Origin of the sequence: Bradyrhizobium huanghuaihaiense (assembly GCF_007830635.1) — a bacterium.
GTDB lineage: Bacteria > Pseudomonadota > Alphaproteobacteria > Rhizobiales > Xanthobacteraceae > Bradyrhizobium > Bradyrhizobium huanghuaihaiense.
Genome location: NZ_VLLA01000001.1, coordinates 606,685 through 661,737, shown reverse-complemented (window position 1 = coordinate 661,737; position 55,053 = coordinate 606,685). Strand labels below are relative to the sequence as shown.

At 65.1% G+C, this 55,053-nt stretch carries 57 protein-coding genes (2 of these 57 cut by a window edge); 34 read left to right on the top strand and 23 right to left on the bottom strand.

Going from position 1 to position 55,053, the window contains the following annotated elements; genetic code table 11:
* The 3 genes from rplS to IQ16_RS03145 all read left to right on the top strand — a co-directional run.
* Window positions 1-44 carry the 3' portion of a 50S ribosomal protein L19 gene (gene rplS, locus IQ16_RS03155; RefSeq protein ID WP_018643929.1) on the top strand. The gene continues 337 nt to the left of window position 1, outside the view, so 44 of the gene's 381 nt are visible here — the last part of the coding sequence; the start codon falls outside the window, past its left edge; it ends in the stop codon at window positions 42-44.
* Between the two features lie 428 nt (window positions 45-472).
* Window positions 473-1,879 (top strand): 3-isopropylmalate dehydratase large subunit, encoded by a 1,407-nt coding sequence (gene leuC, locus IQ16_RS03150; protein WP_018643931.1) that lies wholly within the window; start codon window positions 473-475, stop codon window positions 1,877-1,879.
* A gap of 93 nt (window positions 1,880-1,972) precedes the next feature.
* Window positions 1,973-2,182, top strand: a complete 210-nt coding sequence (locus tag IQ16_RS03145; RefSeq protein ID WP_018643932.1) for a hypothetical protein — start codon at window positions 1,973-1,975, stop codon at window positions 2,180-2,182.
* Window positions 2,183-2,235: 53 nt separating this feature from the next.
* On the opposite strand, the gene IQ16_RS03140 is transcribed toward IQ16_RS03145, so the two are convergent.
* Window positions 2,236-2,772 (bottom strand): hypothetical protein, encoded by a 537-nt coding sequence (locus IQ16_RS03140; RefSeq protein WP_026312133.1) that lies wholly within the window; start codon window positions 2,770-2,772, stop codon window positions 2,236-2,238.
* A 245-nt stretch (window positions 2,773-3,017) separates the two neighbouring features.
* On the opposite strand from IQ16_RS03140, the gene IQ16_RS03135 reads away from it, so the two are divergent.
* The gene (locus IQ16_RS03135; RefSeq protein ID WP_018643934.1) at window positions 3,018-3,317 is read left to right on the top strand and encodes a DUF1330 domain-containing protein; all 300 of its coding nucleotides are present in this window, start codon (window positions 3,018-3,020) and stop codon (window positions 3,315-3,317) included.
* 311 nt (window positions 3,318-3,628) lie between these two features.
* On the opposite strand, the gene IQ16_RS03125 is transcribed toward IQ16_RS03135, so the two are convergent.
* The gene (locus IQ16_RS03125; RefSeq protein ID WP_018643936.1) at window positions 3,629-3,922 is read right to left on the bottom strand and encodes a hypothetical protein; all 294 of its coding nucleotides are present in this window, start codon (window positions 3,920-3,922) and stop codon (window positions 3,629-3,631) included.
* A 172-nt stretch (window positions 3,923-4,094) separates the two neighbouring features.
* Between IQ16_RS03125 and IQ16_RS03120 the strand changes: the two genes are divergently transcribed.
* Entirely contained in the window at window positions 4,095-4,493 is a 399-nt protein-coding gene (locus tag IQ16_RS03120) for a metallopeptidase family protein (RefSeq protein WP_026312134.1), read from the top strand.
* A 4-nt stretch (window positions 4,494-4,497) separates the two neighbouring features.
* Here IQ16_RS03120 and IQ16_RS03115 read toward each other — a convergent pair whose 3' ends face one another.
* Window positions 4,498-5,301 (bottom strand): helix-turn-helix transcriptional regulator, encoded by an 804-nt coding sequence (locus tag IQ16_RS03115; protein ID WP_018643937.1) that lies wholly within the window; start codon window positions 5,299-5,301, stop codon window positions 4,498-4,500.
* Between the two features lie 97 nt (window positions 5,302-5,398).
* Here IQ16_RS03115 and IQ16_RS03110 point away from each other — a divergent pair, with 97 nt between their 5' ends.
* The 4 genes from IQ16_RS03110 to IQ16_RS03095 all read left to right on the top strand — a co-directional run bounded on the left by IQ16_RS03110 (window position 5,399) and on the right by IQ16_RS03095 (window position 8,166).
* Entirely contained in the window at window positions 5,399-5,968 is a 570-nt protein-coding gene (locus tag IQ16_RS03110) for a pyridoxamine 5'-phosphate oxidase family protein (protein ID WP_018643938.1), read from the top strand.
* An 83-nt stretch (window positions 5,969-6,051) separates the two neighbouring features.
* Window positions 6,052-6,657, top strand: a complete 606-nt coding sequence (gene leuD / locus IQ16_RS03105; RefSeq protein WP_018643939.1) for a 3-isopropylmalate dehydratase small subunit — start codon at window positions 6,052-6,054, stop codon at window positions 6,655-6,657.
* An 80-nt stretch (window positions 6,658-6,737) separates the two neighbouring features.
* Window positions 6,738-7,523, top strand: a complete 786-nt coding sequence (locus IQ16_RS03100; RefSeq protein WP_018643940.1) for a glycosyltransferase family 32 protein — start codon at window positions 6,738-6,740, stop codon at window positions 7,521-7,523.
* Between the two features lie 223 nt (window positions 7,524-7,746).
* Complete coding sequence (locus IQ16_RS03095; protein ID WP_018643941.1) at window positions 7,747-8,166, top strand: hypothetical protein; 420 nt, start codon at window positions 7,747-7,749, stop codon at window positions 8,164-8,166.
* A gap of 9 nt (window positions 8,167-8,175) precedes the next feature.
* On the opposite strand, the gene IQ16_RS03090 is transcribed toward IQ16_RS03095, so the two are convergent.
* Window positions 8,176-8,949 carry an N-acyl homoserine lactonase family protein gene (locus IQ16_RS03090; protein ID WP_018643942.1) on the bottom strand — a complete coding sequence of 258 codons (774 nt, stop codon included), beginning with the start codon at window positions 8,947-8,949 and terminating at the stop codon, window positions 8,176-8,178.
* Window positions 8,950-8,960: 11 nt separating this feature from the next.
* Window positions 8,961-9,854 carry an AraC family transcriptional regulator gene (locus IQ16_RS03085; RefSeq protein WP_018643943.1) on the bottom strand — a complete coding sequence of 298 codons (894 nt, stop codon included), beginning with the start codon at window positions 9,852-9,854 and terminating at the stop codon, window positions 8,961-8,963.
* A 191-nt stretch (window positions 9,855-10,045) separates the two neighbouring features.
* On the opposite strand from IQ16_RS03085, the gene IQ16_RS03080 reads away from it, so the two are divergent.
* Both IQ16_RS03080 and IQ16_RS03075 read left to right on the top strand, forming a co-directional pair.
* Window positions 10,046-10,801 carry an SDR family NAD(P)-dependent oxidoreductase gene (locus IQ16_RS03080; RefSeq protein WP_018643944.1) on the top strand — a complete coding sequence of 252 codons (756 nt, stop codon included), beginning with the start codon at window positions 10,046-10,048 and terminating at the stop codon, window positions 10,799-10,801.
* A gap of 320 nt (window positions 10,802-11,121) precedes the next feature.
* Window positions 11,122-11,982: a Crp/Fnr family transcriptional regulator gene (locus IQ16_RS03075; RefSeq protein WP_244635503.1), complete on the top strand. Its 861-nt coding sequence runs from the start codon at window positions 11,122-11,124 to the stop codon at window positions 11,980-11,982.
* A 4-nt stretch (window positions 11,983-11,986) separates the two neighbouring features.
* Here the strand turns inward: IQ16_RS03075 and IQ16_RS03070 are convergent, their stop codons facing one another.
* Window positions 11,987-12,868 (bottom strand): HpcH/HpaI aldolase/citrate lyase family protein, encoded by an 882-nt coding sequence (locus IQ16_RS03070; protein ID WP_018643947.1) that lies wholly within the window; start codon window positions 12,866-12,868, stop codon window positions 11,987-11,989.
* 111 nt (window positions 12,869-12,979) lie between these two features.
* On the opposite strand from IQ16_RS03070, the gene IQ16_RS03065 reads away from it, so the two are divergent.
* Window positions 12,980-13,624 (top strand): carbonic anhydrase, encoded by a 645-nt coding sequence (locus IQ16_RS03065; RefSeq protein ID WP_018643948.1) that lies wholly within the window; start codon window positions 12,980-12,982, stop codon window positions 13,622-13,624.
* A 119-nt stretch (window positions 13,625-13,743) separates the two neighbouring features.
* Here IQ16_RS03065 and IQ16_RS03060 read toward each other — a convergent pair whose 3' ends face one another.
* Window positions 13,744-14,778 carry an aspartate-semialdehyde dehydrogenase gene (locus tag IQ16_RS03060; RefSeq protein ID WP_018643949.1) on the bottom strand — a complete coding sequence of 345 codons (1,035 nt, stop codon included), beginning with the start codon at window positions 14,776-14,778 and terminating at the stop codon, window positions 13,744-13,746.
* A 116-nt stretch (window positions 14,779-14,894) separates the two neighbouring features.
* Between IQ16_RS03060 and IQ16_RS03055 the strand changes: the two genes are divergently transcribed.
* Window positions 14,895-15,689, top strand: a complete 795-nt coding sequence (locus tag IQ16_RS03055) for a hypothetical protein (RefSeq protein WP_145831179.1) — start codon at window positions 14,895-14,897, stop codon at window positions 15,687-15,689.
* A 169-nt stretch (window positions 15,690-15,858) separates the two neighbouring features.
* The gene (locus IQ16_RS03050) at window positions 15,859-16,242 is read left to right on the top strand and encodes a hypothetical protein (RefSeq protein ID WP_026312136.1); all 384 of its coding nucleotides are present in this window, start codon (window positions 15,859-15,861) and stop codon (window positions 16,240-16,242) included.
* Between the two features lie 184 nt (window positions 16,243-16,426).
* On the opposite strand, the gene IQ16_RS03040 is transcribed toward IQ16_RS03050, so the two are convergent.
* Both IQ16_RS03040 and leuB read right to left on the bottom strand, forming a co-directional pair.
* Window positions 16,427-17,065, bottom strand: a complete 639-nt coding sequence (locus tag IQ16_RS03040) for a DapH/DapD/GlmU-related protein (protein WP_018645158.1) — start codon at window positions 17,063-17,065, stop codon at window positions 16,427-16,429.
* 128 nt (window positions 17,066-17,193) lie between these two features.
* Complete coding sequence (leuB, locus tag IQ16_RS03035; RefSeq protein WP_018645157.1) at window positions 17,194-18,306, bottom strand: 3-isopropylmalate dehydrogenase; 1,113 nt, start codon at window positions 18,304-18,306, stop codon at window positions 17,194-17,196.
* Between the two features lie 237 nt (window positions 18,307-18,543).
* On the opposite strand from leuB, the gene IQ16_RS03030 reads away from it, so the two are divergent.
* Entirely contained in the window at window positions 18,544-19,746 is a 1,203-nt protein-coding gene (locus IQ16_RS03030; RefSeq protein WP_026312328.1) for a YbfB/YjiJ family MFS transporter, read from the top strand.
* A gap of 98 nt (window positions 19,747-19,844) precedes the next feature.
* On the opposite strand, the gene IQ16_RS03025 is transcribed toward IQ16_RS03030, so the two are convergent.
* The 4 genes from IQ16_RS03025 to IQ16_RS03010 form a co-directional block, all read right to left on the bottom strand.
* Complete coding sequence (locus IQ16_RS03025) at window positions 19,845-20,627, bottom strand: molybdopterin-binding protein (protein WP_018645156.1); 783 nt, start codon at window positions 20,625-20,627, stop codon at window positions 19,845-19,847.
* 14 nt (window positions 20,628-20,641) lie between these two features.
* Window positions 20,642-21,271, bottom strand: a complete 630-nt coding sequence (locus tag IQ16_RS03020; protein ID WP_018645155.1) for a cytochrome b/b6 domain-containing protein — start codon at window positions 21,269-21,271, stop codon at window positions 20,642-20,644.
* Between the two features lie 183 nt (window positions 21,272-21,454).
* Entirely contained in the window at window positions 21,455-22,009 is a 555-nt protein-coding gene (locus IQ16_RS03015) for a fasciclin domain-containing protein (protein WP_018645154.1), read from the bottom strand.
* A gap of 335 nt (window positions 22,010-22,344) precedes the next feature.
* Window positions 22,345-23,106, bottom strand: a complete 762-nt coding sequence (locus IQ16_RS03010; RefSeq protein ID WP_018645153.1) for an SDR family oxidoreductase — start codon at window positions 23,104-23,106, stop codon at window positions 22,345-22,347.
* A 95-nt stretch (window positions 23,107-23,201) separates the two neighbouring features.
* Here IQ16_RS03010 and IQ16_RS03005 point away from each other — a divergent pair, with 95 nt between their 5' ends.
* Window positions 23,202-24,731 (top strand): malonate--CoA ligase, encoded by a 1,530-nt coding sequence (locus tag IQ16_RS03005; protein ID WP_018645152.1) that lies wholly within the window; start codon window positions 23,202-23,204, stop codon window positions 24,729-24,731.
* Between the two features lie 122 nt (window positions 24,732-24,853).
* On the opposite strand, the gene IQ16_RS03000 is transcribed toward IQ16_RS03005, so the two are convergent.
* A complete protein-coding gene (locus IQ16_RS03000) occupies window positions 24,854-25,714 on the bottom strand; it encodes a sulfite exporter TauE/SafE family protein (RefSeq protein ID WP_018645151.1) in 861 nt (286 codons plus the stop codon).
* 509 nt (window positions 25,715-26,223) lie between these two features.
* On the opposite strand from IQ16_RS03000, the gene sdhC reads away from it, so the two are divergent.
* The 10 genes from sdhC to IQ16_RS02950 all read left to right on the top strand — a co-directional run bounded on the left by sdhC (window position 26,224) and on the right by IQ16_RS02950 (window position 38,138).
* Window positions 26,224-26,622 (top strand): succinate dehydrogenase, cytochrome b556 subunit, encoded by a 399-nt coding sequence (sdhC, locus tag IQ16_RS02995; RefSeq protein WP_018645150.1) that lies wholly within the window; start codon window positions 26,224-26,226, stop codon window positions 26,620-26,622.
* Entirely contained in the window at window positions 26,619-27,023 is a 405-nt protein-coding gene (gene sdhD, locus IQ16_RS02990; protein WP_018645149.1) for a succinate dehydrogenase, hydrophobic membrane anchor protein, read from the top strand. Before sdhC ends, sdhD begins: the two co-directional genes overlap by 4 nt.
* Before the next feature lie 3 nt (window positions 27,024-27,026).
* Window positions 27,027-28,862, top strand: coding sequence for a succinate dehydrogenase flavoprotein subunit (sdhA, locus tag IQ16_RS02985; protein ID WP_018645148.1), 1,836 nt, complete (start codon window positions 27,027-27,029; stop codon window positions 28,860-28,862).
* 24 nt (window positions 28,863-28,886) lie between these two features.
* The gene (locus IQ16_RS02980) at window positions 28,887-29,669 is read left to right on the top strand and encodes a succinate dehydrogenase iron-sulfur subunit (protein WP_018645147.1); all 783 of its coding nucleotides are present in this window, start codon (window positions 28,887-28,889) and stop codon (window positions 29,667-29,669) included.
* A 190-nt stretch (window positions 29,670-29,859) separates the two neighbouring features.
* The gene (locus IQ16_RS02975; RefSeq protein WP_018645146.1) at window positions 29,860-32,013 is read left to right on the top strand and encodes a hybrid sensor histidine kinase/response regulator; all 2,154 of its coding nucleotides are present in this window, start codon (window positions 29,860-29,862) and stop codon (window positions 32,011-32,013) included.
* A 51-nt stretch (window positions 32,014-32,064) separates the two neighbouring features.
* The gene (locus tag IQ16_RS02970) at window positions 32,065-34,020 is read left to right on the top strand and encodes an ABC transporter ATP-binding protein/permease (protein WP_018645145.1); all 1,956 of its coding nucleotides are present in this window, start codon (window positions 32,065-32,067) and stop codon (window positions 34,018-34,020) included.
* 171 nt (window positions 34,021-34,191) lie between these two features.
* Window positions 34,192-35,016, top strand: a complete 825-nt coding sequence (locus IQ16_RS02965) for an FkbM family methyltransferase (RefSeq protein ID WP_026312327.1) — start codon at window positions 34,192-34,194, stop codon at window positions 35,014-35,016.
* 25 nt (window positions 35,017-35,041) lie between these two features.
* The gene (locus IQ16_RS02960; protein WP_018645143.1) at window positions 35,042-35,428 is read left to right on the top strand and encodes a VOC family protein; all 387 of its coding nucleotides are present in this window, start codon (window positions 35,042-35,044) and stop codon (window positions 35,426-35,428) included.
* A gap of 84 nt (window positions 35,429-35,512) precedes the next feature.
* The gene (locus tag IQ16_RS02955; protein ID WP_026312326.1) at window positions 35,513-35,755 is read left to right on the top strand and encodes a hypothetical protein; all 243 of its coding nucleotides are present in this window, start codon (window positions 35,513-35,515) and stop codon (window positions 35,753-35,755) included.
* 187 nt (window positions 35,756-35,942) lie between these two features.
* A complete protein-coding gene (locus tag IQ16_RS02950) occupies window positions 35,943-38,138 on the top strand; it encodes an OmpA family protein (protein WP_018645141.1) in 2,196 nt (731 codons plus the stop codon).
* A gap of 298 nt (window positions 38,139-38,436) precedes the next feature.
* On the opposite strand, the gene argG is transcribed toward IQ16_RS02950, so the two are convergent.
* The 6 genes from argG to IQ16_RS02920 form a co-directional block, all read right to left on the bottom strand.
* Window positions 38,437-39,774, bottom strand: coding sequence for an argininosuccinate synthase (argG, locus tag IQ16_RS02945; RefSeq protein ID WP_018645140.1), 1,338 nt, complete (start codon window positions 39,772-39,774; stop codon window positions 38,437-38,439).
* Between the two features lie 86 nt (window positions 39,775-39,860).
* Window positions 39,861-40,646: a phosphatase PAP2 family protein gene (locus IQ16_RS02940; protein ID WP_018645139.1), complete on the bottom strand. Its 786-nt coding sequence runs from the start codon at window positions 40,644-40,646 to the stop codon at window positions 39,861-39,863.
* A 266-nt stretch (window positions 40,647-40,912) separates the two neighbouring features.
* Window positions 40,913-41,407: a hypothetical protein gene (locus tag IQ16_RS02935; RefSeq protein WP_018645138.1), complete on the bottom strand. Its 495-nt coding sequence runs from the start codon at window positions 41,405-41,407 to the stop codon at window positions 40,913-40,915.
* Window positions 41,408-41,576: 169 nt separating this feature from the next.
* Window positions 41,577-42,779, bottom strand: a complete 1,203-nt coding sequence (gene rlmN, locus IQ16_RS02930; RefSeq protein WP_018645137.1) for a dual-specificity RNA methyltransferase RlmN — start codon at window positions 42,777-42,779, stop codon at window positions 41,577-41,579.
* A 181-nt stretch (window positions 42,780-42,960) separates the two neighbouring features.
* Window positions 42,961-43,608 (bottom strand): invasion associated locus B family protein, encoded by a 648-nt coding sequence (locus IQ16_RS02925; RefSeq protein ID WP_018645136.1) that lies wholly within the window; start codon window positions 43,606-43,608, stop codon window positions 42,961-42,963.
* A 115-nt stretch (window positions 43,609-43,723) separates the two neighbouring features.
* Window positions 43,724-44,563, bottom strand: coding sequence for an SDR family oxidoreductase (locus IQ16_RS02920; RefSeq protein ID WP_018645135.1), 840 nt, complete (start codon window positions 44,561-44,563; stop codon window positions 43,724-43,726).
* 219 nt (window positions 44,564-44,782) lie between these two features.
* On the opposite strand from IQ16_RS02920, the gene IQ16_RS02910 reads away from it, so the two are divergent.
* The 3 genes from IQ16_RS02910 (at window position 44,783) to IQ16_RS02900 (ending at window position 48,238) form a co-directional block, all read left to right on the top strand.
* Window positions 44,783-45,757 (top strand): NADPH:quinone oxidoreductase family protein, encoded by a 975-nt coding sequence (locus IQ16_RS02910; RefSeq protein ID WP_018645134.1) that lies wholly within the window; start codon window positions 44,783-44,785, stop codon window positions 45,755-45,757.
* Window positions 45,758-46,189: 432 nt separating this feature from the next.
* Window positions 46,190-47,059, top strand: coding sequence for a hypothetical protein (locus IQ16_RS02905; protein ID WP_018645133.1), 870 nt, complete (start codon window positions 46,190-46,192; stop codon window positions 47,057-47,059).
* Between the two features lie 18 nt (window positions 47,060-47,077).
* Window positions 47,078-48,238 carry a TAXI family TRAP transporter solute-binding subunit gene (locus IQ16_RS02900; RefSeq protein ID WP_018645132.1) on the top strand — a complete coding sequence of 387 codons (1,161 nt, stop codon included), beginning with the start codon at window positions 47,078-47,080 and terminating at the stop codon, window positions 48,236-48,238.
* 72 nt (window positions 48,239-48,310) lie between these two features.
* Here the strand turns inward: IQ16_RS02900 and IQ16_RS02895 are convergent, their stop codons facing one another.
* Together IQ16_RS02895 and IQ16_RS02890 are read right to left on the bottom strand one after the other, a co-directional pair.
* Window positions 48,311-48,694, bottom strand: a complete 384-nt coding sequence (locus IQ16_RS02895; RefSeq protein ID WP_026312323.1) for a YkvA family protein — start codon at window positions 48,692-48,694, stop codon at window positions 48,311-48,313.
* A 103-nt stretch (window positions 48,695-48,797) separates the two neighbouring features.
* Window positions 48,798-49,097 carry a 4a-hydroxytetrahydrobiopterin dehydratase gene (locus IQ16_RS02890; protein ID WP_026312322.1) on the bottom strand — a complete coding sequence of 100 codons (300 nt, stop codon included), beginning with the start codon at window positions 49,095-49,097 and terminating at the stop codon, window positions 48,798-48,800.
* 153 nt (window positions 49,098-49,250) lie between these two features.
* Between IQ16_RS02890 and IQ16_RS02885 the strand changes: the two genes are divergently transcribed.
* From IQ16_RS02885 to IQ16_RS02875, 3 genes are all read left to right on the top strand, one after another.
* On the top strand, window positions 49,251-50,699 hold the full coding sequence (locus IQ16_RS02885; RefSeq protein WP_018645130.1) for a TAXI family TRAP transporter solute-binding subunit: 1,449 nt from the start codon (window positions 49,251-49,253) through the stop codon (window positions 50,697-50,699).
* 183 nt (window positions 50,700-50,882) lie between these two features.
* Complete coding sequence (locus IQ16_RS02880; protein WP_145831177.1) at window positions 50,883-52,430, top strand: alkaline phosphatase D family protein; 1,548 nt, start codon at window positions 50,883-50,885, stop codon at window positions 52,428-52,430.
* 114 nt (window positions 52,431-52,544) lie between these two features.
* Window positions 52,545-53,258, top strand: a complete 714-nt coding sequence (locus tag IQ16_RS02875) for a hypothetical protein (RefSeq protein WP_145831176.1) — start codon at window positions 52,545-52,547, stop codon at window positions 53,256-53,258.
* A gap of 4 nt (window positions 53,259-53,262) precedes the next feature.
* On the opposite strand, the gene IQ16_RS02870 is transcribed toward IQ16_RS02875, so the two are convergent.
* Window positions 53,263-53,643, bottom strand: a complete 381-nt coding sequence (locus tag IQ16_RS02870; protein WP_018645127.1) for a response regulator — start codon at window positions 53,641-53,643, stop codon at window positions 53,263-53,265.
* Between the two features lie 180 nt (window positions 53,644-53,823).
* On the opposite strand from IQ16_RS02870, the gene IQ16_RS02865 reads away from it, so the two are divergent.
* Together IQ16_RS02865 and IQ16_RS02860 are read left to right on the top strand one after the other, a co-directional pair.
* Window positions 53,824-54,588 (top strand): Crp/Fnr family transcriptional regulator, encoded by a 765-nt coding sequence (locus IQ16_RS02865; RefSeq protein ID WP_018645126.1) that lies wholly within the window; start codon window positions 53,824-53,826, stop codon window positions 54,586-54,588.
* Window positions 54,589-54,850: 262 nt separating this feature from the next.
* Window positions 54,851-55,053, top strand: partial view of a prolipoprotein diacylglyceryl transferase gene (locus tag IQ16_RS02860; RefSeq protein ID WP_018645125.1) — the 5' portion only. It continues 514 nt past the right edge of the window; only the first 203 of its 717 coding nucleotides appear in the window; it begins with the start codon at window positions 54,851-54,853; its stop codon lies off the right edge, out of view.

Below are 55,053 nucleotides of genomic sequence, written 5' to 3'. Positions count from 1 at the left end.
GCATCGTCGAGAAGCAGGACCGTCAGGCCGCCGTCGGCGAGTAAGCTTTCGCCACCAGCAAGTCTTTCGAAAGCGCGGGGCTCGGCTCCGCGCTTTTTTGTTTGGCCCCGGCGCCCTCTCCCCGACCTCGTCATTGCGAGCGCAGCGAAGCAATCCAGAGTCTTTCCGCCGAAGCAGTCTGGATTGCTTCGTCGCAAGAAGCTCCTCGCAATGACGGTGCCGCTAGGCTCTCGCGCTTTAACTTCCGCGTGCTATATAGCTTCTAGAATGTTTCCAGATCTGACCAGCTTCGCACCCGTCCGGCGCATCGTCATCGACGATCGCTCGCGGCTGCCTGGACGGTTCTTCGGACGCTTCGCGACCTCGGCAACGTCAGAGCTTACGCGCGCAGCCTAAAAGCTGCGCTGACGATTTCGTTGCCCGCGCGCGAGGCGCGCTATCCGCTGACACAACATTCCCGGAGCTCGAGCTCATGTCCAAGCCGACCACCCTGTACGACAAGATCTGGAACGACCATCTGGTGCACGAAGCCGACGACGGCACCTGCCTGCTCTATATCGACCGCCATCTGGTGCACGAGGTGACCTCGCCGCAGGCGTTCGAAGGCCTGCGCGCGACGGGGCGCAAGGTTCATGCGCCCGAGAAGACGCTCGCGGTCGTCGACCACAACGTGCCGACCACCGACCGCACCAAGCCGAATCCCGATCCTGAAAGCATCGAGCAGATCAAGGCGCTGGCCGAGAACGCCAAGGAATTCGGCATCGAATATTACAACGAGTTCGACAAGCGCCAGGGCATCGTTCACGTCATCGGCCCCGAGCAGGGCTTTACCCTGCCCGGCACCACCATCGTCTGCGGTGACAGCCACACCTCGACGCATGGCGCGTTCGGCGCGCTCGCGCACGGCATCGGCACCTCCGAGGTCGAGCACGTGCTGGCGACGCAGACGCTGATCCAGAAGAAGGCCAAGAACATGCGTGTCACCGTCGACGGCAAATTGCCCGACGGCGTCACCGGCAAGGACATCATCCTCGCCATCATCGGCGAGATCGGCACCGCCGGCGGCACCGGCTACGTCCTGGAATATGCGGGCGATGCAATCCGCGCGCTCTCGATGGAAGGCCGCATGACGGTCTGCAACATGTCGATCGAAGGCGGCGCGCGCGCCGGCCTGGTTGCGCCCGACCAGAAGGCCTACGACTTCCTGCGCGACCGTCCGAAGTCGCCAAAGGGCGCGGCCTGGGACGCGGCGATGCGCTATTGGGAGAAGCTGCGCTCCGACGAAGGCGCGCATTTCGACTACGAGCTGCGCCTCGATGCTGCAAAACTGCCGCCGATCGTGACCTGGGGCACGAGCCCTGAGGACGTCATCTCGGTCACCGGCATCGTGCCCGATCCGGACAAGATCGCGGACGAGGCCAAGCGTCTCTCCAAGCACCGCGCCTTGAAGTACATGGGCCTGACCGCGGGGACGAAGATCACCGACATCAAGCTCGACCGCGTCTTCATCGGCTCCTGCACCAACGGCCGCATCGAAGACTTGCGCGCCGCCGCCAAGATCGCGGAAGGCAAGCAGGTCGCAGGCAGCGTCAACGCCATGGTCGTGCCGGGCTCCGGCATCGTGAAGGAGCAGGCCGAGGCTGAGGGTCTCGACAAGATCTTCATCAAGGCCGGCTTCGAATGGCGCGAGCCGGGCTGCTCGATGTGCCTTGCCATGAACCCGGACAAGCTGAAGCCGGAAGAGCGCTGCGCCTCGACCTCAAACCGCAACTTCGAAGGTCGCCAGGGTTTTAAGGGCCGCACGCATCTGGTGTCGCCGGCAATGGCGGCGGCCGCGGCGATCGCGGGTCACTTCGTCGACGTCCGGGACTGGCGGTAAGCCGGTTCCTGCAATTGTAGCGATCGCGGCAAAGCGCCGTTAATCGCCCGCAACGACACTGCGTCCTCGCGACGGTTCGCGAGGACGCAAACGATGGCCAACAAGCCCGAATATGTCGATCTGATCAGCGAGGCGACACGCCAGCACCGGCGGCGCGCCACGCCGCTTCGCGTCGTCGCCAAGCCCGAAGTCGAGGAGACCTCGAAGCTCAGCCGCTGGCCGCCGGCGATGTTCAGGCAATGGAAGGTCGAGAACCTGATGCGCTGGAAGGCTTCGTCGTGGAAGCTGAAGGATTGGCTGTGATGACCGGATGAACAAAGGGCGCCTTTGAGGCGCCCTTTTCATTTCGATCGTGCTTACCAATAGCGATACGGATAGTGCCAGCGATGCCAGCGGCAGATGCGGCGCGGGCCGTAATAGGTCCAGATGATCCGGCAGCGGCGCGGATAGTGGTAGTAGGGATAGTAGCCGCCGTAATAATAGCGCCGGTGGAAGTGGCGATAGCCGTAATGGGGACGATAGCCCCAGTGGCGGTGATAGCCGCCATAATGACGGAATCCGCCGTAACGAATGCCGCCGCCGTGAAAGGCCGGCGCGGCGCGGAAGCCGCCGCCATGAAAGCCGCCGCCGCGGAAGCCGCCGAAATGTCCGCCGCCACCGCGGAAGCCACCGCCGCCGTGAAAATGTCCGCCACCACCATGCCCGCCGCCGCCATGCCGGACCTGCGTGACGAGGTCGTCGGCCGCAGCTTTCGTCGCAGGTGACGTTGCCGGATTGATCAAGGTGAGCGCTTCAGCGCGATGCGCGCTCCCCGCCGTCAGCATCAGCGTCGTAGCGGCCGCAATCCCGAGCAAGCGCATCGGGCCTGCCCTGAGACCCAAACTCCTCAGCATGGACTCCTCCCTGTATGTGGACAGCGGCGTTGTGGCGCAGCGTCTCGCGCCGCCGCTGTTCATTTGCAGTCGCTCCCGAGATTAAGTTACGGACAGCGACGTGAATGCCTCATGAATGCATGAGGTGCATGACGCCGTAGCCCGGATGAAGCGCAGCGCAATCCGGGAACGGTGTCACACGCCGCACGAATCCCGGATTTCGCTACGCTCCATCCGGGCTACAGGATTGCGAAGGAATATTCGAAATGACCGTCTACGCGATTGCGCAATTGAAGATGACCGACCGCGCGGCCTATGACCGCTATCAGGCGCGGTTCTTCGACGTGTTCAAAAAATACAACGGGCGGCTGCTCGCCGCCGATGAACATCCGCGCGTGCTCGAAGGCGCATGGCCGCATGACAAGCTCGTCATGATGTCGTTTCCCGACGAGGCCGCGTTCCTCGCCTTCTCGAACTCGCCCGAATACGAAGACATCGCGCGCGATCGCAAAGCGGGCGCACAGGCGACGGTGCTGCTGGTGAAGGGATTTGCGCCGGCCGGCTAGCGCGTCACCACCACGGCCCGTAGCCGAACACGAAGGGTGCGGGCACGCCGTAGGGATAGGGGCGGTAGTAGACGGGCCGCGCGTAATAGCGTGGATCACGGCGCACGGCGGGCCGCACAATGTCAGGGGTTCGCGCGCGTCGCCGCGCATCGAAAACCGCGATTCCCGCCGAGGCCTCAGGTATTGCCACCCTGTGTGCAGCGGAAGCGCGAGGCGGGTTCGCGGCAAGCACGACGGCAACAGCGGCTAGTGCAATCCATCTCGCCATGACGCCCCTCAGGAGGTCTCCGCGATGCTCGCCGACGCGGGCGTCAGCCTCGGCGCCAGAAGCAGTGCATACGCGGCACGATCACCGTGCCGCTCGGCCTGTATTCCTGCACATAGGTAGCGTTGCACTCGCGGACCGCGTCGGGCCCGGGATTGTAGCGCGGATAGACGCCATCAGGGGTGTAATAGGGCGTCACCCGCAAGCGCGCCGGAGGCCGCCTGCGCGGCGGGGGGACATCATCGGGCGAGACCGCCTGGGCCAGCCGGATCTCTGGCGCAGCCGTCTGCGGCTGGGCATTGGCCTCGGCGCCGATAAAAAAAGTCGAAAACAACCCCATGCACAGTAGAACCGGTACCGCTGTTCCCGCCCGCATCACACCACCACTGACCTCTGCCAACCCCTTGATGCGCCGTACGCTCCCCGTTTTCGCGCGCGACGTCAACGCTCCTTCTTGGCCCAATCTTATAAAGCCGGATGCATTGCCACGGAACCCGCGTTAAGAGAGTCGCATGTGGACGGAATTGAAAGCGCCCTCGCTGGCCGAGATGGAAGCGACGGCACATGACATCTTCGAGCGCCTGCCGGCGGAGTTTCGAAAGCTCTGCGAGGGCGTGATCCTCCGTGTCGACGACTTCCCGACCGAGGAGGTCCTCGACGAGATGGACTGCGAGAGCGAGTTCGACCTGCTCGGCCTATTCCAGGGCGTCGGCCTGCCCCAGCAGAGCCTTGGCGACGTGGCGCGGCTGCCCAACATGGTCTGGCTCTACCGCCGGCCGATCCTCGACTACTGGGCCGAGCACGACGAAAGCCTCGGCCACATCGTCCGCCACGTCCTGATCCACGAGATCGGCCACCATTTCGGCCTCTCGGACGACGATATGGCCGCGATTGAGGCTCAAGCCGAGTAGGACGTCATCGATCGCGTACGGATGGCGCAGGCAGAAGCATCGTCAGGCGATAGTCGGGCCAGCCCGCGAGAGACAGCGACACCTGCTGATAGTGCAGCAGTCCGGCAGTCGGATGATTGAACGCGCGTTCGCCGCCTTCGCGCGCCAAGACTCCCTGTGTCTCCCAGCAGCGCTCAAAGTCGGAGCTTCCTAGTCTCAGCTCCTCGACGAGCCGGCGAATGTCCGGATCGTCGGAATAGGCCGTGACTGCGGCACGGAACTCTGCGACGACGCGTTGCGCGCGTGGAGTCCAGTCGAGGATCAGTGTTCGTGCCTCGGGCCTGAGGAAGATGTAGCGCAGAAGATTTTTTTCACCGTCAGCATCGAGCCATCCTGCAAACAGAAGGGACGCTTTCGCATTCCAACGACGCGCGCTCCATGTGCGATCGAGGATGTAGGCGGGACCATCGATCGCATCGACGCAGGCCAGCACCTCCTCAGGCGGATCGTCCCTGTTACCGGGACGCTCGGGATCGCGCTTGCCGGCAACTTCGAACAGATAGCTGCGCTCGGCTCGGGACAGGCGCAATCCGCGGGCGAGGCGTGCAAGCGTCGAGGCCGAGACGGAGACATCGCGGCCCTGCTCGATCCAGGTGTACCAGGTGACGCTCAATCCGCAGAGCTGAGCGACCTCCTCACGCCGGAGGCCGGGGGTACGCCGCCGTGCTCCAGCGGCCAGGCCGAATTCCGCCGGCGATTGACGCTCCCGGAGCGCCCGCAAGAACGCGCTGAGCGAGAGAGCCGGAGCGACTGGATCCTGTCCTTTCATGGTGGTTTTTATACCAGCATAATATAGGTTCTTAAACCGGTACCTGCGGTATGCTAGCTCCAAGCTGGCTTCGTCGCTGCGCAGAGGACCCACGGACATGGGGAAGCAATTCGCCAGGATCGAACCCGAGCACAGGGCTTTCATCGAGCGGCAGAAAATCTTCTTCGTCGCGAGCGCCCCGCCGAAGGGGCGCATCAACGTGTCCCCCAAAGGCCTGTCGTCATTCCGGGTGCTCGGAGAGAACGAGGTCGCCTACATCGATTGCACCGGTAGCGGCAGCGAGACCCGCGCGCATCTGCTTGCCTCCGACGACAAGCGGCTGACCATCATGTTTTGCGCCTTCGACGGCGCTCCGGTGATCCTGCGGCTCTACGGCCAGGGGCGATCGCTCATGCGCGGCACGCCGGAATACGCCGACCTGGCTCCTGACTTCGAGGACATGGCCGGCGCCCGGCAAATCGTGCGCCTCTCGGTCGACCTCGTGCAGACGTCATGTGGTATGGGCGTGCCGCTGTTCGATTACAGGAAGGAGCGCGGCAGCCTCCTGCGCTACTGGACGGCGCAGGGTGTCAACAATCTGCGAAAATACTGGGGTCTGAAGAACATGAAGAGCATCGACGGCCTGCCGACCGGCTTTGCCCCTGACAGCATGGCGCCGCCAGGCTGACCAGGATTGCCGAATCCGGCCTAGGATTTGTGCCCCAACCGGGCTAAACAGCCCACCCCTGACTTCGAACCGGGAAGCCTGAAATGGACAAGTTCACCACGCTGGAAGGCGTCGCGGCGCCGCTGAAGATCATCAATGTCGACACCGACATGATCATTCCGAAGCAGTACCTCAAGACCATCAAGCGCACCGGCCTTGGCAAGGGGCTCTTCTCGGAGCAGCGCTACAAGGACGACGGCAGCGAAAACCCGGATTTCGTCCTCAACCAGCCTGCCTATCGCAACACGAAGGTGCTGGTCGCCGGCGACAATTTCGGCTGCGGCTCGAGCCGCGAGCACGCGCCCTGGGCGCTGCTCGACTTCGGCATCCGCTGCGTGATCTCGACCTCGTTCGGCGACATCTTCTACAACAACTGCTTCAAGAACGGCATTCTGCCGATCCGCGTTTCGCAGGAAGACCTCGACAAGCTGTTCGACGACGCCGAGCGCGGCGCCAACGCGACGCTGACGATCGACCTGCCGAACCAGGAAATCCGCGGTCCCGACGGCGGCAAGGTCAAGTTCGAGATAGACCCGTTCCGCAAGCACTGCCTGATCAACGGCCTCGACGACATCGGCCTCACCATGGAGAAGAAGGCCTCGATCGACAACTATGAGGACAAGCTCAAGCGCGAACGCGCCTGGGCCTGATCTTTAGTCTCGTTTGAAGCCCCGGTGCTGTCAGCGCCGGGGCTTTTTCTTTGCCCGCATTATCTCCTAAGCTTGTGTGCATGCTCCCCGAGATCGTCACCTTCTGGCATGGGCCAATGGACGCGCTGCGTCAGACCTGTCTGCGCTCGCAGCTCGCGGCCGGCCACAAGGTCACGGTCTACAGCTTCGACCCCATTCCCGGCCTGCCGGCGGGCGTCGAGAATGCCGAGGCCGAGGCGATCCTGCCGCATGCGTTCTCGGAACGGCTGCGGCCGCCGCAGCCGGACGGAAGCTGGCGCGACTGGACCACGCTGCAGTTCAGCGACTTCTTCCGCATGAAGCTGATGGCGAAGGGCCTCGGCCTCTGGCTCGACGCCGACGTGCTGCTCTTGAAGCCCGTCGAGATCGATCCGGCAAAGCCCTATTTCGCCTGGGAGCGGCCGCGCCAGCTCGGCAATTCCGTGATCTATCTTCCGCCCGAGCACGGCATCGTCGCCGCCTTTGAAGAGCTGATGGAGCAGGAGGAGCTGACGCCGAACTGGCTGTCGGTGCGCCACCGCATCACCTTCATGATGCGCCGCCTGCGCGGCGGCTCGAACCGTCTCTCCGATATACGCGTCGCGATCTACGGGCCCGCGGCACTCACCGCGCTCGCGCGCCGCACCGGCGAGTTGCAGAACGCGCTGCCGAAGCAGTCGTTCTACGCCGTGCATGCCGAGCCGAAATTATTCTTCGATCCCTCGAGCTATCTCGGCCTCGTCACCAACCCCGAGATCATCGGCCTGCACATCTCGCCAAAGGGCCGCGGCGGCGAGAAGCCGATTCCGGGCAGCCTGTATGCCTGGGCGGCGGAGCGGTTCGCGTAGCATTCATCGCGTGTCCCGGACGCGGTGCGGCGCGAAGTGCCGCTCCGCAGAGCCGGGACCCATCTCGCCGCGCTCCTGGGTCCCGGCTCTGCGCAGCAGCGTTGCACGCTGCAGCGCGTCCGGGACACGACCTTGATCGCTTCTCAATTTGATCCAGCGCAACGCGCTCCTGCACCATTGTGCCTAATCTGGCTCCAATTCCACGACCCCAACGGAGCCTCGCATGAGCACCGCAAGCAGGCCTTATCCCATCGTTCAGGACCTCATCGAGTCCTTCGCGAGCTGGCTGAAGCATCGCCGCGAGATGAACGAGATGCGGCAGCTCGATCGCGCCGATTTCGACCGCATCGCGAGCGATCTCAGGATCGCGCCCGATGATCTCGAAGAGCTGGTCCGTCACGGCAAGCATGCCGCCGACGAGCTGCCGAAGATGCTGGAGCAGCTCGGCATCAGTGCCGAAGGGCTCGGCCGCGCACAACCGCTGCTGCTGCGCGACATGGAGCGGGTCTGCTCGCTCTGCAATCACAAGGGAGAGTGCGACCGCGATCTCGCCGAGGGCACCGCCGCGGAGAACTATCGCGGCTATTGCGGCAACGCCGCGACGCTGGAGTCGCTCGACCGCGCCGACCTCGCGCCGCGCTGAGGCGCGTCTTTACTCGATCCAATCCGGCGCGTGAGGTAGCTCGACGCTCTCCGCGGTATCATGATTGATCCAGATTTCGGCGTTCTCGACGCGAAGCAGCTCGACCACCTTGGCCATGGAGGCGACCGTTGCCTGCTGGTCGGCATTGAATGAGGGCACGCGCATGTGCCGGAGGTTCTCCCGATTGTGTGCGACGTCGCCGCTCAGCAGCACGGCGCCGCGCCGCGGCAGCCTCACCATCAGCGAGCTATGCCCGAGCGTATGGCCGGGCGTGAAGATCATGCGCACCGCGCCGTCACCGAAGATGTCGTGGTCACCATCGACGATCTCGTAAGGCCGCTCTTTCAACATCCTGTAGTGCTGAAATGAGTAGCCGAATTCTTCAGGCTCCGGTCCGAACATGGCCTCGAACTCGGCCCGCTGAGCGATCCATCTTGCATTTTCGAACAGATCGACATTTCCGATGTGATCGAAATGCGCGTGGGACAGGAGGATCGTGCGGATATCGCGGGGCCGCACCCCGATTTCATCCAATTGGTCCGCGATGGGTCGGCGCACGATGCCGCGTATGCCATGCGCGATGATGCGCCCTTCGGGATGCTTCGCCAGCTCATCCTCTATGCCGGTGTCCCAGATCAGCCACGCGCCGCGATGACGGATGAGATAGGCATTGCAGCTTAGCGTCATGGGGACGCCGACATTGATGCCGGGAGAATAGATCGAACCGTCTTCGACCTCCGCAATGCCTCCGTCGAGGATGTAGATCCTGTCAATCGTCGTCATTGGGGAACTCTTCAAGCCGCCGTTTCAATACGCCGCTTCGTCTCGCGCATGTCACGCCCGGGCGGCATGCCGAACAGCCGGCAATATTCCCGCGTGAACTGCGTGACGCTTTCGTAGCCGACCAGATGTGCCGCCGTCGCGATCTGCGCGCCATCGGCCAGCATCGCGCGACGGGCTTCGATCAGGCGAAGCTGTTTCTGGAACTGGAGCGGGGTCAGCGACGTAACGCTGCGAAAGTGCAGGTGAAACGCCGATTGGCTCATGCCTGCAGCCTTGGCGAGCCGGTCGATACGCAGGGGTTTGGCGTAGCCGGCGCGAATGATCGCGACCGCACGGCCGATCCGATGCGCATGGCTGTCGGCAATGCCGAGCGCCCTGATGGCGCCGCCGTGCCGGCCGGCCAACAGCCAGTAGTGCAGCTCTCGCACCAACTGGCGTCGCAGTATCGGCAGAGATGCGGGACGGTCGATCAGGCGCAGCAGCCGCAGCGCTGCATCTGCAACCTCCTGCTCCGTCGGCTCGACGCGCAGCGGCTGGGACGGAACGAACGGGACCGAGCCCATCTCGACGACCAGCTCCTCGATGACGACAGTATCGAGTTCGATGACGAGCGCCAGATAGGGCGCGACGGCTTTGGCGCGCGTGATCTGGCTGACCGTCGGCACGTCGCCCGCGATCACCAGTGAATCGCCTGCACCAAAGTCGAAGGACGTGGAGCCGGTCGCAACACGCTTGGCACCTTGCAGCACCAATGCGACCAGAGGCTTGGAGATCGCAAATTGGAGCGCGCTCGACTCGGTCTCGCGGATGATCGAGATGCCGGCGAAAGGCGTGGACGCAAGGCCTTTGTCGTCGGCGTGAGTTGCGGAATAACGGCTGGCGATCTGGAGCAGCGTTTCGGTCACACGCCAATTCTAGGCCGGGCTCGGTGCGCGGGCAATCCGGGTCGGCGGATCGGGTCAAAAAACAGGAGTTTTGGGCAAGCCGCCCGCGGCCGCATTCGGGAGGGTTGGGCAAGACAATCCGAGAATCCGGCAACACCGGATGATCGATCGCCGGCAGAAGGACCTCACCGTAACTCTTCGAGGACCTACCGATGCCCACCATTTCCCTCGTCACCGGCGCCAGTCGCGGCCTTGGCCGCAACACCGCGATCGCCATCGCACGTAAGGGCGGCGATGTGATCGTGACCTATCGCAGCGGGGCTGCAGCTGCCCGCGACGTCGTCGCCGAGATCGAGGCGCTCGGCCAAAAGGCGGTCGCGCTCGAGCTCGACGTCACCTCCGTCTCGACGTTTCCCGCGTTCGCTGCAAGCGTTCGATCCGCGCTCACCGAGCGCTGGGATACGGAGAGGTTCGATCACCTCGTCAACAATGCCGGTCAGGGTGAAATGGCAGGGATTGCCGAGACCACGGAGCAGCAATTCGACGCCCTGTTCGGCACGCATGTCAAAGGGCCGTTCTTCCTGACGCAGGCCTTGCTGCCACTGCTTGCCGACAAGGGCCGGATCATCAACTTCTCGAGCGGGCTGACGCGCGTGTCCTTCCCGGGCTTCTCGGCCTACGCTGCCGCGAAGGGTGCCGTCGAGGTTCTGACCATCTACATGGCCAGGGAATTCGGCGGACGCGGCATCACCGCCAACGTCGTCGCACCGGGCGCGATCGAGACCGACTTCCTCGGCGGAGCCGTTCGGGACATGCCGGATTTGAACAAGCAGTTTGCGCAGATGACAGCGCTCGGCCGCGTCGGCCTGCCCGACGACATCGGGCCGATGGTCGCGAGCCTGCTCGGTCCCGACAACCGCTGGGTCACGGCCCAGCGGATCGAGGTGTCCGGCGGACAGACGATCTGAGCGAGGCGGCGCTTACGCACTTCGTCGCAATGCGGCGGGGTGCGCGAGCCCTCAGCCCTTCCCCATCACCGCGATCGCATCCGCGATCTCGCCACCGCAATCGTCACCGAGAAAGACCCGACCATCTGCCGAACCGCTGATGGCAGCGTACAGCAGAGCTTCCACCTTGTGCGCATCGCCGGGTGGCAACGGGCGTCAATAGTATGACTGTTTGCACGGCGAGGATGCGGGAAAGCGCACCGCAATTATCCGTGCTTGATCTCGACTATTAGCTCTGTTTGGATCGCGTTACCGTTCCGCAATTCGCATTTCGGATAATCATGGCGAATGAAACAGATGGTTCCCGTCGTTCATTGGGTGCTCGTCCAACAGAGGACACCGTGACAGCCCACCGCAAGGGCATCGGGAATCGGCTATTGGCGGCGCTGCCGCCGGCGGATCTCGCTTTACTTACGCCCCACTTCCAGAAGGTCTCGTTCGAACCCGATGCCGTCCTGGTGCGATCGGGCGACGAGCTCGACCCGGTCTATTTTCCCCATAGCGGCGCCATCGCCTTCATGCTCGATATGCCGGACGGGCAAACGGTCGCGACCACCTTGATGGGACGGGAAGGCGCCTTGGCCTCGTTCTCCGTGCTCGGCCCGTCGCCTTCATCCGTAACCGCGATCGCCCGCATAGCCGGCACTGCATCGGTGATCTCCGCCGCCAAATTTCGCGCTGCCCATGCGCAAAGCGCAGCCATCAGGAATGTCGTGCAGGTCCACGCCCGCGCCGTGCTGTTGCAGCTCCAGCACGTCGCCGCCTGCAACGCGCTGCACCGGGTGGATGGCCGCATGGCGCGGTGGCTCCTGCAGCTTCACGACCGCGTTCCCGAGGACCTGCTTCCGGTGACGCAGGAGGCGCTGGCGCAATTGGTTGGGGTGCGGCGGCCGACAGTGACTCTGACGATGAGCAAGCTACGCGAGGCCGGCGCCATCCCGTCCGAGCGGCGCGGGTTTGTCGAGATCCATCGAGCGCGGCTCGAGAGGATCGCATGCGATTGCTACGCGCTCATGCAGCGCAAGATCGATCGGATGTATTGCCAGGAATTGGCGGCGCCGCAGCCGACCCATGCGCCGCTTCGGGCAAGCGCCATCGTCACTTCCGGCGGAGCGGGTACGGATATCGCTTTGCCGAGTTGATACCTCAACCCTTGCTCATCGCCGCGATCGCGTCCGCGATCTCGATCGTGCGCCGCGCCATATCGGCGTGCAGGCGCTCGACCATTGCACCATCGAGACGGATCGCGCCGCGCGAGGCGTTCTCCGGCAGCTCGAACGCCGCGATGATCTTTCGGGCGCGCGCGACTTCCTCTTCGGGCGGCGTGAAGATGGCGTTGCAGGCTTCGATCTGCGAGGGATGGATCAGCGTCTTGCCGTCGAAGCCGAGGTCGCGGCCCTGCGCGCATTCGGTGGCAAAGCCGTCGGAATTGGCGATGTCGCTGTAGGGGCCGTCGAGGATCTCGAGGCCATGGGCGCGCGTCGCCAGGATGCAGTGGGTGATCATCGGGATCATCGCGGCGCGGCCGGGCAGCATCCGGATGCGCGTCTCGCGCGAGATGTCGTTCGGGCCGAACACGAAACCGGACAGGCGTGTTTTCGGATCGCGCCCGGCGGCGGCCAGCTCCTCGGCATGCAGCACGGCGCGCGCGGTCTCGATCATGGCCCAGACCTTGACGGTGGGCGCAGCGCCAAGCTCGGCGAGGCGGCGGCCGATGGCGTCGAGATCTTCGATGCTTGAAACTTTTGGAACCAGGATGCCATCGGGCGAGGCCTTGGCGGCCATCGCGACGTCATCGGCCCACCAGGGTGTGTCGAGACCGTTGGTGCGGATCAGGACCTCGCGCTTGCCGAAGCCCTTGGCCGCGATCGCGGCGGCGATGCCGTCGCGGGCCACCGCCTTGGCCTCGGGGGCGACGGAGTCTTCCAGATCGAGGATCAGGCCGTCGGCGGAGAGATTTTTGGCCTTTTCCAGCGCGCGGGGGTTGGAGCCGGGCATGAACAGATGACTGCGGCGCGGGCGGGTCATGCGATCGTTCCTTCCAGTTTCCTCGTCTCTCTTCTGACCTGAGCCGATAGCACTTGGCTTGCCTATTCGAAAGGCTTGTTCGTTCCCGGGCTCTATGGTTAGGCATAGGCCATGATCACATTCCCTGAGCATTTGCTGGAAGGTTACAAGGCCTTCGCCACCCAGCGGCTGCCGACCGAGCAGACCCGCTACCGCGAATTGTCGGTGAAGGGGCAGTCGCCGGAAGTGATGGTGATCGGCTGCTGCGACAGCCGCGTCTCGCCCGAGGTGATCTTCGACGTCGGCCCGGGCGAATTGTTCGTCGTCCGCAACATCGCCAACCTCGTGCCGGTGTATCAGCCCGACGGCAACGCGCATGGCGTCTCGGCGGCGCTGGAATATGCGGTGACGGTGCTGAAGGTGAAGCACATCGTGGTGCTCGGTCACGCGCAATGCGGCGGCATCCGCGCCTTCGTCGACAAGATCGAGCCGCTGACGCCCGGCGACTTCATCGGCAAATGGATGCAGATGTTCATCAAGCCCGGCGAGGTGGTCGAGCAGCGCGACCACGAATCGATGGCGCAATTCATCGAGCGCATCGAGAAGGCCGCGGTGTTCCGCAGCCTGGAAAACCTGATGACCTTCCCGTTCGTGCGCAAGGCCGTGGATGCCGGCCAGATGCAGACCCACGGCGCCTATTTCGGCGTCGCTGAGGGATCGCTGTTCGTGCTCGACAAGGTCGCGAAGGAATTTCGGAACGCGCGCGGCGGGGCTTAGGCCGCCGCTCTGGTAGGGTGGGCAAAGGCGCGAAGCGCCGTGCCCACCATCTCTCTCGATCAAAATGCAGGTGGTGGGCACGCTTCGCTTTGCCCACCCTACGGCAGCGGTGACGTGTCTTACGCCGCCTTCTTCTTCGCGGTGATCAGCTTGCGGTTGATCAGCACTTCCGCGATCTGGATGGCGTTGAGGGCTGCGCCCTTGCGCAGATTGTCGGACACGCACCACAGCGCGAGACCGTTCTCCACCGTCGCGTCCTCGCGGATGCGGCTGATATAGGTGGCGTCCTCGCCGGCCGCCTCATACGGCGTGGCGTAGCCGCCGGGCTCCTGCTTGTCGATGACGAGGCAGCCGGGCGCCTTGCGCAGGATCTCGCGGGCTTCGTCCGCGGTGATCGGATTCTCGAACTCGATGTTGACGGCCTCGGAGTGGCCGACGAACACGGGCACGCGCACGCAGGTCGCGGAGAGCTTGATCTTGGGATCAAGGATCTTCTTGGTCTCCGCCATCATCTTCCACTCTTCCTTGGTGTAGCCGTCCTCCATGAAGACGTCGATGTGGGGGATGACGTTGAAGGCGATGCGCTTGGGGAATTTCTTCGCGACCAGCTCGTCATTGGTGTAGACGGCCTTGGTCTGCGAGAACAATTCGTCCATCGCGTCCTTGCCGGCGCCCGACACCGATTGATAGGTCGAGACCACGACGCGCTTGATGGTCGCCTTGTCGTGCAGCGGCTTCAGCGCGACCACGAGCTGCGCGGTCGAGCAGTTCGGGTTGGCGATGATGTTCTTCTTCTTGAAGCCTTCGGTCGCGGCCGCGTTCACCTCGGGCACGATCAACGGCACGTCCGGGTCCATGCGCCAGGCCGAGGAATTGTCGATCACGACCGCGCCGGCGGCGCCGATCTGCGGCGACCATTCCTTCGACACCGAGCCGCCCGCCGACATCAGGCAGATGTCGACGTCGGAGAAGTCGTAATGCTCAAGCGCTTTGACCTTCAGGGTGCGGTCGCCATAGGAGACCTCGACGCCGACGCTGCGGCGCGACGCCAGGGCCACGACCTCGTCCGCAGGGAATTTGCGCTCGTCGAGGATGTTGAGCATTTCGCGTCCGACATTGCCGGTCGCGCCGACGACTGCGACTTTGTAACCCATCGTTCACTCTCCGATGAAAAAGCCCGTTCCTGAAGCTGACGCTTAAACAGGAAGAGCAGCGCTTCTATGCGAGAACCGGGCTCAAGACAACGTTGGACCATGCCTGAAGGCCGTGGATGCAGTCGCCTGAGGCCAGGACGGCCGTTAGCCCTACCCAGATCCATCTGACGCTCGCAGCCTTCGCCGACGAGGTGGTCGGCACGGTGGCACGCCTGTTCGCCTATGTAGGGGCGCTGCTCCTGTTTGCCATCCTGGGCCTCGCCGCCCTCGGCCAGCTGCCTGCCTTGCGCGACGATGAGCCCGCCTCCAGGCCCGGCTGGAGCATCGCCGGCCGCTCGCATCCGGCGTTCGCCGTCACCCGGCTCGATTCATCCGAGAAAACAGTATCTTACGCCATCCTTCGGCATCCCGAAGGGGGCCGCAAGGACGTGATGCGCTGGACGGGCGAGGCGGACAAGCCGCTGGCCCAGCTCGAGATCTACCGGGAGGGCGGCGAATTCGACGTGACGCGCCCGGCAGCGGCCGACCTCGCCGTCCAGATGAGCTTGGCTACGGACGCTCCGTTTGAGCAGGCCGGCCTGATCGACACCAAATTCGGCCCCGTTGCCCTGTTCCGGCCGACCGGCACGGCGAAGGTGGCCTGCCTTGGCTTTCTCAAGCGCAGCGAGGAGCCGGCGCTGCAGATCTCCGGCTTCTCCTGCCAGGGCGATACGCTGCCGGCCCGGCGCGCGGCGATCGCCTGCACGCTGAACCGGCTGACGCTGCTCACCTCCGGCAATGAGCCGAAGCTGGCGGAATTGTTCGCCCGCGCCGAACTGAAGCGCCGGGGTTGCGAGCCCCAAGGATCGTCTCAGGGCTCTCCGGACTGGCTGCTCGACGCCGCGAATGCGCAATTGCGCGGGGCGCTTTGACCTGCACCAAGGATCTGCATCAAGCCCAAGTGGCTGGTTTGCATGCAACTTTTGCCGGTACGCCCGATTATTCCGGGCTGGTGTGACCCAATAGACCTAGTTGCAACCACCCCGGCCGGGCTAGTATGGGGCGAAATCGACTGGCGGCGTGCCGCCTGAAGGGGACGTGATGAGCTCGAAATTCTCTGCCGCGAACAAACTGGCGACGCTGCTTGCGGCGGGCGCCGCGATTGCCATCGCGTTCGCGACGCCGGCTGCGGCCGACACCAAGACCAAGCGCTATGACGAGCGCGGCCGGCCCTATTACGGCCCGGCCGGCCCCAACGCGGTCTATCAGCAGGGCCGCACCCGCATCTATGTGAGCAAGCGCTCCTGGCTCGACGGCGGCACCGAGGTCAATCCGGGCGACCGCAAGTTCACCGACTACGCCTTCCCGCCGGAGATCGGCTATCCGACCTTCGCACGCGAGAACAACAACCGGCCGATCGATCGCCAGCCGCTGAGCACGCCGGCCGACGTCGGCGGCTATCCGCGGAATTTCCCGCTGTACTGAGGCGGGCGTCACGACCGAATCAAAAGGCCGGGCTCACGCCCGGCCTTTTTGTTTTTGCGAGGTGCCGTAGGGTGGGCAAAGGCGCCCTTGCGCCGTGCCCACCATCTCTCCACGATCGGAAAAGATGCGTGGGCACGCTTCGCTTTGCCCACCCTACGATACTGTTGTTTGTGCGAGACGCGTCTTACGAATTAGCAGCCGGATCGTAACGCCGGCAAAACTCCTCGATCGCCTCGGAGCGGAAATCGCCGAGGCGCTCAAAGATGAGCGCATCCGGCCAATCCCACCAGGCGATGCGCTGCAGGCTCTCGGCGACAGACTCAGGAAAGCGCTTGCGGATGGCGCGCGCGGGAACGCCGCCGACGATGGTGTAGGGCTCGACATCGCGGCTGACGACAGCGCCTGCGGCGATCACCGCGCCGTCGCCGACGTTCACGCCCGGCAGCAGGATCGCGGCGTGGCCGATCCAGACATCATTGCCGACGATCACGCGATCGCCGCGGCGGCCTGCGAAGAAGTCGCGATCGCGGGTCGCCGACGCCTCGTAATATTCGGGGACATAGGTGAAGCGATGCTGCGACGGACGGCCCATCGGATGGTTGGGCGCGCCGATCCGCACCGAATTGGCGATCGCGGTGAATTTTCCGATCGCCGCGTCGGCGACCTCGCAATTCTCGCCGAGATAGGAGTAGTCGCCGAGCGAAGAATATTCGATGCGGGTGTTGGCGAGCACCTCGCAGCGCCGCCCGATCTGCGCCTCGCGCCGGCGCACCGTTTCATGGATGATGGTTTCCGCGATCTTGGGGCGGGGTGGGGTATCCATGAGGGAGCTCCGATGAAGGTGCCGTAGGGTGGGCAAAGGCGCTTTGCGCCGTGCCCACGATCTCTCTCGGTCGGAAAAGATGCGTGGGCACGCTTCGCTTTGCCCACCCTACAAGAGCGGTGCAAGCCTTACGCGTGCAGCTTCTGCAATTCCTTCAAAATCGCTTCGCCCATCTGCGTGGTCGAGGCGGCCGTGGTGCCTTCCGACTTGATGTCGGCGGTGCGCAGGCCGCTGGCCAGCACCGCGGCGATCGCGGCGTCGACCTTGTCGGCGAGATCGCCCATGTCGAACGAATAGCGCAGCGCCATGCCGAAGGACGAGATCATCGCGATCGGGTTGGCGAGGCCCTTGCCGGCGATGTCGGGCGCCGAGCCGTGCACCGGCTCGTACAGCGCCTTGCGCTTCTTGGTCTTGACGTCGACTTCGCCGAGCGAGGCCGAGGGCAGCATCCCGAGCGAGCCCGTGAGCATCGCCGCGATGTCCGACAGCATGTCGCCGAACAGATTGTCGGTGACGATGACGTCGAACTGCTTCGGCCACTTCACCAGCATCATGCCGCCGGAATCGGCGAGCTGATGCTCGAGCGTGACGTCGGGATATTCGCGCTTGTGGACCTGGGTCATGACCTCGTTCCAGAGCACGCCCGACTTCATGACGTTGCGCTTCTCCATCGACGTCACCTTGTTCTTGCGCTTCCTGGCAAGCTCGAAGGCGACGCGGCCGATGCGCTCGATCTCATAGGTGTCGTAGACCTGGGTATCGATGGCGCGCTTCTGGCCGTTGCCGAGATCGGTGATGGTCTTGGGCTCGCCGAAATAGACGCCGCCGGTGAGCTCGCGCACGATGACGATGTCGAGGCCCTCGACCGCCTCGCGCTTCAGGCTGGAGGCATCCGCCAGCGCCGGGTAGCACACGGCGGGACGAAGATTGGCGAACAGGGCAAGATCCTTGCGCAGGCGCAGCAGGCCGGCTTCAGGGCGCACCTCATAGGGCACCGCATCCCACTTGGGGCCGCCGACCGCGCCGAAGATGATGGCGTCGGCCGCAAGCGCCTTGGCCATGTCGCCCTCGGAGATCGACACCTTGTGGGCGTCATAGGCCGAGCCGCCGACCAGGCCGGTATCGGTCTCGAATTTGGCGATCCCGGCCGAATTCAGCCAGTCGATCAGCCGCTTCACCTCGCCCATCACCTCCGGGCCGATACCGTCGCCGGGGAGCAGCAGCAATTTGTGGGTCGCCATGGTCGTTTCCTCTCAATACCAGCTCGTCATTCCGGGACGCGCCGCCTTAGGCGCGGGCCCGGAATCCATACTCCCGATCGTGGTTATGGATTCCGGGCTCGCGCTTTGCGCGCCCCGGAATGACGGTTCGGCCGGAGTGCTAGAGCGGCGTTGCGCGCTTGGCAAGACACCATTGCCGGGGTGCGGCTGTGCAAGGCGGACGGGGCCTGCCACACTGCATAGGCCGGAGTTACCCCTTTGCACGCCCCTGACCGCCCCCCGCTAGAGGCGCATCCCGCGCGGCTGATCCTGACCCTGTCGCTGGCCGCGACGGTCGGGCTCGGTATCGGCCGCTTTGCCTATGCGCTGGTGCTGCCCGACATGCGGGAGGACCTCGGCTGGTCCTACTCGGCGGCCGGTTTCATGAACACCATCAACGCCGTCGGCTATCTCGTGGGCGCCCTGGTGGCGTCCCGGTTGATCCGGCGCGTCGGCTGGTCGGCGGCGATCCGCGGCGGAACCCTGGCCTGCGTCGCCGCGCTCGCAACTTGCGCACTGACGGGCAATTTCGTCGCGCTGAGCCTTGCCCGCCTGGTGCTGGGCCTGGGGGCGGCGGCCGGCTTCGTCGCCGGCGGCGCGCTGGCCGCGGCGATCGCGCAGTCGCGCCCGGAGCGGGCCAATTTCCTGCTCAGCCTGTTCTACGCCGGGCCCGGCATCGGCATTCTCGCCTCGGGGCTGATCGCCCCGTTCACGCTGCAATATTTCGGACCGGGCTCGTGGTGGCTGGTGTGGTGGGCGCTGACGCTGCTGTCCGTCGCCATGACGATCCCGCTGTTCCTGATCCGCATCGAAAGCGGTGCACGTTTCTCGGAAGGCGGCCATGCCGCCTTCGCGCTTCCGCCCGTGCTGATTTATCTGGCCGGCTATTTCCTGTTCGGCGCGGGCTACATCGCCTACATGACCTTCATGATCGCCTATGTGCGCGACGGCGGCGGCGGCGCCGCGGCGCAGGCCGCGTTCTGGAGCCTGATCGGCCTGTCCGCCTTCGTCACGCCCTGGGCCTGGCGCGGCGTGCTGGCGCTCGATCGCGGCGGGCTCGCCACCGCCATCATCCTCGGCACCAACGCACTCGGTGCAGCCTTGCCGATGCTGGGGCATTCGCCGGCCTGGCTCGCGGTATCGGCGGTCGTGTTCGGCGTCGCCTTCTTCGCCGTGGTCGGCTCGACCACCGCCTTCGTGCGCTTCAACTATCCGCCGGAGGTGTGGCCGACCGCGATCGCGGCGATGACGATCTCGTTCGGCGTCGGCCAGACGCTCGGCCCGATCGTGGTCGGCGCGATCACCGACGCGCTGGGGAGCTTGAGCTATGCGCTGAATGTCTCGGCCGCATTGCTGGCGCTCGGGGCGGTGGCGGCGTTATGCCAGCGGAAGGTGGGGCCAGCCAAGCAACCGGTGCCGTAGGGTGGGTAAAGGCGCGCAGCGCCGCGCCCACCGACTTCATGATAGATGAAATGGTGGGCACGCTTCGCTTTGCCCACCCTACGGCAGCGGAGTTCGCCTCAGCTCCCACTAAACGAATTATACCCCTGGTCTTCCCAGTAGCCGCCCTTGTAGTCGTTGGTGACTTCCATCGAGACCACGTATTTCGGGTTCTTGAAGCCGAGTTTTGTCGGCACGCGGATCTTCATTGGGAAGCCGTAGGCACGCGGCAGAATCTCGTTCGCGTATTTGAACGTCATCTGGGTCTGCGGATGCAGCGCGCTGCGCATGTCGAGCGGCGAGTTGTAGCCGTCCTTGTCGGCGCACTGGAACCAGACATATTTGGCGCGCGTGTCGGCGCCGATCAGCTTGAGGAAATCGCGCAAGGGCGTGCCGGTCCAGCTGCCGATCGCGCTCCAGCCTTCGACGCAGATGTGACGCGTGATCTGCGTCACCTGCGGCAGCTTGTAGAGCTCGTCCAGCGTCCACGATTTCTTGTTGTCGACGAGGCCGCGCACTTCGAGCTTCCAGTCTTTGCCGTCGACATCAGGCGCGTCGTCGAGATCATAATAGGCGTTGAACGGGAACGGCTTCGTGATCGCGCTCTCGGGGAAGGTCGGCGCCAGCGCGTCGGGATTGAAGATGAAGGCCTGCACCGCGTCGTTGAATTTCGAGACCTGCGACAGCAGCGTATCGGCCGAGGACGAGTCCACGACGTCGCAGCCGGTCAGCAGCGTCAGCGCGCCTAAGCTGGCGCCGCCCGCAATGAAGCGCCGGCGGGTAAAATCCGGCATCGTCTTGATGGCGTCCTTGATGAGCAATCGCTTGTCGACGCCGGGGATCAGGAATGAACGCTTGGCCATGATAATTCTCCTAATCAGCGGCCAATGATCATCGCGCGCAGGCTCTTCGGCACCAGCAGCGCGAGCAGGACGTGAATGACGAGGAAGACGCAGATCGCGGCCATGCAGAAGAAATGCACGTAGCGCGCGGTCGGATAGTCGCCGAACAGCATCACGAGGTAATAGAGCTGCACCGGCTTCCACATCCCAAGGCCGGAGAGCACGATCAGCACGCCGACCACGATGATGCCGGCATAGAGCAGGCGCTGCACGTAATTGTAGACCGTGAGGTCGTCATGGCCGAGCTTGAAGGTCAGCGCGGCCCTGACGTCATGCAGCACGCCTGATGGCGTGATCGGCAGCAGTTTCTTGCGGAAGCGACCGGTGGCAAAACCGGTGATGAGATAGGCGAGACCGTTGATCATCAGCAGCCACATCGCCGCAAAATGCCAGAGCAGGCCGCCGCCGAGCCAGCCGCCGAGCGTGTACTCACGCGGGAAGCTGAAGCCGAACAGCGGCGAGGCGTTGTAGATCTGCCAGCCCGACAGGATCATCAGGATCATGGCGAGGGCGTTGATCCAATGCATGACGCGGACCCAGGCCGGCTGGATCACTTTGGTCGGGGTGGACCTGACCTGCTCGTCGGTGACTGTGAGGCTCGCCATGGTGGTTCCGTCCTGAACGTCGTGTGACACCGAATATACGCCGATGCGTCCGCTTTCGTTACGCCCCGTTGGCCATCGAATCGATGCCCGCAGGCTATGCTGGTCACAAAAAAGCGAGCCGGGCACCCCCGGCTCGCCATCGCAAAGCACCCTGTTCGGGGGATGAAACAGGGGTCCGCGGTGTTACGTCGCCGGCATCAGCACGGTGTCGACCACATGGATGACGCCGTTCGACTGGTTGACGTTGGTGATCGTCACCATCGAGGTGCCGCCCTTGGCGTCGACGATCCAGGTCTTGCCGTCCATCTTCTTGACCGTCAGCTCCTCGCCCTCGGCGGTCTTCAGCTTCTTGCCGTCGGTGAGGTCGGAGGCCTCGAGCTTGCCGGGCACGACATGGTAGGTGAGGATCTTGGTCAGGGTCGCCTTGTTCTCGGGCTTGACCAGGCTGTCGACGGTGCCGGCCGGCAGCTTGCCGAAGGCGGCGTTGGTCGGCGCGAACACCGTGAACGGACCCTTGCTTTCCAGCGTCGGCACGAGGCCGGCCGCCTTCACCGCCGCGACCAGCGTGGTGTGGTCCTTCGAGTTGACCGCGTTCTGGACGATGTTCTTGGACGGGAACATCGCGGCACCGCCGACCATGACGGTCTTCTCCTCGGCACGCACCGGCGCGACCACGGTCGCGGTGATGGCGAGGGCGCTGAAGGCGGCGGCAGCGAGATAGGCAATGCGCTTCGACATGGAGAGTCTCCCGATTGAATTTGACCGGCGATGGCCGGCGCTTGAGTTGGGCAACAACGGTGCTTGCGACCCCTTGGCGTGAAGCAGAAGCGCCGTCGTTGGACCGAACTACGGGAGGATTTGCGATGCGGTTTCGGGGAAAAATTCTTTGTGATGCGTGAAACTATGCGGGGGGATGTTCGTGGGGGCGAGCGTGCGCCAAGCAAACGGTGCCGTAGGGTGGGCAAAGCGCAGCGTGCCCACCAAGCACAAATGCGGAGAGAGATGGTGGGCACGGCGCTTTGCGCCTTTGCCCACCCTACGGCACTGTGCCGGTTTCGGCAGTGCGCCCGCCATCAATCCCTGCTCAGCGGCGTCTGGATGAATCCGCGATTATGCGTCGGGCTGATCAGCAGCTCGTTGATACAGACGCGCGGCGGCATCGAGGCGATGAAGGCGATGGTGCGGCCGAGGTCTTCGGGCTGCAGCATCCTGGCCTGCTCCGCCTCGCTCGGCACCACCGGGCGCAGCTTCAGGATCGGTGTCGCCACCTCGCCCGGCATCAGGCAGCAGGCGCGCAGGCCGTTGACGCATTCGTCCATGTTGAAGGAATGGGTCAGCGCCAGCACCGCATGCTTGGTGGTGGTGTAGGCCGGGCCCGGCATCTTCGAGACGTGGCGGCCGGCCCAGGAGGAGACGTTGATGATCGATCCGTCCTGCTGCTTGCGCATCGTCGGCAGCACCGCGCGCATGCAATAGAGCACGCCGTTGAGATTGACCTGGACCAGCTTGTCCCAGCCCTCCTGTTCCATGTCCTGCCAGCTGCGCTTGGGAACATTGATACCGGCATTGTTGACCAGGAGGTCGATGCGGCCGTGCTTGGCGACGATCTGATCTGCCGCCTTCTGGGCGTCGGCGGCGTCAGACACGTCCAGCGCGATCGCCTCGGCTGCCCCGCCCGCCCCCGTGATCTTCGCAACCACGGTATCCAGGGCGTCCTTGCGGCGGCCCGAGACCACCACCGTCCAGCCGTCGGCAGCAAGCGCCTCGGCGCCGGCTTCCCCGATCCCGCTGCCGCCGCCCGTCACCCAGGCCACGCGTTTCCCGTTTTTTGACATGCAAACTGTCTCCGTTGCTTCATTGGGGCGGTTTTTGCTAATCCAGCCCTCGGTTTTGACCGGCCTTGTCAGTCTTGCGGTCGAGGAAATCTTGCATGAACCACGCAGCCAACGCCAACCTGTTTTCCCGCCTGTTCGACGGCCTCGACGATCCCAAACGCCTCGCGATCGAGACGCAGGACGGCGCCCATATCAGCTATGGTGATCTGGTCGCGCGGGCAGGCCAAATGGCGAACGTGCTGGTTGCGCGCGGCGTGAAGCCGGGTGACCGCGTCGCGGTGCAGGTGGAGAAATCCGTCGCCAACATCGTGCTGTATCTGGCGACCGTGCGGGCCGGCGCGGTCTATCTGCCGCTGAACACGGCCTATACACTGAACGAGCTCGACTACTTCATCGGCGATGCCGAGCCGTCGCTGGTGGTCTGCGATCCCTCCAAGGCGGAAGGGCTCGCGCCGATCGCCGCCAAGGTGAAGGCCAAGGTCGAAACGCTCGGCGCTGACGGCAAGGGCTCGCTGACGGAGGCCGCGGGCAAGGCGAGCAGCGAGTTCACGACGGTGCCGCGCGAAAACGACGATCTCGCCGCGATCCTCTACACCTCGGGCACCACCGGCCGCTCCAAGGGCGCGATGCTGACGCACGACAATCTCGCGTCGAACTCGCTCTCGCTGGTCGGCTACTGGCGCTTCACCGACAAGGACGTCTTGATCCACGCGCTGCCGATCTACCACACCCACGGCCTGTTCGTGGCGACCAACGTGACGCTGTTCTCACGGGCGTCGATGATCTTCCTGCCCAAGCTCGATCCGGACCTCATCGTCAAGCTGATGGCGCGCGCGACGGTGCTGATGGGCGTGCCGACCTTCTATACCCGCCTGCTGCAGAACGCGGCGCTGTCGCACGAGACCACCAAGCACATGCGGCTGTTCATCTCGGGCTCCGCGCCGCTGCTGGCCGAGACCCATCGCGAATGGTCGGCGCGCACCGGCCATGCCGTGCTCGAGCGCTACGGCATGACCGAAACCAACATGAACACGTCGAACCCGTATGACGGCGAACGCGTGCCCGGCGCAGTCGGCTTCCCCCTTCCCGGCGTCTCCGTTCGCGTCACCGAACCCGAGACCGGCAAGGAATTGCCGCGCGAAGAGATCGGCATGATCGAGGTGAAGGGCCCGAACGTCTTCAAGGGCTACTGGCGCATGCCGGAGAAGACCAAGTCGGAATTCCGGCCCGACGGCTTCTTCATCACCGGTGACCTCGGCAAGATCGACGACAAGGGCTACGTCCACATTCTCGGCCGCGGCAAGGACCTCGTGATCTCCGGCGGCTTCAACGTCTACCCCAAGGAGATCGAGAGCGAGATCGACGCCATGCCGGGCGTGGTGGAATCCGCCGTGATCGGCGTGCCGCATGCCGATTTCGGCGAGGGCGTCACCGCGGTGCTGGTCTGCAACAAGGGCGCCGACGTCAGCGAAGCCTCGGTGCTGAAGGCGCTCGATGGGCGTTTGGCAAAATTCAAGATGCCCAAGCGGGTGTTCGTCGTCGACGAGCTGCCGCGCAACACGATGGGCAAGGTGCAGAAGAACGTGCTGCGGGATACGTACAAGGATATTTACGCGAAAAAGTGAGAAGGGCCCCGCTCTCTCGCCTCGTCATTGCGAGGAGCTCTTGCGACGAAGCAATCCAGACTGGCGCCGCGGAAAGATTCTGGATTGGTTTGCTTCGCTCGCAATGACGGAGTGTGCGGCCCTTACTGCCCGCCCACCAGGCTCATCACGAACCTGCTGCCGACGATGAACAGATAACACCCGAACGCGGCCTCCAGCGTCCGCTTCGACATCGCATGCGCGGCTTTCACACCGAGTGGCGCGGTGACGAGGCTCATCGGCATCACCAGCACGGCGCCGATCAGCGAGACGTAGCCGAGCGCGAAGGGGATCTGCAGCGCTGCAATGCCGGGATAGGTCGCCGCCGCCGGCCAGCCGGCATAGATGTAGCCGAGCGCGCCGGGGATCGAGATCAGCACCGCAAGCGCCGACGAGGTCGCGACCGCCTGGTGGATCGGGCGGCTGTAGAAGGTCATCAGCAGATTCGAGAACAGGCCGCCGCCGATGCCCATCAAGGTCGACAAAATGCCGACGCAGAAGCCGTAGACGCGCATCAGCGGGCCCCTCGGCAGATCGTCGCCGAACTTCCAGCCCTCGCGCGCGAAGATGAGGCGCGCCGCGGCCGACCACGCGACGCAGACGAACACGATCTTGAACAGCCGCTCCGGCGCGTAGCGCGCGACGACGCTCCCCGAGACGACGCCGATCACGATCGGCAGCCACCAGGCGCGCAGGATCGACATATCGACGGCGCCGCGCTTGTAATGCGCCTGGAACGATCGGATCGAGGTCGGGATGATCACGGCGAGCGAGGTGCCGACGCAAAGCGGCATCCGTACCTCCAGCGGCACGCCGGCGATGCGGAAGCATTCGTAGAACACCGGCACGAGGATAGCGCCGCCGCCGATGCCGAACACGCCGGCCAGGAATCCCGACAGCGCGCCGGTTGCGATCAGCAGCAGTGCGAGCTCGACGATCTCCCTGGTATCAAGACCTGCAATCACCCTGACCTGCCCCGGCGAACTGGTCGCAGCGCCTCCGAAACGTGCGTCCGGAGTTGGCTGCGTGCCAAGCTGTAAGCGATCTGATTCGCGCGGTCGACACGCAGCGCCCCGCGGCTGGGGTGGAATGCAGGGTGCGCATATCCGGAGCGGATGAAATTGGCTCGTGAGGAGGAGGTTTGCCGCGGGGAGAATTAAGGCTGGCGACGCCTTTGGCCGATCTCTGCCCGGTTTGGACGGCATGGTCCGTTTAGAGGTGTTCCAATAGTAATTTCAACGCGCCCGGCCCCTTCTGAAACAGTGAATTTAAGTTCTGTTCTTCATTGGCGGACCGAGGGTCTGGTATACCAAGCCCCTGATTGGCCTTGTTTCATCAAGGCTGTAGAGCTGAACCGGCGTTCGATTTATGGCGATTTGGTGATTGCGCAGGCGAAATCGACTCCGTAAATAGAGCCGACCTCTCGCGATCCCCGCGCGCGCCCTCAAGGGCCGCCACACAACATCAAAAGCCCATGACCGCACGGATCGAACGACCGCTTTCACCACACATGCAAGTCTACCGCTGGACGCTGACGATGGCGCTGTCCATCGTCCATCGCGCCACCGGTATCGCCCTCTACGCCGGAACCCTGCTGCTGGCCTGGTGGCTGATCGCGGCGGCCTCCGGCCCCGCCGCCTATGCCCATGTCCAGGCCTTCACCGGCAGCATCATCGGCCGCCTGATCGTGTTCGGCTACACCTGGGCGCTGATGCACCATATGCTGAGCGGCATCCGGCACTTCGTCTGGGACCTCGGCTACGGCTTCAAGGCCAATGAGCGCGAAGCGCTGACCTGGGGCGCAGCGATCGGCGGCATCGTCCTGACGGTGCTGATCTGGATCATCGCCTACGCGATCGGAGGCGGACGATGAGCACAGCTGATTCGCCCAAGCGCAGCATGCGCACCCCGCTCGGCCGCGTCCGCAATCTCGGCGCCGCGCATTCCGGCACGTCCGACTTCTGGCGCCAGCGCCTCACGGCGGTGGCGATGACGCTGCTGATGATCCCGGTGCTGGTGATCATCATGATGACGCTCGGCCGCAACCAGGCCGGCGCCAAGCAGATCCTCGGCTCGTTGCCGATCGCCGTCATCATGATGCTCTTCATCGTCGCCAGCGCCTGGCACATGAAGATCGGCATGCAGGTCGTGATCGAGGACTACGTTCACAACGAGAAGCTGAAGCTCACCGCGATCATGCTCAACAATTTCTTCTCGATCGCGGTCGCACTCGCCTCGATCTACGCGATTCTCCAACTGTCATCCGGAGTGTAACCCATGGCCAATGCGACCAATGGCACGGGCAACAGCGCTCCCGCCACCAACGGCAAAGCCTATCCGATCGAAGACCACACCTATGACGTCGTCGTGGTCGGTGCCGGCGGCGCAGGCCTGCGCGCCGTGGTCGGCTGCGGCGAGGCCGGCCTCCGCACCGCCTGCATCACAAAAGTGTTTCCGACCCGCTCGCACACGGTCGCGGCGCAGGGCGGCATCTCGGCTTCGCTCGGCAACATGCACAAGGACGACTGGCGCTGGCACATGTACGACACCGTGAAGGGGTCGGACTGGCTCGGCGACCAGGACGCGATCGAATACATGGTGCGCAACGCGCCCGACGCGGTCTACGAGCTCGAGCATTGGGGCGTGCCGTTCTCGCGCACCGAGGACGGCAAGATCTACCAGCGTCCGTTCGGCGGCATGACCACCGAGTTCGGCAAGAGCCAGGCGCAGCGCACCTGCGCCGCCGCCGACCGCACCGGCCACGCCATGCTGCACACGATGTACGGCCAGTCGCTGCGCCACGCGGCCGAGTTCTTCATCGAGTTCTTCGCCATCGACCTGATCATGGACGACCAGGGCACCTGCCGCGGCGTCATCGCGCTCAAGCTCGACGACGGCACGCTGCACCGCTTCCGCGCCCAGACCGTGATTCTCGCCACCGGCGGCTACGGCCGCGCCTACGCCTCCTGCACCTCGGCGCACACCTGCACCGGCGACGGCGGCGGCATGGTGCTGCGCGCCGGCCTGCCGATGCAGGACATGGAGTTCGTGCAGTTCCACCCGACCGGCATCTACGGCTCGGGCTGTCTCGTCACCGAGGGCGCCCGCGGCGAAGGCGGCTATCTCGTCAACTCCGAGGGCGAGCGCTTCATGGAGCGCTACGCGCCTTCAGCGAAGGATCTGGCCTCGCGCGACGTCGTCTCGCGCGCGATGACCATCGAGATCCGCGAGGGACGCGGCGTCGGCAAGAAGAAGGACCACATCTTCCTTCATCTCGACCATCTCGATCCCGCGGTGCTCGCCGAGCGCCTGCCGGGCATCTCCGAATCCGCCAAGATCTTCGCCAATGTCGACGTGACGCGCGAGCCGATCCCGATCGTGCCGACCGTGCACTACAACATGGGCGGCATCCCGACGAATTATCACGGCGAAGTGCTGACCAAGAAGGACGGCGACGACAACGCCATCATTCCGGGTCTGATGGCGATCGGCGAAGCCGCCTGCGTCTCCGTGCACGGAGCCAACCGCCTCGGCTCCAACTCGCTGATCGACCTCGTCGTGTTCGGCCGCGCCGCCGCGCTCCGCCTCGCCGAGAAGCTCACGCCCAACGCCAAGCAGCCGGAGCTGCCGGCGAACTCGGCCGAGCTCGCGCTCGGCCGCCTCGACCATTATCGCTACGCCTCCGGCGGCACGCCGACCGCGAAGCTGCGCGAAGGCATGCAGCACGTGATGCAGAACAACTGCGCCGTGTTCCGCACCGGCGAAGTCCTGAGCGAAGGCCAGAACCTGATTGAGAAGGTCCACAGCGGCATCACCGACATCGCCGTGTCCGACCGCTCGCTGGTGTGGAATTCGGACCTCGTCGAGACGCTGGAGTTCGACAATCTGATCTCGCAGGCGGTGGTGACGATGAACTCGGCCGCCAACCGCACCGAGAGCCGCGGCGCACATGCCCGCGAGGACTTCTCCGAGCGCGACGACAAGAACTGGATGAAGCACACGCTGGCCTGGCTGGACGATGCCGGCAAGGTCAAGATCGAGTATCGCCCGGTTCACAACTACACCATGACCAACGACGTGCAGTACATCCCGCCGAAGGCGCGCGTGTACTGATCGAACAGCGAAGGCCCTATCGAAATGGTTGAATTCGCACTTCCGAAGAACTCCAAGATCACCGGCGGCAAGACCTGGCCGAAGCCTGCGGGCGCGACCGAGCTCCGCGAGTTCAAGGTCTATCGCTGGAATCCTGACGACGGCAAGAATCCGAGCGTCGACACCTATTACGTCGACACCCATGATTGCGGCCCGATGGTGCTGGACGGCCTGATCTGGATCAAGAACCACATCGACCCGTCGCTGACCTTCCGCCGCTCCTGCCGCGAAGGCGTCTGCGGCTCCTGCGCCATGAACATCGACGGCCAGAACACGCTGGCCTGCACCCGCTCGATGCACGACGTCAAGGACGGCGCGGTCAAGATCAACCCGCTGCCGCACCAGCCGGTCGTCAAGGACCTCGTCCCCGACCTGACGAACTTCTACGCGCAGTACGCCTCGGTCGAGCCGTGGCTGAAGACGACCTCGCCGACGCCGCAGAAGGAATGGCGCCAGAGCCACGAGGATCGCGAGAAGCTCGACGGCCTCTACGAGTGCATCCTGTGCGCCTGCTGCTCGACCTCGTGCCCGAGCTATTGGTGGAACAGCGACCGCTATCTCGGTCCCGCCGCGCTGCTGCAGGCCAACCGCTGGGTCTCCGATTCCCGCGACGAGGCCACCGGCGAGCGCCTCGATAATCTCGAGGATCCGTTCCGGCTCTACCGCTGCCACACCATCATGAATTGCGCCAAGGCGTGCCCGAAGGGCCTCAACCCGGCGGAAGCCATCGCCGAGCTCAAGCTCAAGATGGTCGAGCGGCAGATCTAGCATCGTTCATGCCATGGCCCCCGGCCATTGCGGCCGGGGCATTCTACGATCGGCGCCAGTTTGAGTAGAATTTGCCACAACGCGCGTGGCGGGCGATTCGACAGAATACAACCCAAGATTATGGCGACAAGCCGCTTCCTTCCCGGCGGGAAATTCAAGTAAGCTCTTCGGTCCAGGGACCGGAGCGACCGTGCAGGGAGCGCAACGCAATTCGCTGAGGCTTTTGCAGTGGATGATGGTTGCATCCCTGGCGCTGCCGATTGCGCTGTTCGCGATCGCCTCCACGATCTCCTACACTTCGACCAGGGACATCGCCGACCGCGAGATCGAGCGCACGCTCGATGTGGCGCATGAGCATGCGCTCAAGGTGTTCGAGACCATCGACCGCAGCCTGTCCGAGCTCAACGAGGTGGTGCGCGGCCTTCCCGACGATGTCATCCGCGCGCGCGAAGGGGTGCTGCACCGCCGGCTGAGGCGGCTGACCGATTCGCTGCCGCAGCTGAAATCGGCCTGGATCTTCGACGCGGACGGAAAGGCGCTGGTCAACAGCCTCGTTTCGCCGCCGCCCCAGTTGGGCTTTTCGGACCGCGACTATTTTTACGTCCATGTCGACCAGACCATCGGCACCTTCATCGGCATGCCGCTGACGCCGCGGCCGCCGTATCAGGGCGCGCGCTTTTTCAGCATGAGCCGCCGCCGCGACGCCGATGACGGCAGCTTCATCGGTGTGATCCAGGCCTCCGTGCTGCCGGAATATTTCGAGAGCTTCTATGCCAGGATCGGCTCGGACCGCGGCAGCTTCTTCGCGATGGGTCGCACCGACGGCGTGGTGCTGGCGCATTTCCCGCGGCTCGACCGCGACCTCCGGCTCGATCCGGGCGGACCGGTCGGCCGCGAGATCGCCGCGCACCCCGCGCAGGGGCTCATGACCATCGCCTGGCCCTCGGACGGGATCGAGCGCCGCATCGGCTACAGGCGCGTCGCCGAATATCCGATCTATGTCAGCGCCGGCTTCGAGACGTCGGCGATCCGCGCGCGCTGGTACGCCACCATCGGGCAGCATCTGGTGTTCGGCGTTCCCGCCACCGCGCTGCTGTTCCTGCTGCTGGCATTCGCCTTCCGGCGCACCCAGCATCTGCAGATGGAAGCCGCAAGGCGGCGCGAGGCCGAGGAAGCGCTCAAGCACAGCCAGCGCCTGGAAGCGCTCGGCCAGCTCACCGGCGGCGTCGCCCACGACTTCAACAACCTGCTGACCGTGATCCGCGCCTCGGTCGATCTGTTGAACCGCCCGCAGCTGAGCGAAGAGCGACGGCAGCGCTACATCACGGCGATCGCGGACGCGGTGGCGCGCGCGGCCAAGCTGACCTCGCAGCTGCTGGCCTTCGCGCGGCGCCAGACCCTGAAGCCGGAAGTGTTCGACGTCGGCGAGCGGCTGCAGTCGCTGCACGACATGCTCGCCACGCTGCTCGGGCCGGCCATCGAGATCGCGATGCGGCTGCCGGCGGAGCCGTGTCTCGTCAATGCCGACGCCAGCCAGTTCGAGACCGCGCTGATCAACATGGCGACCAATGCGCGCGATGCCATGCAGGGCAAGGGCAGGATCAGCTTCACCGTCGAGAGGGCGGCGACCATTCCCGACACGCTGGCGCAGGTCTCGCACAGTCATATCCCGGGACACCTCGGCTTCGTCGGCGTGATCGTCAGCGACACCGGCGTCGGCATTCCACCCGCGCGGCTCGGACGGATCTTCGAGCCGTTCTTCACCACCAAGCAGGTCGGCCACGGCACGGGTCTCGGCCTGTCCCAAGTGTTCGGTTTCGCCCGGCAATCCGGCGGCGAGGTGACGGTGACGAGCGAAGTCGGCCAGGGCAGCACCTTCTCGCTCTATCTCCCACGCGTGCCCGCGGACCTCTTGCCGCAGCAGCAGGCGCCGAACACCGCGCCTGCGGTGGCCGGCAGCGGCATGTCGGTGCTGCTGGTCGAGGACAATATCGAGCTCGCCAATTTCGCCGCCGATGGCCTCACCGCGCTCGGCTACAGCATCACGCTGATCGACAATGCCGCCGATGCGCTGGCCGAGCTCGTCGTGGACGCGGACCGTTTCGATGTCGTGTTCTCCGACATCGTGATGCCCGGCATGACCGGGCTCGATCTGGCGCGGGCGATCCGCGATCGCGGCATCAAGGTGCCGGTCGTGCTGACCACCGGCTACAGCCAGGCGCTGTCGCAGGAAGGCAGCCTCGGCTTCGACCTCGTGCAAAAGCCCTATTCGATCGAGGAGTTGTCGCGCGTGCTGCACCGGGCTGCGCGGCTGCGGCGGGTGCGCGACGGCGCCGCCGAATAGGGTATTCGGGAACCGACCGGAACCGGCTGATTTGTCTCGCGTTATCCGGCCATGCAAAAGCCAGCCGGGAAGCGCGACCAGGGCAAGACGCCACCCATTGTCGAGATCAAAGGCGAGAACGGCGACGAGGTGGCTCCGCCGCCGCCCGAGGTGCTCGAGCCCGATCCCGAACTCTCTCCCGAAGAGGCCGAGCAGGCCCGCAAGGATTATCTGCTGACCCGCTTCTGGATCAGCGCGCGCGGCTTCTGGGGCCGCAACGGCGACCGCCTCGCCTGGCCGTTCTCGATCGGCCTCGGCGCGCTGATCATCCTCACTGTCGGGTTTCAATACGGCATCAATGTCTGGAATCGCGCGATCTTCGACGCGATCGAGAAGCGCGACGCGACGAGCGTCTTCCATCTCACCGCACTGTTCTTCCCGCTCGCGATCGGCAGCATCGTGCTCGGCGTGGCGCAGGTGTTCGCACGCATGGGCATCCAGCGGCGCTGGCGGGCCTGGCTCACCAGCAGCGTGCTGACGCGCTGGCTCACGAACGGGCGCTACTACCAGCTCAACCTCGTCGGTGGCGACCACCAGAATCCGGAATACCGGATCGCGGAAGACTTACGCATCGCGACCGATGCGCCGGTCGATTTCCTCGCCGGCGTCACCTCGGCGCTGCTGTCGGCCGCGACCTTCATCGTCGTGCTCTGGACCATCGGCGGCGCGCTCACCGTCACGCTCGGCGGCTCATCGGTGACCATTCCCGGCTTCCTCGTGATCGCCGCCATCCTCTACGCCGCGATCGCATCCGGCTCGATCGTGGTGATCGGACGGCGCTTCGTGCAGGTCTCGGAGGACAAGAACCAGGCCGAGGCCGATTTCCGCTACACGCTGACACGCGTGCGCGAGAACGGCGAAAGCATCGCACTGCTCGGCGGCGAAGAGGAGGAGCGCGACGGCCTCGACCGCAATTTCACCAGCGTCTTGCGGCAATGGGCGCGGCTCGCCGGTCAGCACATGCGCACCACGCTGGTGTCGCAGGGATCGGGCCTCGTCGCACCGGTCGTGCCGCTGCTGCTCTGCGCGCCAAAATTCCTCGACGGCAGCATGACGCTGGGGCAGGTGATGCAGGCGGCCTCCGCCTTCACCATCGTGCAGAGTGCGTTCGGCTGGCTGGTCGACAATTATCCGCGGCTCGCCGACTGGAACGCCTGCGCGCGCCGCATCGCCTCGCTGATGATGTCGCTCGACGGCCTCGAACGCGCCGAGCAGGGCGACGGCCTCGGCCGCATCCAGCGCGGCGAGACGCGCAACGAGGCGATGCTGGAGCTGCATGATCTCTCCGTCACACTCGACGACGGCACCGCGGTGGTCGGTGAGACCGAGGTGGTGATCGAGCCCGGCGAGCGGCTGCTGGTCGCCGGCGAATCCGGCACCGGCAAGAGCACGCTGGTGCGCGCCATCGCGGGGCTATGGCCGTGGGGCGGCGGCAGCGTCAACTTCCATCCCGACCGTCGGCTGTTCATGCTGCCGCAGCGGCCCTACGTGCCCTCGGGATCGCTGCGCCGCGCCGTCGCCTATCCCGGGGCCGAAGAGGATTGGACCATCGGGGAGATCGGGGAGGCCCTGCACAAGGTCGGCCTCGACCATCTCAAGGAGAAGATCGAGGAGGAGGGCCCGTGGGACCAGACGCTGTCGGGCGGCGAGAAGCAGCGCCTCGCCTTCGCGCGGCTGCTGCTGCACATGCCCGACATTGTCGTGCTCGATGAAGCGACCTCGGCGCTCGACGAAAAGAGTCAGGACAAGATGATGAAGATGGTCACCGACGAGCTGCCGAGGGCAACCATCGTCAGCGTCGCGCATCGCGTCGAGCTGGAAGCTTTTCACAGCCGCAAGATCGTGCTGGAGCGCCGCAAGGGCGGCGCCAAGCTCGTCAGCGACGTCGACCTGATTCCGCGCAAGGGCCGGCGCAGGCTGCTCGGGCGATTCCTGAGGCAGCGCAAGGCGGCGAAGCAGGCGGCGTGAGGCGCGCGGCCTGTAGCCCGGATGGAGCGAAGCGCAATCCGGGAAAGTCCATCCGTGCGGCGAGAATCCCGGATTTCGCTGCGCTCCATCCGGGCTACGGACCTTTCGTGAAGATTGGAGTCCCCGCCAAAACCGGCTATGCATGCGCCGCCTGCAACGAGGACCTGCTGCTTGACGCCCGACAATGCCCCTTCGTCCGCGCCGTTCGGCGCGTTTGCGCCGAATGCGGCGCAGGCCGCGATCATCCGCCTCGCGACACGATCGGGGCTGAAGCGCGGCGCGTTCCGGCCCTGGCTGTCGCGGCTGGTCAATCTGCTGCGCGGCGGGCCGATCGACGTTCAGTATCAGGGCGCCTCGTTCCGCTTCTATCATCAGGGCAGCGCGACCGAGCGCGGCGCCCTGTTCAATCCCGACTACAATCTCGACGAGCTCGACTTCCTGCGCCAGCACACCCCTGCGGGCGGCGTGTTCGTCGACGTCGGCGCCAATGTCGGCACGTTTGCACTGGTGATGGCGCGGCAGGTCGGCACGGAAGGCAAGGTGGTCGCGATCGAGCCGCATCCGCTGACCTTCGGACGGCTCTCCTTCAACCACGCCGCATCGCAGGCGACGCAGGTGCGCCTGGTCCAGGCCGCCGCGGGCGACAGCGACGGCGAGCTGATGATCGAGAGCGGCGGCGGCAATCTCGGCGCGACGCATGTCGTGACCGGCACCGCGAGCGCTGACGCCATCAAGGTACCGTCGCTGCGCTTGACGCGCATTCTCGATGAGGCCGGCGTCGGCCAAGTCGATTCGCTCAAGATCGACGTCGAGGGCTTTGAAGACCGCGTGCTGATCGGCTTCTTCCGCGACGCACCGCAATCGCTGTGGCCGCGCGCGGTGGTGATCGAACATCTGTCACAAAACGAATGGCAGCAGGATTGTATTGCCGACATGGTCGCGCGCGGCTTTACGGTCGCGCGCAAGACACGAAGCAATACGTTCCTGTCACGCTGACAGGGACGAGCAACGGAGGTTAGCGATGATCGACCATCTGGGTTTCTCTGTCTCCGATTACGAGCGCGCGAAAGCGTTCTATGCGAAGGCGCTGGCTCCGCTCGGCTACGGCCTGATCATGGAGGTCACAGCGGAGCAGACCGGTCATGCCGCGGCGGCCGGCTTCGGCGCCGACGGCAAGCCGGATTTATGGTTCGGCGGCGAAGGCGCGATGAACAAGCCGGTGCATATTGCGATCGCCGCCAAGGACCGCGCCACCGTGGATGCCTTCTACAAGGCGGCGATGGCAGCCGGAGGACGCGACAACGGGCCGCCCGGGCTCCGTCCGCATTATCACGCGAACTATTATGGCGCGTTCGTGCTCGATCCCGATGGCCACAACATCGAGGCCGTCTGCCATCTGCCCGCATAGGGGCGCAGTTCGAAACGATGCGAGGCGGAACATCGGCACGGCATCGTCGTTATCGTTCTCTGGACAACGATCTCGATGATGCCGATGCCGATCGAACCGCCCGAGATTCCACCGTCGACACCGGGCACTCCGACCGAGCCGCCGCCGGGAATTCCGCCGGGCAATCCGCAACCCGATATCACGCCGCCGGTGCGCGAGCCCGGCGAATCACCGCGGCCCGACGAACTGCCGGGCCACGTGCCAGAGGAGATTCCATCGCGCGGGCCGAACGGTCCGCTCACGCCCAATCCTGCGACGGACGCAATGCCGCCGCGCAATCGCATATGAGGCGAAGCATCACATGTGAGGCGATTGCAAGGAGCGTCTGAATGCGCAATGAACGTCGCCATAGTGAGATGATTTGCGTGCAGAAATAAATCGGGCCGCGACCGCTTCGCCCGCCACAATGCGGCCTAACGCGTAGCTGTTCATCCCAACCACTTCGTCAAAGAACCTTCCGGGGAAGTTCACCACCATGACCAACCTTCGTTTCGTGCTGCTTGCGACGACGGCTCTCACCGCGATGCAATTGGCCAACACTGCATCGCATGCGCAAAGCGCTTCGCCGCTCGTGGTCGCGCAGGCGCAGCCGGCTCCGTCGCAAGAGACCGGCCCTGACGGAAAACCGAAGCAGCCGCCCAAGGGCCCGCCTGCGGCCACGCCGCCTGCCGCTCCCGCGCGCCCGGCCGCACCGCCGCCCGCCGCGGCTCCGCCCCACCCGCCCGCTGCGCCTCCGCCGGCTGCCGCGCCGCCGCGACCGGCAGCACCGCCTCCACCGCCGCCGCCTCCTGCGGCCCGTCCGGCTCCGCCGCCGCCACCCCCGCCGCCTGCCGCTCCGAAGCAGCCGTCGCCGCCTCCGGCCGCGGCGCCGCAGCAGCACGCCCCGACACCGCCGCCGCCAGCGCCGCCCGCGGCACGTCCGGCGCCAACACCGCCGGCACCGCCTCCGGCCCCACCTGCAGCACGACCGACGCCGCCGGCACAGCCTCCGGCTGCCGCGCACCCGACTCCAACTCCTCCGCCGCCTCCTGCAGCGGCACCCTCGGTGCGGCCCGCGCCTACGGCAACGCCCGCGGCCCCTTCAACCGGTGCACCTGCGGCCCGCCCGGGCTCGCCTGCGCCGGCAGCCACTCCTGCTCCGACTGCAACACCCGCACCGACCGCGACACCTGCGCCGACCGCAACGCCGGCTCCGGGCAGCACGCCCGGCGCACCACCGGCTGGCCGCCCCGGCGCACCGCCGCCCGGCGCCCGTCCCGGCGCGCCTCCGGCGGCGGGAACGCCAGCCCCCGGTGCTACGCCCGCTCCAACGGCAACGCCGGCCCCCGGTGGCGCCGCTGCGCCGCCGGCCGGACGTCCGGGATCGGCGACTCCGGCTCCCGGCACGACCCCAGCTCCCGGCGCGACTCCAGCCCCGACGGCGACGCCAACTCCTGGCCAACAGGGTGGAACGCCTCCTGCCGGCGCACCCGCTGCCGGAACTCCGGCTGCGCCGCCCCAGGCCGGCGCCCTGCCGGCCCGGCCCGCGGCGCCTGCCGGCGCTGCAGCTCCGACGGTCGTCCCCGGCTCCGCGGCTGCTACGCCACCGCCCAACCGGGCCCAATACCGTCCGCCCACGGTTGCGCCGGCCTTCCAGGCCGCGCCAACGGTCGCAGCACCCTTGCCGCCGCCGCCGCGCCCGCCGCAGCGTGACCTGACGCCGCTCGCGATCGGTGCGGGCGTGGTAGCCGGTGCGGTGATCGGCGCGACCATCGCCGACCTCCACAACCAGCGGCGCGAGGTCGTCGAAGGCGGCCGCACCATCTACAACGAGCCGGACCGCATCATCATCCGCGATCCCGGCGGGCAGGCCTATGTCCGCGGCAACGATCTCTATCGCTTCCGCTACGGCGCCCGCGATATCCGCACCGACACTGTCGGCGGCGAAACCCGCACCGTCGTGATCCGTCCCGATGGCAGCGAGGTGATCACCGTGGTCGGCCCGGACGGTTCGCTGCTGCGACGAATCCGCAGGGATCCCGGCGGGCGCGAGATCGTCATCATCGACAACAGCTACCGCGATCCGCGGTCGGTCGGCGGCTTCTATGTCGACGTGCCGCCGCCGGTCGTGAACATCCCCTACGATCGCTACATCGTCGACGCGCAGGAGGCGTCGCCGGACGTGATCTACGCGACGATGCAGGCACCGCCCGTGCAGCGGATCGATCGCCGTTACTCGCTCGACGAGATCCGCTACAGCCCGAATGTTCGCATGCAGATGCCGAGCATCGACGTCAACACGATCAACTTCGAGACGGGATCGTGGACCATCCCGCCGGACCAGGCGGCCCGGCTGCAGGTGATCGCCGACGGCCTCAACCAGGCGATTCAGCGCAACCCGCGCGAGGTGTTCCTGATCGAGGGCCACACCGACGCGGTCGGCAACGAGGTCGACAATCTGTCGCTGTCGGATCGCCGGGCGCAATCCGCGGCCGAATTGCTGACGCAGCAGTTCAATGTGCCCGCGGAGAACCTGACGTCGCAGGGCTATGGCGAGCAGTACCTGAAGGAGCAGACGCAGGGACCGAGCCTGATCAACCGGCGCGTCACGGTCCGCCGCATCACGCCGCTGCTCAACGGCGGCCAGGCCTCCCTGCCGCCGCCCCCTCCCGGCACCGCGCCGCCGCGGTAACGGCACACACAAATGCAAATGGCCGGGAGCGATCCCGGCCATTTTTGTTTTCGTTGTTACACGCGACGTTGCGGCATATCGCGCAGTCGTAGGGTGGGCAAAGGCGCGTGAGCGCCATGCCCACCAATCATCTCGGTCGTAGAAGGATGGTGGGCACGCTTCGCTTTGCCCACCCTACGGCACTAGCCCTTGTCGCTCTCTATCGCTTGTAGCCCGGATGAGCGAAGCGACATCCGGGGTCTATCCATTTGGCGAGAAAGTCCCGGATATCGCTTCGCTCATCCGGGCTACTAGAGCCTCAGCCCTTGTCGCTTTCGAGCTTGAAGATCTGCGAGCCTTCGCTGCCCGAGAGCAAACCGGTCTTCGAATAGAGACCGAGCTTCGTCCGCGTGTCGGCGATGTCGAGATTGCGCATGGTGAGCTGGCCGATGCGATCGGCCGGCGTGAAGGCGGCGTCCTCGACCTTCTCCATGCTGAGCCGTTCCGGCGCATAGGTGAGGTTGGGGCTCTCGGTGTTGAGGATCGAATAGTCGTTGCCGCGGCGCAGCTCGAGCGTGACCTCTCCGGTAACGGCGCGCGCGACCCAGCGCTGCGCGGTCTCGCGCAGCATCAGGGCCTGCGAATCGAACCAGCGACCCTGATAGAGCAGTCGGCCGAGACGCATGCCGCTGATGCGGTACTGCTCGATGGTGTCCTCGTTGTGGATGCCGGTGACGAGCCGCTCATAGGCGATGTGCAACAGCGCCATGCCCGGCGCCTCGTAGATGCCGCGGCTCTTGGCCTCGATGATGCGGTTCTCGATCTGGTCGCTCATGCCGAGACCGTGACGGCCGCCGATCGCGTTGGCTTCGAGGAACAGCGCGACGGGATCGGAGAAGGTCTGGCCGTTCAGCGCGACCGGCTGGCCTTCGTCGAAACGCACCACGACCTTCTCGGCCTTGACGGCGCAATCGTCGCGCCAGAACGGCACGCCCATGATCGGGTTGACGATCTTGATGCCGCTGTCGAGGCTTTCGAGATCCTTGGCTTCGTGCGTGGCACCGAGCAGGTTGCTGTCGGTCGAGTACGCCTTCTCGGCGCTCATCTTGTAGGCGAAGCCCTGCGCGGACATGAACGCCGACATCTCGGCGCGGCCGCCGAGCTCGTCGATGAACTGCTGGTCGAGCCAGGGCTTGTAGATCTTCAGGCCTGGATTGGTGAGCAGGCCGTAGCGGTAGAAGCGCTCGATGTCGTTGCCCTTGAAGGTCGAGCCGTCGCCCCAGATGTTGACGCCGTCTTCCTTCATCGCCGCGACCAGCATCGTGCCGGTGACCGCACGCCCGAGCGGCGTGGTGTTGAAATAGGTGATGCCGCCGGTCGAGATGTGGAAGGCGCCGGACTGGATCGCGGCGATGCCTTCGTGGACCAGCTGCGTGCGGCAATCGACGAGGCGCGCGTTCTCGGCGCCGAACTCCATCGCCTTGCGCGGGATCTCGTTGTAGTCGGCCTCGTCCGGCTGGCCGAGATTGGCGGTGTAGGCGTAGCAGCGCGCGCCCTTCTGCTTCATCCAGAGCAGCGCCGCGCTGGTGTCGAGACCGCCCGAAAAAGCGATGCCGACTTTCTCACCCTTGGGCAGGCTTTTCAGGATCGTGGTCATGGGGCTTCCAATCGGGTCTCAAGGGGCTGATGTCAGGGGCGAACTTGACCGCGCGAATATCAAATTTCGCGGGGCTGGGCACGCATTTAATGGCTCAAATCGGCCGGCGCGGGGCCGGACTTGCGGCCGAACAGGCGCTGGCGGAGCCGGTAGGCGGGCATGTTCAGCCGGGTCAGGGCGGCATCCACCGCGTCGTCCGAAAACCGGGTCCGCGGCCAGCGGTAGATCAGCGCATAGGCGAACCAGATCACGACGAAGGTGACGAGGCCGGCGATCGAGACATCGGTAAAGAAATGCCCGCCGAAAGCCATGCGGAGCCCGCTGGTGACCGCGCCGAAGATCACCGCGCCGGCATAAGCGAGCGGCCGCCATGCCGGCGGGGCCAGCGCGGCAGGAGCCAGCGTCCAGAACGCGGTCGCGCCCTCGCCCGAGAAGAACGAGCAATTGCGCGCGCAGCCGCCGCGCGGATCCCACCACGGCACGAACTGCTGGTCGCCGGCAAACTCGGTCACCACCACCGGGCGCGGCCGGCCCCAATAGGTCTTGAAGGTGAGATTGGTGAGGATGCCGGCCGACAGGATGATCGTGACCAGCAGGAACACGATCGCGCGCCCCGACACCAGCAAGGGACGGTCGGGCCGGATCATCTTGACCACGAGCGCCACCAGCGAGGGCAGCACGAACGCCCAGGCGATCCACATCGCAGCGTCGCGCGCGAAGCCGGCCCAGTCGTTCAGCTTGAGCGGAAACGTCTTCGTCTCGGGGTCGAAGAACAGCGAGGCCAGCTTGAGATCGAGCTCGGGATAAAGGCCGAATACGACGCCGATCACGAGCCACAGTGCCAGGGCGATGAAGAGACCAGTCCGGTTCATGGCGCGCGGTTTAGCGGAGTAGGGCGGGGATGGAAACCCCGGAAACGGCCGCAGCGGGCGCGCTTGAATTGGTCAAAATGCGATGCCTCGACAGTGTCGTCCCGGACAAGCGAAGCGCAGATCCGGGACCCATAACCCCAGGGAGGAGTTTGGCGAAGGCTCGTGGTTACCAGTTCGCGCCAAAACCACTCCCTGGGCTTATGGGTCCCCGCGTTCGCGGGGACGACACCGAGTATGTGGCGCGTTGTTTCGCATCCGGCCGAACCTCACCTCGCATCCGGCCGCGAATTCGCCGGCAGCGGCGGAGGCGGCTTGCGCGGGGGCGGCGGGTTGCGCCAGGCGCCGGCGTTGCGGCCGGCGATCAGCCAGTAGACGACGCCGGCGACGATGCCGGCACCCGTCATGATTTCCAGGTGACGCCGCACGATACCTTCGAATTGCAGCGTGTCGGAATGGAAGGGAACGAGGCCGAGATAGCAGGCGAGCCCGACGAGGCCGCCGCCGACGGCATAGGCGAGCGCGCTGCGGATATAGAGCGCTTCGGTGATGGCGACGATCACCGCCGCCGGCACCAGCGCGAAGCCCGAGACGAAGATGAAGCCAAAGCCGAGCAGGATATCGATCGCGCCTTGATCGACAGGACCGGCGCCGAGATCGGCGAACTCCGGAAACAGCAGCGCCATGACCACGATCATGCCGCCGACGAAGCAGGCGGCGAGAAAGCCGATGAAGATGACGATGAGGCGGCCGATCAGGGACATGCCAAAAATGCCAACTCAGTCGTCATTGCGAGGAGCCACCCGGTCCCGCCTCCGGCGGGCCGGATGACAGGCTCCGCGACGAAGCAATCCAAACTACCGCCGCGGAGATATTCTGGATTGCTTCGCTGCGCTCGCAATGACGAGGATGCGAGAGCGCGGGCATAACAAGCTAATCCGTCATCGCCATGGCGCGGAGCGCCTGGCGCTCCCGAGCGCTGAGCTTTTCGGTCTCCGACTTGAGCTGCCCGCAGGCGGCGAGGATGTCGCGGCCGCGCGGCGTGCGCACCGGCGAGGAATAGCCGGCGTTGAAGATGTATTCGGAGAACTTCTCGATCTGGTCCCAGTCCGAGCACTCATAGGCGGTGCCGGGCCAGGGATTGAACGGGATCAGGTTGATCTTGGCGTGAATGCCCTTGAGCATCTTCACCAGCAGCTTGGCATCGTCGAGCGAATCGTTGACGTCCTTGAGCATCACATATTCGAAGGTGATGCGGCGCGCGTTCGAGGCGCCGGGATAGTCGCGGCAGGCCTGCAAGAGCTCCTTGATCGGATATTTGCGGTTGAGCGGCACCAGCTCGTTGCGCAGCTCGTCCCGCACCGCATGCAGCGAGATCGCGAGCATGACGCCGATCTCCTCGCCCGCGCGCACGATGTTCGGCACCACGCCCGACGTCGACAGCGTGATGCGGCGGCGGGAGATGCCGATGCCTTCATTGTCGCCGACGATGAGAAGCGCATCGCGCACCGCATCGAAATTGTAGAGCGGCTCGCCCATGCCCATCATCACGATGTTGGTGACGCGGCGCGTGCCGTCCTCGCGATCGGCCCAGTCGTTCAGGCGGTCGCGCGCGACCATGATCTGTCCGACGATCTCGCCGGCGGTGAGATTGCGCACGAGGCGCTGCGTGCCGGTGTGGCAGAACGAGCAATTCAGTGTGCAGCCGACCTGGGACGACACACACAGCGTGCCGCGATCGGTCTCGGGGATATAGACGCACTCGACTTCATGCGCCTTCTCGACATTGTCGCCGCTCGGCAGCCGCAGCAGCCATTTGCGGGTGCCGTCGCTCGAGATCTGCTCGGCCACGACTTCGGGACGGTCGACGGTGAAGTGCTGCGCGAGGTCGGCGCGGATGCCCTTCGAGATCGAGGTCATGTCGTCGAAGCTCTGGGCACCGCGGAAATAGAGCCAGTGCCACAGCTGCTGCACGCGCATCTTGCGCTGCGCCGGCGCGACCCCGATCTCGCCGAGGCGGTCGGCAAGCTCGCTGCGCGACAGGCCGATCAGCGACGGTTTTGCCGGCGGCACGTAGGTTTCGAGCGGAGTCTTCTCCACCAAGATTGCGTTGTGCGGCTCGGTCGTCGGTTGCATTGAATGGACCTGATCACGTGGTCGTTCCGGGGCGACGCGAAGCGTTGAACCCGGAACCTCGAGATTCCGGGTGTGGTCCCTCGGACCATCCCGGAATGACGGAAAAACTTGGAACCGCCCCTATATAGCAATCGGAACCGCCGATTGCGACCTTATCGCCCTCAGCCTTAACGACTAGGCGTTATCGCCTACAATCCTGGGCGATCTTGTCGAGCGCCTGGGCGAGGCCCTTCAGCGAGAAGGTGTCGGTCGTCTCCGTACCCTTGGCCGAGACGCCCTTGACCACGAGATCGGCGGATTTGCGCATGGCCTCGACCATCCGCTCCTCCTCGGCCGCGTTCTTGATCCAGAGGCCATCGCCCTGCGTATACATCGCAAAGGCGGCGCCGCCGACCTCGACCGAGGATTCCGAGCCCGGCTTCAGCGCGTAGCCGATCATGACCGAGACTTCGTTGTTCACCTTCTCCGCCGGCCGGGTCGAGACGAAGGCGTAGGCGGGATCGCGCGGCCGATTCGGCGGGTTGGTCTTCGACGACGAGGGCTTTGCCAGCGCGAAGCAGACCTTCTTGCCGTTGGGTGTCGCCGAATAGGCGCCCCAGGTGCCGAACTGGCCGATCAGGGTCGGCTCCGCGCCGCCGGCAACAGCCGCAGCCGGGGTCGCCGGTTTGCTCTCCGGCTTTGCGGCCGTTTTGGCCGCCGTATTGGCGGCCGGCGCGGCCGCCTTCGGTGCAGCTTTGGGCGCCGGTTGCGCCGTCTGCGCCCGCGCGGAATCAGGGATTCCCCACACCACCACGCCAGTCGTCAAAGCCAATAATAGCACCCGCCACATGCTGGAGTGGTTCCCTCAATATTGTGACTGGAAGATGGCCCGGCCGCGCTTTGTCCCCGGCTAGGGATAGCCGGGAAAGTTCAATTTGGGAAGGCAGTTAGCGGCAGCGGCGCGATCAGGCTTTGGATCGCGCGGCGCGCTGGGCGGCCCATTGCGCGTCGGTCCAGCCGAGCAGATCCTCGGCGCCGGAACTGCGCAAATGCGCGCCGCCGTCGATCACCACCATCTCGCCATTGATGTAGCCGGCACGGTCGGAGACGAGGAAGCTGGCGAGATCGGCAAGCTCGCCGTGTTCCCCGGTGCGGCCCAGCGGATTGCGCGCGGTCCAGCCCTCGTCGCGGCCCTCCGGGCGAAGCTGCCCCGATGCGCCGGCGGTCGGGAACGGCCCCGGCGCGATCGCGACGGTGCGGATGCCCTTCGGCCCCCATTCGACCGCGAGGCTTTTGGTCATCGCCAGCACCGCCGACTTCGCCATCGCCGACGGCACGGTGAAGGCGCGGCCGGTGATGGTCGAGGTCGAGAGGATCGAGAGCACGACACCCCCGTGCCTGCCCTCGATCCAGCGCCTGCCGGCGGCGAGCGTGCAATACATCGCGCCATGCAGCGTCGGCGCCAGGATTGCGTCCGCGGCGCGGAAGGAGAGATGCTCGCTCTGCGCGATGAACGTGGCAGCGGCGTTGTTGACGAGAATGTCGAGCGGCGCCTCGTGCCAGATCTGATCCATCATGCTGTCGACGGCCGCGCCGTCGCGGATATCGCAGGCAATGGTGGTGACCTTGCCACCGGTCTCTTCGCGCATGTCGCGCGCCGTTGCCTCGAGCCGGTCGGGCTTGCGGCCGCAGATCACGAGCTCGGCGCCGAGCGCGAGGAAGCGGCGCCCCATCGCAGCACCGAGGCCCGAACCGCCGCCGGTGACGAGGATGCGCTTGTCCTTGAGCAGACCTGTTTCAAACATCGTTTGAATCCTTCTTTTTGTTCTTGCTCCGTCATTGCGAGCGCAGCGAAGCAATCCAGAGTCCGTGCCGCGGAATAGTCTGGATTGCTTCGCTGCGCTCGCAATGACGAGGATAGGCCGGAGCATCGCTTTGACAAAGAATCCGGATTGTCGCCCGTGCCTAAATCCGGCAAAACCGACCCAACTATAATTCCACTCGAAACGCCCCAAGGTGCTGCCATGAAAGCCATCCTCTGCTCGCAATATTGCCAGCCCGACGATCTCGTTCTGGCGGAGGTGCCGGATCCGGTGGCGGGTCCCGGCGAAGCCGTGATCGCGATCAAGGCGGCGGCGCTGAACTTCTTCGACATCCTGATGATTCAGGGCAAGTACCAGATCAAGCCGCCGTTCCCGTTCTCGCCGGCCGCGGAAGTCGCCGGCGTGATCGAGAGCATCGGCCCCGGCGTCACCGATCTGAAAGTCGGCGATCGCGTCGTTGCCTCCTGCGGCCACAACGGCGCGCGCGAAAAGATCTCGCTGCCGGCGGCCTCGATCGTCAAGATCCCCGACAATCTCGACTATGACCGCGCGGCCGGCATCATCATCATCTACGGCACCGCGCTGCATGCGCTGGAGGATCGCGCCAGCCCCAAGCCGGGCGAGACGCTCGCGGTGCTCGGCGCCGCCGGCGGCACCGGCCTTGCTGCCTGCGAGCTCGGCAAGCTGATGGGCCTGAAGGTGATCGCCTGCGCCTCCTCGGACGAGAAGCTCGAATTCGCGAAAGCGCACGGCGCCGAGCTGACGCTGAACTACGGCAAGGAGGATCTGAAGGAAGGCCTGCGCAAGCTGACGGGCGGCAAGGGCGTCGACATCATCTTCGATCCCGTGGGTGGTGCTTACGCCGAGCAGGCGCTGCGCTCGATCGCCTGGGAAGGCCGCTTCCTCGTGATCGGCTTTGCCGCCGGCGACATCCCGAAGATGCCGCTGAACCTCGCGCTCCTGAAGGGCTGCGATATCCGCGGCGTATTCTGGGGCGCCTGGACGCGACTCAACCCGGCGAAGAACCGCGCCAATCTCGAGAAGCTCGTGAAGTGGACTGCGGAAGGAAAGATTTCATCGCATGTCGACCGCACCTTCCCGCTGGCCCAGACCGCCGATGCGCTGAAGGTGCTCGCGGGCCGTCAGGCCATGGGCAAGGTGATCCTGCATCCGTGATCGCGATGTCATCGCGACGCTGTTTCAGCATACTCAACTGTCATCGCCCGGCCTCGACCGGGCGATCCAGTATTCCAGAGACGCCAGTGATTTAGCTGAGAAGCCGCGGCGTACTGGATGCCCCGGTCGAGCCGGGGGCATGACAGCGGCGGGCGTGGCTGACAGCGTCGATAGCCGCGACATCGCAAGGTTGTGCACACCGCCGCCCGGAAAAAAATCCCTCAACCAACGCGGGCAAAATTGCGGTGCATTTCGCCGCTCCGCCGCAATCAAACCTAAATATCTCCAGATTCGCGCAAACCGCCGTCGTTTTTTGGGCTGAATCGGACGGCGATTTACCGGTTCCAGTTTGCGGGGCGCTTCTGGACAAAAACAAGAAGACTGAAGCCGGGACGGCCCCTGCGTTGCGTCAGTAATGGGGAGCATCACACCATGGAGACGACGGCCTACCGTCCGTCGAAGGAGTCGCACGCGCTCGACTCCGATCGATCTGCATCACATTCGTCCACCGCGGACTACATCCGCGCGCGGGCCAAACGTGCCGAACTTCCACAGGACGATCCAATTCCGCTGTTTCTGTCCGATCCGCGCGGAGCACCGGACCCACAGGAATATACGCCGCTGGCGCTGCGGCCCAGAACCAGGATCGCGCCGCTTGTCGCTGCCGGGCTTGCGATATCCGCCGCGGCGATCGCGGCCGTGGTGTTTCAGTCCGAGCTGCGTAGTCTCCTCGCCGACTATGTCGGCAGCGCTACAGGCGCAGCTCAGGCCAGTCCGCCGGCCGTACGCCAGGTCTCGCTCAAGGACCCGGGCCGCGTGACCAACACGACGCTGGCGAGCGCCGACAAGCAAGAGCTTCCGGTGCCCTCGACGCCAAGCCGTGAAGCGATTGCGACCGCTTACCAGACCGCGCTGCAAGCGCAAAGCCAAGTCCAAGTCCAAAGCCAAGTCCAAAGCCAAGTCGAAGCGCCAGCTCCGGCGCCCGTCGCGGCGCAGCCTGCACCGCCCGAGCCTGCCAAAACGCTCGATGCCGACACGCTGGCAGGACTGATGACACGCGCCAGACGCCTGATCAGCGTCGGCGACATCGCCGCCGCGCGCCTGCTGCTCGAACGCGCCGCCAACGCGAAGGACGCAACGGCCGCGCTGCTGCTGGCACAGACCTACGACCCCGCGGTGCTCGGCACCAGCGACGCGCGGAGCATCATTCCCGACGCAGCCGCCGCGCGCGACTGGTACCAGCGCGCCGCCAGCCTTGGATCGACGGAGGCGCGCAAGCGGCTCGCCCAGCTCTCGAACTAGACCATTTCAGGGGACATCATGCGCAACATTTTGAAAATGGCGCTTGCCGCCATCACGACCATCTGTGCCTTCGCGGCCCATGCCGAGCAGGGCGAATACGATCCGGCCAAGGTCTCCGACAGCCTGAAGGCCATCTTCCAGTTCGGCTCGAACTCGACCAAGCAGTCGCTGAACGCCAACACCGTCACGCTGATCACGGGCACCATCGGCGGCACCTATGTGCAGTTCGGCGCGGACCTCGCCTCGGTGCTCGACGATGGCAACAAGATCCGCGTGCTGCCGATCGTCGGCCGCGGCTCGGTGCAGAGCGTCGCCGACATCCTGTTCCTGCAGGGCGTCGATCTCGGCATCGTGCGCGCCGACACGCTCGACTATCTCGAGCGCAAGGGCTTTGCCAAGGACATCAAGAAACAGTTCACTTACGTGACCAAGCTCTACAATGAAGAGATGCAGGTCATCGCGCCGAAGTCGATCGCGACGCTGAAGGACCTCGAGGGCAAGAAGGTCAGCGTCGATCTGCCCAATGGCGGGACCTTCGTCACCGCACTGACGGTGTTCGAGCGTCTCGGGATCAAGGCGAACTTCGTCTATGTCGAGCAGCGTATCGCGATGGAGAAGCTGAAGGCCGGCGAGATCGACGCCGTCATCGTGGTCGGGGGCAAGCCGTACAAGTCGGTCTCGACCTTCGGCAATGACGGCCGCTTCCACCTCGCCAAGGTCGACTACGCCAAGCCGCTGCAGAGCGACTATCTGCCGGCGACGCTGACGGCGAAGGACTATCCGAACCTGATCAAGGAGGGCGAGAGCGTCGACACGATCGCGGTGCCTGCGGTGCTCGCGGCCTATAATTGGGCGCCCAACACCGAGCGCTATCGCAAGCTCGCGCTGTTCGTGGACGCGTTCTTCACGAAATTCCCGGCGCTGCAGAACCCGCCCTTCCATCCCAAGTGGAAGGAGGTCTCGCTCGCGGCGCCGCTGTCCGGCTGGAACAGATTGCCCGTGGCGCAGCAATGGCTCGACAAGCACGGCGTCGAGCCGGTGACGCGCCAGCGCTTCGAGGCGTTTTTGAAGCAGACCCCCGCGGCTGCAAACGTGTCCGACGCGGAGAGGGAGACGCTGTTCAAGCAATTCCAGGTATGGGACGCGGAAAAAGCGCGGGCGGAGGTGGGGAAGAAGTAGCTCTCCGGATGTCGTCCTGGCGAAAGCCAGGACGACATTAGTGGGTGTAGCTACGACGTGCCGTCCAAACAGCTACTGCGCCGCCTCCCCCTCCGCCACGCCGCGCTTCAGCGCGGCGCGGGCGGCTTCGCGGTGCTCGGTCGTAATGTGGGTGGCGACCATGCGGATGGCGGTGGCGAGCACGGCGGCGTCATCGGTGAAGCCGAGGATCGGCATCACGTCGGGGACGAAGTCGAACGGCAGGATGAAATAGGCGATCGCCCCCAGCAGCGACGCCTGGACATGGCGCGGCGTCTGCCGGTCGAAGGCGCAGTAATAGGCCGCGAGGAGATCCTCGGCGAACGGCAGCTGCGCGGCGACGCGCTTCAGCTTGCGCCAGAAGCGGCGGCGGACGCTCTCACGATCTTCCGCAAGCCGATCGGCCGGCTCGAAGCCGACGCTGTGCTCGGCAGCCATGCTCCAACTCCCCGTTCAGCGAGGGGCGGCGGATCGCCGCATGCCCTGCTGATCACAAGATGGGGATGCGGCCGGCCGCTGCAAGATGTCAGCCTGGTGTCAGCTAAGCCGTCAGCTTGGCGATCGCATTCATCGCCTTGGCGAGCTCGATGTCGAGCGCCGTGACGCCGCCGGCATCGTGGGTCGACAGCACCACCTCCACGGTCTTGTAGACGTTCCGCCATTCGGGGTGATGGTCCATCTTCTCGGCGACCAGCGCCGCGCGGGTCATGAAGCCGAAGGCCTCGTTGAAATCCTTGAAGACAAAGGTTTTCGCGATTGCATCGCGCCCCCCGACCTCGCTCCAGCCGGGGATACCACCCAGTGCCTGCTTGCGTGCTTCCGCCGCCAGCCGTTCTGCCATGATCGTCTCCATGCTTCAGGGGAACTTTACCCTAACACCGTGCTTACGGTCAGGGTTCACAGGGGGATTTCCTCCCTCCGCTAACCATGACGGAGAAGTAACCCCGCCGGACAAGAAATTTGCTACAATTGCGGGCCTAAATCGCCGGCCGAGATGAAGCTGAGCCTGAAACGCCTGTTTGGGAGATCGATGACCGGGGGTCTGGACCTGGCCGAAGCGCCCACTCCGCCTTCGCCGCGATCAGCGGCGCGGAAGACGGCGCTCGTGTCGCTCGCGCTGGTGCTTGCGATCATCGGCGCGCTCGTTGGCGGCTATTATTTCGCGATGCGTCCGGTGACGCTGAAGATTGCGGTCGGCCCCGCCAACAGCGACGACGTCAAGGTGGTGCAGGCTCTGACGCAGGCTTTCTCGCAGAACAAGAGCTACGTGCGGCTGCGCCCGGTCCAGACCGACGGCGCCACCGCCAGCGCCGAGGCGCTCGCGGAGGGCAAGGTGGATCTCGCCATCGTACGCGGCGACGTCGACGTGCCGAAGACCGCACAGGCGGTTGCGACCCTGCGCAAGAACGTCGTGGTGCTGTGGTCGGTCCAGGGCAAGGGCAAGAACAAGAAGGGCGCCAAGATCACCAAGATCGCGCAGCTCGCCGGCCATCGCGTCGGCGTGGTCGGCCGCACCCAGGCCAACGTCAATCTGCTCAAGGTGATCCTGCAGCAATACGGCGTCGATCCCGCCAAGGTCGAGATCATCCAGTTCCCGGCCAACGAAGCCGCCGAGGCGATCAAGTCCCAGAAGGCCGATGCCTATCTCGCCGCCGGCCCCGTCAACAGCAAGATCACGGCGGAGGCCATCGCCGCCTCCACCAAGGATTTCGGCACGCCGACCTTCCTTGCGATCGATTCTGCGGATGCGATTGCGCAGAATCATCCGGTCTATGAGGCCTCCGAGATTCCCGCCGGCACTTATGGCGGTTCGCCCGATCGCCCCGAGGACGAGGTCAAGACCATCAGCTTCTCGCACCACATCGTGGCGCGCAAAGCCGTGTCCGAAACCACCATCGCGGCGTTCACGCGCCAGCTGTTCGCCGTGCGGCAGCAGCTGGTGACGGAATTCCCGCTGGCGGCCAAGATCGAGACGCCCGACACCGACAAGGATGCGGTGATCCCCGTGCATCCCGGCGCCGCCGCCTTCGTCGACGGCGAGGAGAAGACCTTCCTCGACAAGTACAGCGATTACATCTGGTGGGGCCTGATGGCGCTCTCCGCGATGGGCTCGATCGGCGCCTGGTTCGCCGGCTACCTGAAGAAGGACGAGCGCGACAACAACAGCCATCTGCGCGAGCGCCTGCTCGACATGATTGCGGCCGCTCGCAAGAGCGAGACGACGGAAGAGCTCGACCAGATGCAGACCGAGGCCGACGCGATCCTGCGCGACACGCTGCACTGCTTCGATCACGGCGCGATCGAGGAAGGAGGGCTCACTGCCTTCAACATCGCGCTCGATCAGTTCCACGCCGCCGTTGCCGACCGCAAGGCGGTGCTGATGAGCCTGCCGCAAAACCTGCAACGCGCGGGTGCGCAATTCAGGGCCGCCGGCAACGCGTAAAGGCTTGCCCGCGTTATTGCTGCGTCACATTGTCTCAATATAGCTTACGCCGTTATTCCGGGATGGTCCGAGGGACCAGACCACAGGTGCGCAATTGCGCACCGGGGAATCTCGAGATTCCGGATTCGCGCTTCGCGCGCTCCGGAATGACATTGCAAGATGCGCCAGCCCGCGAGCCAGCCCATGAACATCAAATTCTCCCGCCGCCGTTTCCTCACGACCGGCGCCGGCGCGCTCGGCGCCATCGCAATGCCCTATCTGTCACGTGCAGCCGACCGGCCGGCGGTCACTCACGGCGTGCAGTCGGGCGACGTCACCGTCGACGGCGGCGTGGTGTGGGCGCGTGCCGACCGTCCATCGCAGATGCTGGTCGAGGTGGCGACGACCGAATCCTTCAAGGACGCCCGCGCGCTGCCGCCGATCGCGGCGCTGCCCGAGAGCGATTTCACGGCGAAGATGCTGATCGAGAACCTGCCGGGTGGACAGGACATCTTCTATCGCGTCCGCTTCCGCGATCTCTCGCACAGCGCGGTCGAGGGCGAGTCCGTCGTCGGCCGATTCCGCACCGCACCGGCGGACCGCCGCGACGTCAGCTTCGTCTGGGGCGGCGATGTCGCAGGCCAGGGCTGGGGCATCAACCCCGATGACGGCGGCATGTTCACCTTCTCGGCGATGCGCAAGCACCGGCCGGATTTCTTCCTGCACTCGGGCGACACGATCTACGCCGACGGTCCCATTGCATCCGAGGTGAAGCTCGCCGACGGCAAGATCTGGAAGAACGTCACGATTCCCGAGAAGGCCAAGGTCGCCGAGACGCTGGACGAGTACCGGGCCGCGCACCAATACAATCTCACCGATGACAATCTCCGTGCCTTCAATGCCGAGGTGCCGATCTTCGTGCAGTGGGACGACCACGAGGTGACCAACAATTGGTCGCTGTCGAAAGAGCTTCCGGCCGCCTACAAGGTGCGCGACATCGAGGTGCTCGCAGCCCGCGCGGGCCGCGCATTCCATGAGATGTACCCGATGCGCGAAAGCATCAATGAGCCCGGCCGCGTCTACCGCCAGATCTCATACGGACCGCATCTCGACGTGTTCGTGCTCGACGAACGCAGCTATCGCGGTCCGAACGGCGCCAATCAAGAAACGGCCTACGGCCCCGCCGCCTACTTCCTCGGTCCGAATCAGATGGCATGGCTGAAGCGCGGCCTTCTCAACTCACGTGCGACATGGAAGGTGATTGCTTCCGACATGCCGCTCAGCATCCTGGTCTATGACGACGCCGCCAACAAAAAGGGGTCGGAGGCGTTTGCGCAAGGCGATGGCCCGGTGCGCGGCCGCGAATTCGAGATCGCCGACCTCCTGCGCTTCATCAAGATGGCGCCGATCAAGAACACGGTGTGGCTAACGGCCGACGTGCATTATGCCGCCGCGCACTATTACAACCCCGACAAGGCACAGTTCCAGGAATTCGATCCGTTCTGGGAATTCGTGTCGGGCCCTCTGCACGCCGGAACGTTCGGACCGGGCGAGATGGACAACACCTTTGGACCTGAGGTGCGCTTCGTCAAGGCGCCCGGTCCCGACAAGCAGAACCTGCCGCCGTCAGCGGGGATGCAGTTCTTCGGTCACGTCAAGATCGACGGCGCGTCCGGCCAGATGACGGTGACCTTGCGCGACCGCGCCGACGTCGCGCTGTGGTCGACCACGCTCGATCCAAAGCTTGCCTGACGGCCAATTTGAAGCCGGATGGCCGTGAACCATCCGGCCGGCCCGGACGACAATTGCAGGCGCCCGTGCATTTCGAGGGCCTGATGCCGTCCGAGCCATTTTCGAGTTGAAGCCGTGCCGTTCAGCCGCCGAACGTTCGTGATCGCGCTCCTGCTGGGCGCAGCGTCCCCCACATGGGCGCAGAGCCAGGACAAGGCAACACAGGTGCGCGAAGCCTTCGCCTCGCCCTATGGCAAGGCGCTGACCGCCGAACTTGGCAAGTCACTGCGCGCGAGCGCCGATCCGGCATGCCTGACGGACAAGGGGTTAGCTGCCGACCAGATCGAACCGCGCGGCCGCGACATCGTCATCACATGGGGCACGCGAATGCTGGAAGGCGCATCGGCGTTCATCGACCGGCAGAACTCCGACAACCCATTTGCCGGCGCAGCCGAATTGGAAAGCCTGAAGAGCAATCCGGACGTGAAGCGCTATCTCGCGATGGAGGAGCCGATACGTCAGGCGAAGATCCTGGATTTGATCTTCGAGCATTTCGACCGCCACAACGTGATCGCCCGCGTGAAGCTTGGAGCGGTCTATCCATTGGAGACCGGCAACGAAGCCCTGCTCCGTCTCAATCCGACCGATGCAACTGAAGAACGGTTGGAGACGTTCGCCGGTAAGAGTCGTTCGAAGGCGCTGAAACGTTTCCTGCAATTGTCCGATCAAGGGGCGATTGCGCAGAGTGCGGCGATCAAGAAGGCCTCATCGCCGCCGCCGCTTCCGCACACATTCTTCAAGGACGTCGAGAGCGACCTCGCCGAGCTCTGCATTCGCTCCGGCAAATAGGCCGTCAGGTGCCCCGCGCCCGCAGCGCCGCCTCCAGCGCGTCGCTCGAGCACGGTTTCTGCAAGCGCGGCCGGCCGGCGAATTCGGGCGGAATCCGCGCGTCGGCACCGTAGCCGGTGACGAAGACGAACGGGATTTTCAGCGCGACCAGCCGCTCGGCGATTGCAAAACTCGTCTCGCGGATCAGCTCGACATCGAGCAGAGCGAAGTCGGGAGCCCGCTCCGCGATCGCCTCCAGCGCCTGTGTCACCGCGCCGACGCTCCGCACGCGCGTCACACCAAACCCGACGAGACGGTCCTCGAAATCGATCGCGATGATTGGATCGTCCTCGACGATCAGAACGTCGGCAGGCCGGCCTGAGCCGTTGGAGAATGCGGGTGCCATGATCACATCTTCTGCGTGAGGTTTTTCGGATCAGGACTGCCGCGACACGATGCCTGCGCCCAGCGCATCGGAGGGTTCCCGGAACGAAACCCACCACATTGCTGTTCTCCAGTCTGTCCACTTGTGCACACAGGAAATGGACGGAACTCGCTAATGTGGAAAGGAGGACAGGGGTTCACGATGGATGCGCGCATCGACAAGACGAGCGAGGTCGAAAGCCGACCGGCCAACAATCTGCTGCGGCGCTTGAGTGCGGCGGACTACGCGCTGCTCGCGCCGTACGTGACCGTCGAAGACTCCGCTGCGAACCAGTTGCTCTACAATCCCGGCGATGACGTCCAGGTCGTCCACTTCCCCTGCGGACCGGCGCTCGCGACCTTTCTGGTGCCAAATGAGGACGGCCGCGACGTCGAGACCATCCTGGTCGGCCGCGAAGGCGCGGTGGGCGGCATCGTCAGCGAAGGATTCCTGCCGGCCTACACCCGCATCTGCGTCAAATTCGGCGGTCCGTTTGCACGCATTCATGTCGCCAAGCTCGAAGCCGCCAAGCTGCGCTCGGCGTCGCTGCGCAACGTTTTCGTCCGCTACGCCGACTGCATGCTGGCGCAGATCTTCCAGTCCACCGCCTGCAACGCCATCCACTCGATCGAGCAGCGCACGGCGAAATGGATTCTGGCGGCGATGGAGCGGACCGGCGACGAGAGCAGCGTGCCGCTGACCCATGAGCAGCTCGCGACGCTGCTCGGGGTCGGGCGCAGCTATGCGAGCCGCGTGCTGCAGTCGTTCAGGGCCGAAGGCGTGCTCGACACAAGGCGCGGATCGATCCTGGTCCGCAACCGCGACGGCCTGAAGCTGCGCGCCTGCCTGTGCAATGACGCCGTGAAGATGCATTTCGAGGAGGTGCTGCGCGGGGTGTATCCGACGGAGGAGCGGGAGGCAGGGTAGCGGTTGCTTCTTCCTTCTCCCCTTGTGGGAGAAGGTGGCATAGGCGGCCTACGGCCGCCGTTCTTCAGAACGCCGAAGCAAAGCTTCGGCTATGGCGCCGGATGAGGGAGGGGTTCTCTCCACGCATTCGTCTGCCGAGAGAGACCCCTCACCCAAATGAGCTTGTGGCTAATAGCAGTGCTGCCCTCTCCCGCAAGGGGAGAGGGCGCAGTAATGCGCATCGCGCCGTTTTCGACGTAACTCGTGCTATACTCACCCCCGCATGAGCGGGGCATTCCTTCACACTCTCTTCGACATCGCGGCGTGGCTGGCGGCGGCAGCCGCGCTCTCCTGGCTGTCGCGACGCGGCCTGCGGTTTCCGGCGCAATCCTTCGAGCTGCCCTATATCGCCGCGCTGGTGTTCGGCGCCGGCCTTGGCGCCTATCTGTTCGGGTCCGCCAATCTGTGGCTGTCGGGACAGAGCGG

Excerpts from the sequence above, each read along its gene's own strand:
- IQ16_RS03055 (WP_145831179.1), top strand. The coding sequence starts at position 14,895 with ATGCAGTCGCCTGAGGCCAGGACGGCCGTTAGCCCTACCCAGATCCAT.
- IQ16_RS03010 (WP_018645153.1), bottom strand. The coding sequence starts at position 23,106 with ATGTCAAAAAACGGGAAACGCGTGGCCTGGGTGACGGGCGGCGGCAGC.
- IQ16_RS03135 (WP_018643934.1), top strand. The coding sequence starts at position 3,018 with ATGACCGTCTACGCGATTGCGCAATTGAAGATGACCGACCGCGCGGCC.
- IQ16_RS03125 (WP_018643936.1), bottom strand. The coding sequence starts at position 3,922 with ATGGGGTTGTTTTCGACTTTTTTTATCGGCGCCGAGGCCAATGCCCAG.
- IQ16_RS03070 (WP_018643947.1), bottom strand. The coding sequence starts at position 12,868 with ATGACCCGCCCGCGCCGCAGTCATCTGTTCATGCCCGGCTCCAACCCC.
- IQ16_RS03095 (WP_018643941.1), top strand. The coding sequence starts at position 7,747 with ATGAGCACCGCAAGCAGGCCTTATCCCATCGTTCAGGACCTCATCGAG.
- IQ16_RS02925 (WP_018645136.1), bottom strand. The coding sequence starts at position 43,608 with ATGTGGCGGGTGCTATTATTGGCTTTGACGACTGGCGTGGTGGTGTGG.
- IQ16_RS03080 (WP_018643944.1), top strand. The coding sequence starts at position 10,046 with ATGCCCACCATTTCCCTCGTCACCGGCGCCAGTCGCGGCCTTGGCCGC.
- IQ16_RS02885 (WP_018645130.1), top strand. The coding sequence starts at position 49,251 with ATGAAGCTGAGCCTGAAACGCCTGTTTGGGAGATCGATGACCGGGGGT.
- IQ16_RS02895 (WP_026312323.1), bottom strand. The coding sequence starts at position 48,694 with ATGGCTGCCGAGCACAGCGTCGGCTTCGAGCCGGCCGATCGGCTTGCG.
- IQ16_RS03040 (WP_018645158.1), bottom strand. The coding sequence starts at position 17,065 with ATGGATACCCCACCCCGCCCCAAGATCGCGGAAACCATCATCCATGAA.
- argG (WP_018645140.1), bottom strand. The coding sequence starts at position 39,774 with ATGACCACGATCCTGAAAAGCCTGCCCAAGGGTGAGAAAGTCGGCATC.
- IQ16_RS02870 (WP_018645127.1), bottom strand. The coding sequence starts at position 53,643 with ATGGCACCCGCATTCTCCAACGGCTCAGGCCGGCCTGCCGACGTTCTG.
- IQ16_RS02940 (WP_018645139.1), bottom strand. The coding sequence starts at position 40,646 with ATGAACCGGACTGGTCTCTTCATCGCCCTGGCACTGTGGCTCGTGATC.
- IQ16_RS02865 (WP_018645126.1), top strand. The coding sequence starts at position 53,824 with ATGGATGCGCGCATCGACAAGACGAGCGAGGTCGAAAGCCGACCGGCC.
- sdhC (WP_018645150.1), top strand. The coding sequence starts at position 26,224 with ATGACCGCACGGATCGAACGACCGCTTTCACCACACATGCAAGTCTAC.
- IQ16_RS03100 (WP_018643940.1), top strand. The coding sequence starts at position 6,738 with ATGCTCCCCGAGATCGTCACCTTCTGGCATGGGCCAATGGACGCGCTG.
- leuD (WP_018643939.1), top strand. The coding sequence starts at position 6,052 with ATGGACAAGTTCACCACGCTGGAAGGCGTCGCGGCGCCGCTGAAGATC.
- IQ16_RS02910 (WP_018645134.1), top strand. The coding sequence starts at position 44,783 with ATGAAAGCCATCCTCTGCTCGCAATATTGCCAGCCCGACGATCTCGTT.
- IQ16_RS03060 (WP_018643949.1), bottom strand. The coding sequence starts at position 14,778 with ATGGGTTACAAAGTCGCAGTCGTCGGCGCGACCGGCAATGTCGGACGC.
- IQ16_RS02955 (WP_026312326.1), top strand. The coding sequence starts at position 35,513 with ATGCCGATCGAACCGCCCGAGATTCCACCGTCGACACCGGGCACTCCG.
- IQ16_RS03140 (WP_026312133.1), bottom strand. The coding sequence starts at position 2,772 with ATGCTGAGGAGTTTGGGTCTCAGGGCAGGCCCGATGCGCTTGCTCGGG.
- IQ16_RS03050 (WP_026312136.1), top strand. The coding sequence starts at position 15,859 with ATGAGCTCGAAATTCTCTGCCGCGAACAAACTGGCGACGCTGCTTGCG.
- IQ16_RS02880 (WP_145831177.1), top strand. The coding sequence starts at position 50,883 with ATGAACATCAAATTCTCCCGCCGCCGTTTCCTCACGACCGGCGCCGGC.
- rlmN (WP_018645137.1), bottom strand. The coding sequence starts at position 42,779 with ATGCAACCGACGACCGAGCCGCACAACGCAATCTTGGTGGAGAAGACT.
- IQ16_RS03020 (WP_018645155.1), bottom strand. The coding sequence starts at position 21,271 with ATGGCGAGCCTCACAGTCACCGACGAGCAGGTCAGGTCCACCCCGACC.
- leuB (WP_018645157.1), bottom strand. The coding sequence starts at position 18,306 with ATGGCGACCCACAAATTGCTGCTGCTCCCCGGCGACGGTATCGGCCCG.
- IQ16_RS02970 (WP_018645145.1), top strand. The coding sequence starts at position 32,065 with ATGCAAAAGCCAGCCGGGAAGCGCGACCAGGGCAAGACGCCACCCATT.
- IQ16_RS03005 (WP_018645152.1), top strand. The coding sequence starts at position 23,202 with ATGAACCACGCAGCCAACGCCAACCTGTTTTCCCGCCTGTTCGACGGC.
- IQ16_RS03090 (WP_018643942.1), bottom strand. The coding sequence starts at position 8,949 with ATGACGACGATTGACAGGATCTACATCCTCGACGGAGGCATTGCGGAG.
- IQ16_RS03025 (WP_018645156.1), bottom strand. The coding sequence starts at position 20,627 with ATGGCCAAGCGTTCATTCCTGATCCCCGGCGTCGACAAGCGATTGCTC.
- IQ16_RS02980 (WP_018645147.1), top strand. The coding sequence starts at position 28,887 with ATGGTTGAATTCGCACTTCCGAAGAACTCCAAGATCACCGGCGGCAAG.
- IQ16_RS02900 (WP_018645132.1), top strand. The coding sequence starts at position 47,078 with ATGCGCAACATTTTGAAAATGGCGCTTGCCGCCATCACGACCATCTGT.
- leuC (WP_018643931.1), top strand. The coding sequence starts at position 473 with ATGTCCAAGCCGACCACCCTGTACGACAAGATCTGGAACGACCATCTG.
- IQ16_RS02960 (WP_018645143.1), top strand. The coding sequence starts at position 35,042 with ATGATCGACCATCTGGGTTTCTCTGTCTCCGATTACGAGCGCGCGAAA.
- IQ16_RS03065 (WP_018643948.1), top strand. The coding sequence starts at position 12,980 with ATGATCACATTCCCTGAGCATTTGCTGGAAGGTTACAAGGCCTTCGCC.
- sdhA (WP_018645148.1), top strand. The coding sequence starts at position 27,027 with ATGGCCAATGCGACCAATGGCACGGGCAACAGCGCTCCCGCCACCAAC.
- IQ16_RS03110 (WP_018643938.1), top strand. The coding sequence starts at position 5,399 with ATGGGGAAGCAATTCGCCAGGATCGAACCCGAGCACAGGGCTTTCATC.
- IQ16_RS03015 (WP_018645154.1), bottom strand. The coding sequence starts at position 22,009 with ATGTCGAAGCGCATTGCCTATCTCGCTGCCGCCGCCTTCAGCGCCCTC.
- IQ16_RS02890 (WP_026312322.1), bottom strand. The coding sequence starts at position 49,097 with ATGGCAGAACGGCTGGCGGCGGAAGCACGCAAGCAGGCACTGGGTGGT.
- IQ16_RS02935 (WP_018645138.1), bottom strand. The coding sequence starts at position 41,407 with ATGTCCCTGATCGGCCGCCTCATCGTCATCTTCATCGGCTTTCTCGCC.
- IQ16_RS03145 (WP_018643932.1), top strand. The coding sequence starts at position 1,973 with ATGGCCAACAAGCCCGAATATGTCGATCTGATCAGCGAGGCGACACGC.
- IQ16_RS02920 (WP_018645135.1), bottom strand. The coding sequence starts at position 44,563 with ATGTTTGAAACAGGTCTGCTCAAGGACAAGCGCATCCTCGTCACCGGC.
- IQ16_RS03115 (WP_018643937.1), bottom strand. The coding sequence starts at position 5,301 with ATGAAAGGACAGGATCCAGTCGCTCCGGCTCTCTCGCTCAGCGCGTTC.
- IQ16_RS02950 (WP_018645141.1), top strand. The coding sequence starts at position 35,943 with ATGACCAACCTTCGTTTCGTGCTGCTTGCGACGACGGCTCTCACCGCG.
- sdhD (WP_018645149.1), top strand. The coding sequence starts at position 26,619 with ATGAGCACAGCTGATTCGCCCAAGCGCAGCATGCGCACCCCGCTCGGC.
- IQ16_RS03075 (WP_244635503.1), top strand. The coding sequence starts at position 11,122 with ATGGCGAATGAAACAGATGGTTCCCGTCGTTCATTGGGTGCTCGTCCA.
- IQ16_RS03120 (WP_026312134.1), top strand. The coding sequence starts at position 4,095 with ATGTGGACGGAATTGAAAGCGCCCTCGCTGGCCGAGATGGAAGCGACG.
- IQ16_RS02905 (WP_018645133.1), top strand. The coding sequence starts at position 46,190 with ATGGAGACGACGGCCTACCGTCCGTCGAAGGAGTCGCACGCGCTCGAC.